Below are 55331 nucleotides of genomic sequence, written 5' to 3'. Positions count from 1 at the left end.
AAGGAAGGCGCCTTACGCGTTTTGAAGGCTGCCAAGGCGGCTGGCGTGAAACGTGTTGTGATGACCTCATCCATGGCCGCCATTGCCTATGGCTGGGGCGACGCGCGCCCAGCCATCCTCACGGAAGAACACTGGTCAAACCCGAACAATCTCAAGGACAACACGGCCTATACGCGATCAAAGACAATCGCTGAGCGCGCTGCATGGGATTATGTAAACGGCGAAGGCAAGGGGCTGGAACTGGCCGTAATCAACCCCGCCGCCGTGCTGGGCCCGGTCATGAGCGGCGATCTCTCCGCCTCGCTGGAATTGCTGACCATGCCCATGTCGGGAAAGATACCCGCCGTGCCGCGCATCGGTTTCGGCATCGTTGACGTACGCGATGTTGCCAGCGCGCAGGTCAGCGCCATGACGCTGCCGGCCGCCGCCGGGGAGCGCTTCCTGCTCTCCCAGCCCTTCATGTGGTTCTCCGAAGTCGCCGACGTGCTGCGCGAGGCTTTTCCGGATTACAAAAAGAAAATACCGAACGGCACGATGCCGGATTTTGTGCTGAAACTGGTCTCGATCTTTAATCCGACGCTCAAGCAGATCCTGCCGGAGCTTGGCCGCCAGCGCCAGATTTCAAATGAAAAGGCCCGCACCGTTCTGGGGTGGAAGCCGCACACCGCCAAGGAAGCCATTATTGCCGGCGGCCAGAGCCTGATCGATAACGGCATCGTCTGACGTCGCACAAGCCTCAGAAATCGTAGGCGATTCCCTTGCGCTCCCAGTCACCATAGCGGGTCGGCTCGATTGTCCGGGGACCGCCATTTTCATCCTCAGGGAGGGCTGCCGCATCGGCCGCTTGAGCCGCGCGTCTTGCATCGGCTTCTTCCAGCGCCCGGCGCGCCTCGGGCGACAGGGTCTTGCGACGCTCTGCCTCGTTGGAACTGTGGTCGGTGTTTGGTGTTTCTTCACCCATGTGCCAGCAGACTCCTCAATTCGTTAACGGTCACCATATACCTAGCGGTACCGCCCGCATAAACAACGCGCTGCCGTCATAGTGGAGTCTATACCCCCATGGGGACTGCGAAAACATTCATCCTGCTAGCCATGCTGACCGCCCTGTTCATGGGCATCGGTTATCTCGTGGCCGGCACGACCGGCATGGCGATCGCCTTCGTGGTCGCGGCGGCAATGAACCTGTTTTCCTACTGGAACGCCGACAAGATCGTGCTGCGCATGCAGGGCGCCAAGGAACTGACGCCGGACAATAAAAGCCCGATGCTGCGCACCTTTGCCAAGGACGTGGCCTCGCTCGCCGAGCGCGCCGGCCTGCCAGCGCCGCGCATCTACATTATCGAAACACCACAGCCCAATGCCTTCGCAACCGGGCGCAGCCCATCCCATGCCGCTGTCGCTGCCACCACAGGCCTGCTGGGCATGCTGACCCGCGAGGAAGTTGCCGGTGTCATGGCCCACGAACTCGCCCATGTGCGCAACCGCGACACGCTGACCATGACCGTGACCGCGACCATTGCAGGCGCCATCGGCATGCTGGCCAATTTCGCGCTATTCTTTGGCCGTGAGCGTACCGGCCTGATTGGCTCACTCGCGATCATGATCATCGCGCCGCTGGCAGCTGGTCTTGTCCAGATGGCGATCAGCCGGTCGCGCGAGTATGAAGCCGATGCCAAGGGCGCCGAGATTTGTGGCAACCCGCTCTGGCTCGCCTCGGCGCTTGAAAAGATCGAGCGCGGCGCACGCGCCTCGGTCAATGTTCAGGCCGAGCGCAACCCGGCCATGGCCCATATGTACATCTCCAATCCGCTGAGCGGGCGCGGCACGGACAATCTGTTCTCAACGCACCCGTCCACCGCCAGCCGCGTGGCCGCCCTTCGCCGCATGGCGGGTGACCAGATCAATGCAGACGTCAGCCCTGAAATGCGCCGCGCTGCCGGACCTTGGGGCTGAACCATGTCCGGAGCCGATATTCGCCGCGCAGCAGCCGACCTGCTGACCCTCACCCTCGACAGCCGCCGCACGCTCGACGATGCGATGCTGACGAGCCAGATCTTCAACACGCTTGAAGGATCAGACCGCGGCTTTGCACGCGCCATTGCGAGTTCGGCCCTGCGCCATCTCGGATGGATCGACACCGCATTGGCGCCGCTCCTCTCCCGCCCCCTGCCTGCTGTAACTGCACCGATACGCGCCCTGCTGCGCACAGGCGTGACGCAGCTTTGGCTGATGGATACACCGCCACATGCGGCCGTCGGCGAAACGGTTGAAGCGGCCAAGGGCTGGCCCGAAGCCCGCTCCGGCGGCGCTTTCCTGAATGCGGTCCTGCGCCGCGCAGACCGTGAGCGGCCTGATTTTACGCGCATGTCGCCGCTCGGCATCTGGCCGGACTGGCTGAAGGACATTCTTGTTTCCGCCTACGGAACGGAAGAGGCTGAAGCCCTGGCCAGAGCCCAACTCACCGAGCCGACCCTCTACCTCACCCCAAAATCCGATGCAGAGACTGTCGCCGCAGAAACCGGCGGCACGGCCGTGCCCGGTGGCGGCGTCGCCGTACCGACCGGCTCTGTGGAAGACATGGACGGTTTCGCGTCGGGCGACTGGTGGGTGCAGGACCTCGCCGCCATGATCCCGTCGCACCTGCTGGCGCCTGAGCCGGGCGATACGATTGTCGATCTGTGCGCCGCGCCGGGTGGCAAGACGCTCCAGCTGGCCGCCGCTGGCGCCAGTGTTACAGCTGTTGACCGTTCTGCACCCCGCCTTCGCCTCCTGAAGGAAAACCTGCAGCGAACGGGCCTGAAAGCGACAATCGTTACGGCCAATGCCGACGAATGGCGTCCGGATGAGCCCGTGATGAAGATTCTGCTGGACGCGCCCTGTTCTGCGCTCGGCACATTGCGTCGCCACCCGGAAGGCGCCTGGATCAAGCGTGAAGCTGAAGTCGCCCGCTTTCCGGCGGCGCAGGCGCGCCTGCTGGACGCGGCGATCGACATGCTCGCGCCGGGCGGCACACTGATCTATTGCGTATGCACCCCTCTTCCGGCTGAAGGCGTCGATATCGTGGAAGCGGCCCTCGCCACAGGCCGGGTCCAACGCCTGCCCGTGACGCCAAATGATGTGCCCGGCTTTTCCCACGCGATCACGTCTTCGGGAGATGTCCTGACACGTCCCGGCGGAGAATCCGACCACGACACATTCTACATTGCACGGCTGAAAAAGGCCTGATCGCCCGGCCGGGCTGGGTTTGCCATGGTTAAATGCCGTCAATCATGATGAAAAGTTCAGGATTCGGCGCCCAGTCCTGCCATTGAATTGCCCTGAATAGTCACAAGATTATCTGTACAGGTTCATCTGCTATTCAGCTGAAATCCCGCAAAGACACCTCATTCAATGTGCAAGGAGCACTGATATGTTTGCAATTACCTCTTCCCGCGCTGTTCCTGGCAAGGTCATGGCTGGCGCGCTTGCCGCGCTTACGCTTGCTCTTGCGGGCTGCGCAAACAATCCAGGTGTCGGCACCACGAGCACACAATCCGTGGGCCAGGCCTCGACGGTTTACCAGGGCACGGTGACGTCCGTTCGTTCGGTCACGATCAAACCGGACCGTTCGCTCATCGGCACGGCCACAGGCGCCGTTCTTGGCGGTCTCGCCGGTTCTGAACTCGGCGGCGGCGACAAGGCCCAGACGGCAGGCGCCATTGGTGGTGCAGTGCTCGGCGGTGTGGCCGGTAACGCAGCCGGCAAGGGCCTCGGCACCAAGCAAGGCTATGCCTACGTGGTTCGCTTCAATAATGGCGAAGTGAAAGAAATCATCCAGGGCGCAGATCTTTACATCGCACCCGGCACACCGGTCGACATCATTGCCGGCGCTGATGGCTGGAAACTGGTGCCGCGCGGCGGCTACTAGGCCTGTGCCTCTCAGGAGGCAGTGCTGAAAATTTAACCACCCGGACAGCCGGCTGCCTTGTGCGGCCGGCTGTTCCCTTTTAGGGAGTTAACATGAGTAAAGTTATGATTTCCCCTTCGATTCTCTCGGCTGACTTTGCCTGCCTGGGAGAGGAAATTCGCGCAATCGACGCTGCCGGCGCGGACATGATCCACATTGATGTGATGGATGGCCACTTCGTGCCGAACCTTACATTCGGCCCACCCGTCATCGAAATGCTGCGTCCCCACACGAAAAAGCCGTTCGACGTCCACCTGATGATCGCGCCCGTTGACCCGTTCATTTCTGCCTTTGCCAAGGCCGGTGCAGACATCCTGACGGTCCATCCGGAAGCAGGCCCGCATGTCCACCGGACGTTGCAGGCGATTCGGGCCGCCGGCATGCGCCCAGGCGTGGCGCTCAATCCGGGCACGCCAGCGGCAATCGTTGAGCCCCTGCTCGACAATGTCGACCTTATCCTCGTCATGTCGGTTAATCCGGGCTTTGGCGGCCAGAGCTTCATCGAGAGCCAGTTGCGCAAAGTGGAGCAGCTGCGACACATGATCGACCAGACGGGCCGTGACATCATTCTGGAGATTGATGGCGGCCTGAACACCGAAACAGCGCCGCGCGCCATCGCGGCAGGTGTGACTGCGATTGTTGCCGGTTCTGCCGTTTTCAAGGGCGGACCTTCAGCCTATGGTGACAATATTCGGGCGCTCAGACCAAGCGTTCATGTATAGTAGGTTGCAGGATGGGCCGTGCCGTGGGTGGTGGAGACAGCGAATTCCGGGCCGACCGAACGCGCTCCAGCGCTGATGATGCTGCGCTTTGGCGCCGGTTCAGAGGGATCGCAGGCGAAGATGCCCGGATAGGGGCTCTTCAGCGCCTGAAGCTCACAGGCCCTGTCCCGAAAACATTTACCCATGCCCTGCCAGACCTGATTCCCGCCGATACCTGGCGCGGCGAGGCGCTGATGCGCGATATCTGGCGGATCGGCATGGAGCGGCTGATCCTCGAACGGGCACAACCGCCATGGTCGGTGCCCCTCCCTTCGCGCCATTTCGCTGACAGGCTGCATCGCTTTGACTGGCTGTCCGACCTTGTCTCGCAGGGCACCGCCGGACAGGAGCGCGCCGCCGGGTTCGTCGATTCATGGATCGAGTCGTTCGGCACATTCAATGGATTTGCCTGGCGCGCAGAGCCGACAGCCCATCGCCTGTGGAACTGGATGCGCTGTTCTGAGGTCCTTTTCGCCGAGGGATGCCCGCCGGAGCGCATGGAATGCCTCACGCGCCAGTTGCGCTATCTTTCCGAAACGCTCGACCAGACGACCAACCCGCGCACACGCTGGATGGGCTCATGCCTGATGGTTGCCCGCGCTGTCTGCCTTGATGGCGCGCACCGGTTGGACGAGGCGCTGGCCCGCCTTGACGGCGAGTGCACCGCTCAGATCCTGCCAGATGGCGGCCATGTCAGCCGCAGCCCGGCGCGCCTGCTCAACTCGCTGCTCAACCTGTTGGCCTTGCAGGAAGTCCTGCAGAACGCCGGGCATATTGTGCCTGACTATTTCGACAAGTGGATCGCCCGCATGGGGGCCATGCTGGCCTTCTTCCAGACCGAAGACGGCGCCCTGAACCCGTTCAATGACGGCGATGAAGCAAGGCCGGAAGTCGTGGCAGCCGCGCTGGACCGCCTTGGCACGCCGCCACGTCGCTTCACATTCGCGCCGAAGTCCGGCTTCCAGAAACTCCAGAAGGGATCGCTACGCCTTGTGCTCGATTGCGGCGAGGCACCGCCTCCACCCTTCGGCGACTATGCCCATGCCGGCGCCCTTGGCTTTGAACTTTCCGATGGCCCTGCCCGCCTTGTCACATCCTGCGGCTACAGCGCCGAGGTCAATGTCGACTGGCAGGCCGCCGTGCGCCGCACAGGCGCGCATTCGACGCTCGTGCTGGCGGGACGTGATTCCTCAAGCTTTGTCACCAATGAAGAGACGCGCCTCCTTGCCGCGATGGGGCCGGAGGGCATTTCGGCCAAGCGGCTCGAAGAGTCCGACGAAATCTGGCTTGATGCCCAGCATGGCGGCTATAAGGCGGCCTGCGGCCTGCTGCACAGGCGACGCCTGTTCATGTCTGGCGATGGCAGCCGGCTGACGGGAGAAGACTCGCTCGTGAGGCCGATCTCGCAACCCAAGTCTGACGACACCAAATACATCAATTTCGAAATTCGCTTCCATCTCCACCCCACGGTGACAGCCATGATGGGGCGTGATGCCATTCGGCTCATCTGCGACAATGGCTCGGTCTGGCGATTCAAGACGAGCCATGAGGGCACGCGGCTTGAGCGCACGGTCTATCTAGCCCGCGGCAATGTCGAACAGCCTGAGCAGATCGTCATGGCAGGCTATGCCGACCCCAATAGCGATGGTAGCGAACCGCCCAACTGCATCCGCTGGGCATTCCTGCAGGAGAAGGTCGCATGACCCCGCAACGTGCCGCCCGGCGGGCAATGTTCCTGACACTTGGTTTCGACAGCAGCATGGCGGCCCTGTCGATGGTCGCAGCCTCTGTCCTCGTCTGGTCCTCCGACGCCGTAGACGGGGCCTATTCCCTGGAATCCGCCATTCTGAGCACGAGCGTGTTCGTGCTTGCCATGCTGATCGGATTCCTGGTCCGCGGCGTGCAGAAACAGGTCTGGCGGCATATGGGCTGGCCCGACGCGGTAATGATCGTCCAGGCGATCGGCCTGTCGACGCTATTTTACCTGCCGATCATGCTCGTGCTGAACGGACGGCTCGTCGCGCCCTGGGCAACCTTGCTGGTCGCAACGCTGCTCTGGACCCTCCTGCTGTTTGCCGGGCGCATGATCGCCCTGTCGCGCTCAACCCATACTCCCTTGCAGATTTTCAGCCCCGTTTCCAAGACTGGCCAGCCCGTCCTGCTCGTTGGTGACGCCGACAGCTGCGTGCCGGTGCTGCGACGCCTGCAGGGACAAGGGCCGGCGCGAAAGGTGCGTGTCCTTGGCGTTGTCGAGATGGAAGGCGCGGACCCGGGCCGGGCCATTCGCGGTGTGCCAATCATGGGATGCCTTGAGGACCTCGGTAACGTCATCGACATCCTCCGCGTGCGTTATGGCCAGACGCCCTGGCTCGCTGTGACCGGCGTGGCCCGTGAGCGCAAGGGCATGCTCAAAGTGCTCGAGATTGCCGCAAGTCATGGTGCTGAAGTGATGGCCTTCAGCGGTGACGAGGCGGCGCAGATCCTTGAGCCGGTGCACCCGGCCGACCTGCTTGCGCGCGCGGAGCGCCGTCTGGATATCGAGCCAGGGCGTAATATCATTACCGGTGCCAGCGTACTGGTCACAGGCGGCGGCGGCACGATCGGGTCCGAGCTGACCCGTCAGGTAGCGGCGCTCAAGCCCGCCACCTTGACCATTATCGACGCATCGGAATTCAATCTCTACAGCATCGACATGGCGCTTCGCAGCCATGCCCCAAACGTCCCGGCGATGTCGCGCCTTGGCGATGTGCGGGACATCAGCCGCCTGACGGATGTCTTCCAGCGGGCGCAGCCTGACCTTGTGATCCATGCAGCCGCGCTGAAACACGTGCCCCTCATGGAGCACAATCTCTGCGAAGCGATCCTGACGAATGTCGGCGGCGCCGTGAATGCGGCCCGCGCCGCTGTTGCCGTTGGCGCCCGCCGGTTCGTCTTCATCTCGACCGACAAGGCCGTGGACCCGGACAATGTCATGGGCGCTACCAAACGCCTTGCCGAGATTGCCGTCAGCCGTATTGCCGCCGATTCCAGGATGACGGCCTCCATGGTACGCTTTGGCAATGTGCTCGGCTCGTCAGGTTCGGTCGTGCCCCTTTTCGAGCGACAGATCGCCGCTGGCGGCCCCGTCACGCTGACCGATCCGGGCGTCACCCGCTATTTCATGACCGTCGAGGAAGCCTCCTCGCTCGTCCTGCAAGCCGCCGCCCTGCAGGCCCATGAAGGTGACGCCGACCTCTTCGTGCTCGACATGGGGGAGCCCATCGCGATCCTTCAACTGGCCGAAACCATGATCCGCCTCAAGGGCCTCGTGCCGGGCGTCGACATCGAGATCGTCACGACAGGCCTGCGCGACGGCGAGAAGATGCACGAGGCGCTGACATACTCCCACGAGGAAATCAGGCCGACTGAGGTCGATGGCGTCAATCGCGTCGCCTCACCTAATGGCCATGGGGAACTGTTTGAAAAACAGCTCGCTGCGCTGCTCGAGGCCGCTGCCCGGCGCGAACGCTCAGAAGCCCTTCGCCTGTTGGGTGTGCTGGTGCCTGAATACGGCGCCAACCGGGCTGAACGGAACCGGCGCCAGAGCGCTTGACGCCCCGGTCGTTCGTGCTACCCCGCGCGGTAATTCAGCCACCCGCCAGAGGATGACCCCATGACCGACGCCGCCCATAGCGGATCTCCCGTGCGTATTCGCCGTGCCCTGCTCTCCGTCTCCGACAAGACAGGCCTTGTGGATCAGGCGCGCAAGCTGGTCGCAATGGGTGTTGAACTGGTCTCCACCGGCGGCACATCGAAACTGCTCAAGGATGCCGGCCTTCCGGTAAAAGACGTCGCCGACCTGACCGGCTTTCCGGAAATGATGGACGGCCGCGTCAAGACGCTCCACCCCGCTGTCCATGGCGGCCTGCTCTACCTGCGTGACAATCCTTCCCATGTGAAGGATGCCGAAACCCACGGCATCGGCGCGATCGACCTCATTTACGTGAACCTCTACCCGTTCGAAGCGACCGTCGCTTCCGGTGCGGACTTCGAAACCTGTATCGAGAACATCGACATCGGTGGCCCCGCCATGCTGCGCGCCGCCGCCAAGAACGGCGCCTTTGTGGCCGTCTGCACCGATGGCGGCGACGTCGACGCCGTGATCGCCGACATGGAAGCCAATGACGGCAGCGTGCCCGTCTCGCTCTGCCGCAAGCTCGCCGCCAAGACCTATGCCCGCACTGCCGCCTATGACGCCGCGATCTCCGGCTGGTATGCCCGTCAGCTGGGCGACACCGCGCCGGACTGGGCCGCCATTGGCGGCAAGCTGCAGCAATCCCTGCGCTATGGTGAAAACCCCCACCAGAAAGCCGCCTTCTATGTCAGCGGAGAGGCTCGCCCCGGCGTCGCCACCGCAAAACAGTTGCAGGGCAAGGAACTTTCCTACAACAATATCAACGACACGGACGCCGCCTATGAACTGGTTGGCGAACTTGGCGCCGAGATACCTGCCGTTGCCATCATCAAGCACGCCAATCCGTGCGGCGTTGCGCAGGCTGGTACAATTATCGAAGCCTATCGCGCGGCGCTGGCTTGCGATTCCACATCCGCCTTCGGCGGCATCGTCGCTCTCAACCGCCCGCTTGATGGCCCGACCGCCGAAGAGATTTCGCAGGTCTTCACCGAAGTTGTCATCGCGCCCGGCGCAGACGCTGACGCCGAAGCGATCTTCGCCAAGAAGAAAAACCTCCGCCTCCTGATCACGGAAGGCCTGCCTGATCCGGCTGCGCCGGGGCATTTCGTCAAAACCGTCGCCGGCGGTTTCCTGATGCAGGACCGTGACTTCGGCCGTATCACCCGCGCTGACCTCAAGGTCGTGACAAAGATCGCCCCGACAGAGCAACAGCTGGACGACCTCCTCTTCGCCTGGCGCGTCGCCAAGCACGTGAAGTCGAATACGATTGTTTATGCGAAGGATGGCGCGACTGTCGGCGTTGGTGCTGGCCAGATGAGCCGGATCGACTCGGCCCGCATCGCTGCACGCAAGGCCGAGGATGCCGCCGAAGTCGCTGGCTGGTCCGAGCCGAAGACGAAGGGCTGCGTTGCCGCGTCCGATGCCTTCTTCCCGTTCCCGGATGGACTCTTGCAGGCCGCGTCAGCTGGCGCGCTGGCCGTGATCCAGCCCGGCGGCTCGATCCGCGACGACGAGGTTATCGCCGCCGCGGATGAAGCTGGTCTTGCCATGGTCTTTACGGGCATGCGCCATTTCCGGCACTAGTCCCCGATCGATCAGATCGAGACGATGATCTTGCCGAAATGCTTCTGCGACGCCTGATGGCCGAACGCATCGGCAATCTTGTCGAGTGGGAAGGTCTGGTCGAGCACGGGCTTGATGCCATTGGCTTCAATGGCCGCGATCATGTCTTCCTGCATGCTGGCCGAGCCGACCGTGATGCCTGACAGCGTTATGTTCATCGAGAACAGCGCCGCCGTCGGCACTTCGCCGGAGACGCCCGTCAGCACGCCGATCAGCGAGATATGCCCGCCCATCTTGCTGGCCGCAATGGACTGCGCGAGCGTGCCCGGGCCGCCAATCTCGACCACTTCATCCACGCCGCGACCGCCTGTCAGTTCCTTGGCTTTCTTGCCCCATTCAGGGGTGTCCTTGTAATTGATCAGGTGATCGGCGCCGAGTTCCTTCAGGCGCTTCAGCTTCTCGTCGGATGATGACGTTGCTATCACGCGCGCGCCCGCTGCCTTGGCAAACTGAAGCGCAAAGATCGAGACGCCGCCCGTGCCTTGCGTCAGCACCCAGTCGCCCGGTTTGATCTTGGCTTCCACCATCAGCGCCCGCCAGGCTGTCAGCGCTGCGCAGGGAAGCGTCGCGGCCTCTTCGAAGGAATAGCCTTCCGGCATGCGCGTGAAGGCCGTTTCCGGCGCAGCGACCATTTCGGCGCCAAAGCCGTCCGCGCCATCGCCCGGCACGCTGGCAAAGCCCGCCATCTGAGGCGGCCCAGCGGCCCAGTTCGGGAAGAACAGGCTCAGCACCTTATCACCCACTTTGAATTTCTTGACGCCCTCGCCTACAGCGACGACTTCGCATGCACCATCCGACATGGGGATGCGCCCGTCCGGCGTCGGGATGCCACCCATCACGACGACAAAGTCGTGATAGTTCAGGCTGCTTGCCTTCACGCGAACGAGGATTTCGCCCCGGCCCGGCGTCGGATCTGCGCGTTCCTCAATGACTAGATTTCCGGGACCACCGGGCTTTTTGACGGCTGCAACTTTCATTATGTTTCCTCCTGTTGGCTCCAGAAGTCGGGTGCCGACGTAAGGGAAGTCAAGCAGATCAGCCGGGTTCCGCAGTGAGATTGACGGTGTAGCAAAACTGTCCCGCCTCAGGGCGCGTCGTCTCGGCGTTGATATAGGCCGCGCCGTATCCGTAATAATAGCTTTGCGCGTCGCCATCTCCAGGCCGCGCGAACACGGCGCAGATCTCGGCTTGCTTTGTGTCCACTGGACGGATCTCAAAAGGCTCACCGCTGATCGGGTCATCCTTCCAGTCCACATTGCTGCAGCCTTGGGCCAGTCGCGCAGGCGAACCAGGCTCCGCAATGGCCCGACGCGCAACCTGCATATCCCCCGGCAATGGCCCAATGCCCCGGCTGTAGCAGTTCAGCGCTTCCGCTGTTGAAACGACCGCCTGCAGGCGCATATCATCCCGCTGGATGTCGCGCGCCTTGCTCGGCCCGCCAATAATGACCAAGCCAGCGATAACGCTCGCCGATGCCACACCGGCCAGCGCCACGGCCAGCCAGTCTCCTGCGCTACGCGGCGTCCACATCGGCCTGGTCCCCCTTTTCCGCATCACTGATGAAATAGGTGAAGATCGCCCCGGCAATCACGCCCACGACGAGCGACTTCAGCACGAACCGCACCGTCAGGTCACCGCCGAGGAAATTGTAGACCAGCGATGTCGCATCCCCCACGAGCGTACAGCCAGCGATCACGAGACTGAGATAGGTAAGCCATTTGCGGATGCGGGAGCGTTGCAGTTCCGGACTGCGCTCTCGCGCCCCGCGCAAGATGTAACCGAGCCAGAGGAAGATGGGCGTTGCGACCAGCACACCAGAGATGCCGCTGCGCACCTGCGCATCGCGGAAATGAACGGCATAACCGCCTGATTCCACCTTGTCGGGAAAGGCATAATCGATCAGCGCAAACAGCAGCGAGCCAAGGCTGAACGAGACGATGCCCAGCAGGATGAAGAAAAGCAGATAGAGAAAGGCCTGCCTCGCCGAGAGATAAGGCTGCGGACGGGGCACGGCGACGGGAAAGGTGACATCCGAATAGACAGCCAGCGCGGCATCCACCTCGCCGTTCTTCCAACCAGCCTGCGTCAGCGCGCCATGAATGGCCTCGCGCGATTGTCCCTGCTGCAGGCTCTCCTTGACGAATTCCACGAGCGTCTTGTCGGCCATAGCGTCCCACTCCCTGTCAGGAATGCCAGCTTACCCCCTTCGCCCTGCTCAGGCCAGCAGAACTCAGATGCCGGCCCGCTGGAGCAGACGCTGGAACCCTTCCCAGAACTCCGCCCGGCGCTCATCTGTTTCCATCAGGATTTCATGCAGCGCGCCGTCGACCGTCACATGCTCGCAATCAGGCAGGCGCGCGCAGACCGCCGTATGCGAGGCATTGTCGACAAGCTTTTCCTCTGCCGCCGACGCCACGAAGACCGGGATCGTCACCGCGTTCAGCGCTTTCGCTTTGCCGAACGTGGACAGGATATTCAGCGAAGCATCGAGCCAGCCCCAGGTCACCGGCCCAAGCTCAAGTTCCGGCGCAGCGTCGCACAGGTCCCGCTGCATCTGCCAGCGGCGCTTGTCATGCGTCACGATATTGGTCTCGAATGTCTCGGCCGGTCCTGGCTGCTGCGCATAATTGCCCGACCGGCCCGTCGCCCGCATGGCCCAGACGAGATAGCTCATGCCGAAGAACTTGGATTTGAGGCCCCACATCGGCGCGCAGAAGGCGGCCGCATCCACCTTGACCAGTCCTTGCGCAATCGCCGCCAGCGCAATTGCGCCGCCCATGGAATGGGCCAGCGACACGTAAGGGCGCGGTAGCCGGTCATCCAGCTTCTCCAGCCCCTTCGCGAGGGCGCCCATAAAGGTCTCGAAACGGTCAATATGGCCCTTTTTCGTGTCGTCCAGCAGGCGCTCGGACAAGCCCTGCCCCGGCCAGTCGATGATCAGCACGGCAAAGCCCATGGCCTGCAGCTCGCGCCCCACCTCGAAATATTTCTCGATGAATTCGGTCCGCCCGGGGCACACGATCACGGTGCCGCGCGGATTCTGGTAGGTCAGGGCCGGCGCGATACAGGCGCGCAGCGAACGCCCGCCGCTGCCCTTGAACCAGATGATCTCCGCGCCGTCGGGCGCGGGATTGTCCGGTATGGTCACAAAGTCATTGCGCTGGACGGCGTCAGGAGGAGGCGTGTCTGTCATGGCATCAAAAAAGCCGCCCGCAGGTTTCCCCGGGGCGGCTCCTTTTGTCTGGAAAGCCGTCGCGGATTCTACGAGAACTTCTTCATCAGGCTCTGCAGCTGCATGGCGACAGACATGTCGCCTTCAACTTTCAGCTTGCCCTGCATGAAGGCCATGGTCGGGTCCATCTGGCCGCCGGAGATTTTCTGGAAGTCGTTCCAGTCAACCTTGATTGTGGCATCGGCCGGGCTGTCGGAATTGTCGACCTTGCCCGCAGCGCCGTCGATGAACAGCTTGCCAGCATCGCCAAAGTCGAACTTCACCTTTTTGGTAAAATCGCCGCCTGGCTCGACAGCGGATGAAGCCTTGGTTGTGAGTTCTGCGAGATCCATAACGGGGTCCTCCTTGGAATGGGTCTTGTAAGGGATAAAGCAGAGGGACATAGGGGAAAGCAAGTAAAGATTGAAGCCGAGGGGAATCGTTCAGCCTCGCCGCAATACCAATTCCAGGGCCAATTCAGGCCTCAACAATCGTCTCGAAGCCACCGAAAATCATGCGTTTGCCATCGAACAGGTGAGACGCCATGAGGCCGGTCTCCTCAAATTCATTCATGGCAGCCATGTTGCCGGTCTCGAGGACCTCTTTGGAGGGCCAGACAATCCACGAAAAAACCACCGTCTCGCCGGGTTCCAGCTTCACCGCCATCGGGAAACTTGTCAGCTTGCCTTCCGGCACATCCGCGCCCCAGGCTTCGACGACGCTGAGTGCGCCATGCTTCTTGAACACGACCGCTGCCGCTTCGGCCATCTCGCGATAGGCCTCCTTGTTCTCCGTCGGCACGGCAATCACGAATCCCATGACATAGGTCATTGCGATTTTCCTTTCTCACCCTTCAAAGGCGGCTTCCAGCGCCGCCACATCAAATTTTACCATATTCATCATCGCCTGCATCACACGCTGCGACTGTTCCGGCGTCCCGGCGCTCATCAGTTCGTAGAACTTTTTTGGAACGACCTGCCAGCTGAGGCCAAAGCGGTCCTTCAACCATCCACATGCGACCTCGCTGCCGCCATCCGTCAGCGCCGACCAAATCCGGTCCACTTCCACCTGATCCTTGCAGGTCACGGAAATCGAGAAAGCATCCGTATGCGGGTGACCCGGCCCGCCATTCATGGCCGTAAAGAGGACGCCCCCGATTTCAAACGTCACCAGCAGCACGGCTCCGTCCTGCCGCATCACATCGACGATCCGCGAATCCGGTATCACCGAGACATAGTATTCTGCCGCTTCCAGCGCGTTGCTGTCATACCAGAGGAAGGGCCTGACAATGGGAAGCTCGGTCATGCTTAGGCCCTTCTTTCCATACTGGTCTCCGCAATGCCCGCAAACGGGTCACGCCATGCATCGATCGCAAGAAGCTGGTCATGCCAGCGCGCGACATTGGGAAAATCGTGAAGCGGAAGACCCGCGCCTTCGGCAAAGGGCAGGCACGTCGCCGTGCGGAAGTCAGCATAGGAGAGGCGATCCGCCACCAGCCATTCGCGATCGGCAAGCAGCCCGTCGAGAATGCCCGCCGAGTTGCGAAACGCAACCATGTCATTCTTCATGACCTTCGGATCCTCCGGCACATCCGAGAACTGTGGCCGTATCAGCCGCTCAAAATAGAACGTGCCTGCCGGACGGGTCAGGTGGAGATTGCTCCAGCTGACCCACATCTGCACCTCCGACATTCTCTCATCGGTCGGCCAGAAGTCTGATCCCGCGATCTGCGACAGCCGGCACGCGATTGCATCGGTCTCCCACAGGGATTTGCCGTTCTCGACCAGAACAGGCACCAGCGTGTTCGGATTGATTGCCTTGAACGCACGCCGGTGATCAGGGTGCATGGGCGACGCCGCGATATACGCGACCGGCGAGTCCAGATGGCGCGCAACGGCCACGGCAACGCGCGGGTTCAGGTTCGGCGAATAATAGAGTTTCAGGTCTGGCATCGGTCTCTCCCCTCTCCGTCAGCTCGCCGCATCCGCCATCATGGCGTCCTGCAGGGCCTCGGTCGTGCGGGGCGCATTCTCACCCGGTGTCGCAATGGACCATTTGTGCCCGAACGGATCTTCGACCATGCCGTAGAGATCGCCCCAGAACTGGCGCGCGACCGGCATCAGGGGCTTGGCGCCGGCAGCCACTGCCTTGTCGAACACGCCCTGCGCATCGGTGACGGCCAGATGCAGTGTTACCGCCGTGCCGCCCAGCGTCTCGGGGCTCTTCACCTCCATGTCGGGGAACTCGTCGACCAGCATCACCATGCCCGTATTGATCTTCACGGAGGCATGGGCAAGGCGACCATCCGGCCCCGGCAGACGGATCATCTCCTCGGCATCGAAGGCCTGCTTGTAGAAGGCGATGGCCTCAGCTGCGCCCCTGCAGACAAGGTGCGGCACAACCTCGTGCGCATCCCCCGGATTGGCGGGGCGGACGCGGACAGGCTCGGGCGGAAGGCTCTTGGCCAGCGCCTCCAGCTGGTCAGCCGCCTTGCCCCAGCCTTCGTGAAATCCCATCGCCTCATGCCCCTTCATCGCCTCTTCCGACCAGTGCCGGGCCACCGCGCGATAGAGCGTGGTGCCGTCGCCGAGATCCCTGAAGGTGATGATACTGGTCATGAACGGGGAATTCTCGGCAGGAACCCAGTCGCCCACATAGGCATCCGTGCCGACAAGGCGACGGCCGGGCACGACCTCCAGGTATTGCCCATGGACATGGTTCACCTCGCCGTCCGGCCCCTCCATCCGGTGATAACTGGCGCCGCCCGGCCGCAGGTCCAGCTTCGCTTCCGTCACGTTCCACGGTTTCGGGCAGAACCACTGGCAGACCAATTCCGGCTCGGTATAGCAGCGATAGAGCGTATCTGCGGGCGCGGAGATGGTCCGCTCAAGGACAAGATCAAACTCATGTGGGGTTTCAAGCGCAGTCGGGTCAGCCATGATGTTCTCCTTCAGAACGTATTACAGGCAGGTTGAACAGCATCCGCACATAACGGATCAGATGGTCGGCAGTGTCGCGCGCGGCCTGCGGATCATCCGCCGCCTTTGCGAGAATGAAGGCGCCCTGCAGCACGGCCTGCGTGTGCAGCGCGAGGCTCTCGGCGGTCCAGTCGCCGGTCACGCCATGGCGCTTGCGAGCCGCCTCAATATCATCAACCAGCGTCAGCGCATGGTCCCAGATGGAATCCTGGCACGCCGCGCGCAGCGACGGCTGGCTGTCATAGGATTCCTGCACCATCGTGCCGACAAGGCAGGTGAATTCGGCGATCGGCCCATCCAGCATATCGCGCCGAAACGCCAGATAGCCGAGGATCCGGTCCAGGGGATCTTCATGCGCCATATAGGGCGCGGTCCCGAACAGCTCGTTCGCGTGAAGTTTCCACGCCCCTGCCGCCGCAATGCCAAGGTCCACCTTGGTCGGGAAGTGGTGGAAGAAGGCGCCCTTGGTCACGCCCGCCTCGCGGCAGAGATCGTCCACGGACGTCGCATTGAATCCCTTCTCCCGCACCACTTTGACGGCGGCGCCGATCAGCTTCTCTTTCGCGGGGGATTGCCTTGGGGCCATACAGTCTGTCTCCTGATCTAAAACATACCAACTGGTCGGTTTGCGAGTCAATACGGAATCTTGCTGACCTAGCGGCAAGCGATCTGCGACTCCGGAATGGCTTGACCAATCCCCCTCTCAGCGCCGATTGATGAAGGCATGAGTTGGGAAAAATCAATTGAGGAACTCCGTCGGCGTGAGCGCCTGTCGGAAAAGATGGGCGGCGAAGAGCCGGTCGAACGCCAGCGCGGGCGCGGCAAGCTGACAGTGCGCGAGCGCGTCGCTTTCCTCGTCGACCCCGGCAGCTTCCACGAAGTGGGCAAGATCGCGGGCAAGGCCACCTATGGCCCGGACGACGAACTGGAGGCCTTCACGCCTTCCACCTCCGTCACCGGCCGCGCCACGCTCAATGGCGATCCCGCCGTCATCCTCGCCGATGATTTCACCGTGCGCGGCGGCGCCTCCGATGCCGCGATCTGGCAGAAGATGGTCCAGTCCATCAAGATGGCGACCGAATATCGCATGCCCCTCGTCCAGATGATCGACGGCACGGGTGGCGGCGGCTCGGTCAAGAGCCTCGAGAAAGACCCGCGCACGTACATCCCGGAAACACCCGGCTGGAACGAGATCGTTCATGGCATGACGCAGGTGCCTTTCGTCTCGCTCGCCCTAGGCCCCTGCGCCGGCATGGGCGCGGGCCGTGTGGCCGCCAGCCATTTCTCGGTCATGGTGAAAGAACTCTCGCAAGTTTTCGTCGCCGGTCCACCCGTCGCGATCGCCCTTGGCGAGAACGTCACCAAGGAAGAACTTGGCGGCTGGAAGATCCAGGGCCAGAACGGCACGGTCGACAATGTGGTCGATACGGAAGCCGACGCTTTCGAGGCCGCCCGCCGTTTCCTGTCCTACCTGCCGCCCTCGGTCCACGACCTGCCCGAACGCACGGCGCCCCGCGATGACCCGAAGCGCAAGGAAGACTTCCTCCTTTCCATCGTCCCCACCGACGGCAAGACCCCGTACAAGCCGCGCAAGATCATCGAAGCCACCGTCGACCGTCACAGCTTCTTCGAGATCGGCCATGACTGGGGCCGGGGCATGGTCTGCGGCCTCGCCCGCATCGACGGCCACGCGGTCGGCATTCTCGCGGGCGATCCTTTCTTCCTTGATGGGGCATGGACCGCGGATGTCTGCGACAAGGTCACCCGCCACATGGACCTATGCTCCATGTTCCACCTGCCAGTCATTCACTTCGTCGACTGCCCGGGCTTTGCCGTGGGCGTGAAAGCCGAGACCGCTGGCGTCACCCGCGCCGGTGTGCGCGCGATGACCGCCATCTATCAGGCCAGCGTGCCCGTCTGCTCCGTCGTCATCCGCAAGGCCTATGGCCTCGCCGGCTCCGCCATGATGAACCAGTCAAAAACCAAGTGGCGCTATTGCTGGCCAAGCGGCGACTGGGGCAGCCTGCCCATGGCGGGCGGCATTGAGGCGGCCTTCCGCAAGGAACTTGCCGAAGCCGAAAACCCGGACGAATTGAAAGCCGCGCTCTACAAGAAGTTTGAAGCCATCCGCTCGCCCTTCCGCACTGCCGAGAGCTTCCTCGCCGAAGAAATCATCGACCCGCGCGACACCCGCCCGCTCCTCGTCGACTTCATCCACCACGCCGCCCGCATCATGGAACCCGGCGAATACAGGCACGGCTACCGGCCTTAGCCTCTCACCTCCCAAATGGAGAGGGGTTAAGTGGTTCACGGCCGTCAACCCCTCTCCCCTTGGGAGAGGAGGGGCCCGCGCCCGCAGGGCGTGGGAGGTGAGGGACTTATCCAACCCCAATCGACCCCGGCGTATAATCAACGCCGATGCCAGACTTCAGCCTCTTCCGCCCCATGCAGGGCCTGCCTTGGTACCTCGTACCGATCTGGCCGCTGATCTACGTCCAGATCCGCCGCCTGCAGGCATGGTTCTACGCCAATTGCGGCCCTGAATCCGAGATGCACTGGGCTGTCACCAAACATGGCCGCGTCGACCTCACCCGCCTGTCCGATGACATGTGCGCGACGCCGAAACACCCATGGGTTCCGGTCCCGCTATCCCACAGTTTCAACACGGCGCTGACAGGTGAAATTAACCACACCCCACATCCGTGTCCCCGGCGAACGCCGGGGCCTCAGGCGATGGCTTCCGAACAAACTGCAAGAGATCCCGGCCTTCGCCGGGAATACGGATATGTTGGACCTATTCCAGACACCTGACCCGGAATCCCTCCTCAGAAAACTCAAAACACACCCCAAGCGCCCTCGCAGGCGTCGCAGGCGCACCAGCCCTAACGCTCCGGCGTCTCCCAGTCCGCAGGCGGCACATTCCGGCGCCTCAACCGCAGCGCCAGTCCCACCGAAACGCCCACCCCGATCGCAATCGTCAGGTCCGTCACCACAGTCAGGACTAAAGTGAGCAACAATAACAACCGGTCCGCCATCGGTGCTGAGAGGTAAGATTTCCATTTGTGCGGCTCGCTCATGTTCCAGGCCGTCAGGATCAGAAGGCCCGCCAAAGCCGGCATGGCGAGATAACCCGCCAGCGGCGCGGCCACCATCATGGCAATCAGGATTGTCGCCGCATGCACGATCCCCGCGACCGGCGTCTTGCCCCCGGCGCGCACATTTGTCGCCGTCCGGGCAATCGCGCCTGTCGCGGGCAGCCCGCCAAACAGGGACGAGCCCATATTCGCAAACCCCTGCGCCAGCACCTCGGCATTCGGCCTGTGATGCCCGCCGCTCATCCGGTCGGCCACCATGGCTGACAGCAGAGACTCAACGCCCGCGAGGAAAGCTATCACGAAAGCCGACGGCAGCAATTCGACAATGCGGTCCACAGAAAAGTCCGGCATCGCAGGCATCGGCAGGAAGCGTGGCAAGTCGCCAAAGCGCGACTGGATCGTGTCGACCGGCAACACCATCAGCGCCGCCACGGTTGAGGTGATCGCCACAGCAACGATCAGCCCCGGCGCCTTCGGCGCCAATTTACGGAACCCGACAATCATCACCATGGTCCCCAGCCCAATGCCGAGCGCCGCCAGCCCCAGCGTTCCCCGCGCCTCCCAGAGAGCCGGCACCTTCTCAAGGAAGTCTGCCGGCAACGCTTCCATCGACAGGCCCAGGAGGTCTTTCACCTGGCTCGTCGCAATGATGATCGCAATGCCAATCGTGAAACCATTCACCACGGCTTCGGGCACGTAGCTGATCAGGTTACCCACTTTCAGCAGCCCGGCCACAACAAGAATGACACCCGCCATGAAGGTCGCAATCACCAGTCCGTCATAGCCATGCTGGGCGATCACGCCGAACACGACAACAATGAACGCGCCGGTCGGCCCACCAATCTGAACCCGGCTTCCGCCCAGCAGCGAGATCATGAAACCGCCCACAATCGCCGTGACAATGCCTTTGGCCGGGTCAGCGCCCGAGGCAATGGCAATCGCAAGGCTGAGCGGCAGGGCAACCATGGCCACGGTAAAGCCCGCCATAAGATCCGCCCAGAAGAGCGGCCAGGAATAGGTTTTCAACGTGGTGAGAATTTTCGGTTTCATGGGCGCCAGCAAATCAGGTTCATGAACCGCGTTATCATATCACCTCCCATATGTATCACGCGCCGATGTCTCACCCGCCTGAAGCCGCGCACAATTGGAGCCTCATATTGCCTTTATTCGGGTTTCATGATGGCTGTGACCGATCTTTGGAGGGACAAAGACAATGAAGACACATACCAGCCTGCTAGCCATAGCCGCCATCGCGCTCGCCGCCTGCGGTGGCCAGGGCAGCGCCGACCGAAGCGCCATGGCGCCGCCACCGCCAGCTCCAACAGCCATGATGAGCCAGCAAAACTATGAAGCCGCCCCGATGGAAGAAGCCGCAGGCGGCGGCACCCCGGTCGATGCCGCCGTGCAGCAATATATCGCCTACTCCCACTCCCTCGGCCTGCGCCTGCCGGTCAATGCCATTGAGCCCGTCATGCAGGGCCATATTGCCGCCTGCAACAAGGCCGGGCCGGACAAGTGTATCGTCACCAATTCCTACCTGAACGCCTGGTCGGAAGACGAATCCTCCGGCTCACTGAACCTGCGCGCCACGCCGGACTGGATCGAGACCTTTCTGAACGGAGTCGAGGCTGAAGCCGATGCGGCCAAGGGCGAAGTCACCACCCGCCAGACAACGGCGGAAGACCTGACCGTCACCATCATCGACACCAATGCCCGCCTGCATGCCCAGGAAGCCCTGCAGAAGCGGATCGAAGACCTGCTGGAGAACCGCCCCGGTGACCTCGGCGAACTGCTCGACACCGAACGTGAACTCGCCCGCGTGAATGGCGAGATCGACTCGCTGAAGTCATCCATGAAGGCGCTGATGCAGCGCGTGAACATGAGCCAGCTCGCGGTCAGCTACGAGACCAAGCGCAACCCGGTCTCCAGCAGCGCCCTCAGCCCGCTCGGTGATGCGTTCGGCGGCTTCTTCTACAACCTGTCGAGCGCGCTGGCCGCCGTGATCACGGCGTTCGCCGTCGGCCTGCCATGGCTGATCCTGATTGGCGTCTTCCTGTGGCTCTGGCTGAAACTGATCTGGCCACGCATCCGCCGCAAGAAGTCCTGACAAACAGACCGGGCCTCATCCTGAGCAAGCGCACAGAATGAGGCCCGGTCGATTTTGCATCAGGCTTTTTCGGCCACTTTCTTCTTTGCCTTGGGCTTGTCCTTTGGCAGCAGGAGGTGCGCAATCTCCTTCGGCACGACCATCAGGATCTGCCCAAGCGAAGCTTCCCATTCCGACAGAAGCTCCACAGCTCGGACGGAGCCTGTCCGGTCAGCATGTTCCTGGATCAAGGCATGGCATTGCTCGATATGCTCGGTCGGCATGTCGGCCAGCGGATACCAGTCAATGGAGTCCGGGTTGGCAACACGCTCGAACCGGTTTTCCGGATCCCAGATAAAGGCCGCACCGCCGGTCATGCCGGCACCGAAATTGTCACCCACAGGCCCGAGGATCGCCGCGCGGCCACCGGTCATGTATTCGCAGCCATTCGCTCCGCAGCCTTCAACCACCGTCCTGGCGCCCGAGTTACGAACGGCAAACCGCACGCCTGCCGTGCCGGCCGCGAATAGTTTGCCCGCCGTGGCGCCATAGAGGCAGGTATTGCCGACGATCGCATCCCCCGAAGCCGAGCGCCGCTCGCGCGGTTTCGGCGCAACAACAATCGTTGCCCCCGACAGGCCCTTGCCGACATAGTCATTGGAATCCCCGATGACTTCCAGCAGCAGGCCCTGCACGGCGAATGCGCCGAGCGACTGACCGGCCGATCCCTCAAGCCGGATATGAAGGCGGCCTTCCGGCAGCGCGCTCATGCCGAACTTGCGCGTGATCGCGGAACTCGACCGCGCGCCGATGGCCCGCATCGTGTTCTGGACATTATATTCCAGCTGCATCTTCTCGCCGCGCTCGAAGAACGGCTCGGCATCCCGCAGGATTTGAACGTCGAGCGAATCAGGTACTTCCTCGCGCCGTGTCGGCTGGTAGACAACCGGATGATCGGTATCGACCTGGACCAGCAGCGGGTTGAGGTCGAGGTCATCAAGATGCGATGCGCCGCGGCTGACCTGCACGAGCAGGTCTGTCCGACCGATCGCCTCGTCGAGCGACTTCAGGCCGAGCGAGGCGAGCACTTCACGCACGTCTTCTGCGATAAAGCTCATCAGGTTGACGACCTTCTCCGGCGAACCTGTGAAGTGCGCGCGAAGCGCCTCGTCCTGAACGCAGACGCCGACTGGGCAGGTGTTAGAATGGCACTGACGCACCATGATACAGCCCATGGCCACAAGGCTGGCCGTGCCGATGCCATACTCTTCAGCGCCGAGCATTGCCGCGATGACGATATCGCGCCCGGTCCGCAGGCCACCATCAGTCCGCAAAGTAACCTTGTCGCGCAGATTGTTGAGCGACAGGATCTGGTGCGCTTCAGCAAGCCCCAGTTCCCAGGGAAGGCCGGCATATTTGATTGAGGTCTGCGGGCTCGCACCCGTCCCGCCGACACCGCCGGCAATCAGGATGATGTCCGCCTTGGCCTTGGCCACACCAGCGGCCACGGTGCCAACGCCCGACTGGGCGACAAGCTTCACAGCAACCCGGCAATCCGGGTTGATCTGCTTCAGGTCGTAGATCAGCTGCGCCAGATCCTCGATAGAATAGATGTCATGGTGCGGCGGCGGCGAGATCAGCATCACGCCCGGCGTCGCATGGCGCAGCTTGGCAATGAATTCCGTCACCTTGAAACCCGGCAGCTGCCCGCCCTCGCCGGGCTTGGCGCCCTGAGCAATTTTGATTTCGATCTCGCGGCATTGGTTGAGGTATTCCGCCGTCACGCCGAAGCGCCCGGAGGCAATCTGCTTCACGGCCGAGTTCATGTTGTCGCCATTCGGCAGCGGCCGATAGCGCGCACGATCCTCGCCGCCCTCACCGGAAACCGACTTCGCACCAATCCGGTTCATGGCGATGTTCAGGGTGCCATGCGCTTCGGGGCTGAGCGCCCCGAGCGACATGCCTGGCGTGACGAAGCGTTTACGAATCTCGTTGATCGATTGGACCTGCGACAGCGGCACAGCTTCGCCCGCCGCCTTGAAGTCCAGCAAGTCACGCAGCTGGATAGGGTCGCGTGCATGCACCGCTTCGACATATTTACGATAGATGGAGTAGTCACCGCGATTACAGGCAGCCTGCAGCGTATGGATCAGGTTGCCGTCCAGCGCATGTGGCTCTTCCTTCGCGCGCAGACGATAGAAGCCGCCGACAGGCAGTGAAACAACGTCCTCGTCGAATGCGGCTTCATGGCGCGCCAGCGCATTCTCTTCAAGCCCCGCAAGGCCAAGGCCCGAGATGCGGCTGTTCATGCCGGGGAAGTAATCCGCGACAAGCGCACGAGAGAGTCCAAGTGCCTCGAAATTGTATCCGCCGCGATAGGAGGAAATGACCGAGATACCCATCTTGGAGATGATCTTGAGCAGGCCCGCCTCGATGGCTTCCTTATAGTTCTTGACGCACTCATTGAGCGCCATGTCATCAAACAGGCCGCGCGCGTGGCGGTCTGCAATCACGTCCTGCGCAAGGTAAGCGTTGACGCAGGTTGCGCCGACGCCGACGAGAACGGCAAAATAGTGTGTGTCGAGACATTCCGCAGATCGCACCGTGATGGAGCAGAATGTACGCAGGCCTTGAGCCACGAGATGTGAGTGAACCGCGCCCGTCGCAAGGATCATGGGGATCGCGATCTTGCTGGCCGACTGGTACTGGTCCGTCAGGACGATATGCTCGCGGCCTTCGCGAACGGCTTCTTCAGCCTCACGCCTGATACGGCTGAGCGCATCCTTGAGCGCCGCACCATCAGAAGACGCGTCGGCTTCATCAAAGGTGCAGTCTATTTCGGCCATGCCGACGCCCAGCCGGTCAATCAGGCGCTCATACATGCCCGTTGTCAGGACCGGGCTTTCGAGCACGAAAACTTCCTGCTGGGACTTGTCCGTGTCCAGCACGTTGCCGAGGTTCTTGAACCGGGTCTTGAGACTCATCACCCGCGCTTCGCGCAGGGGGTCCACCGGCGGGTTAGTCACCTGGCTGAAATTCTGCCGGAAGAAATGGCTCATCGGACGGTAGGAGAAGGAGAGAACCGCAGGCGCTGTATCATCGCCCATGGATCCGAGCGCCTCTTTCGCGGACTCGGCCATTGGGGAGAGGATCAGCTCCAGTGTTTCAAGGGAATAGCCCGCAGCCGTCTGACGACGCAGCAGCTCTTCTTTGTTGTACAGTTTCGGCTCCGGCCCCGGCCCGATTTCGGGCTCAAGCTCCGTCACGCTGGACAGCCACTCCTCATACGGGTTTTGCGCCGCGAGGAAGTCGATCAGCTCACGGTGCTCGTAGAATTTACCCGTCTTGAGGTCGGCCGCGATCATCCCACCGGCCGGGATAGACCCGCGACGCGCCACTTCATGGTCGCCCAGAGGACACATGCCCGCTTCCGAACCGACAGCGAGAATCCCGTCCGTGGTCAGCGCATAGCGGAGCGGACGAAGGCCGTTTCGATCGAGGCCCGCAATCGCCCAGCGACCATCATAGGCCGCGATGCCGGCCGGGCCGTCCCACGGCTCCATGACAGAGTTGCAATAGTCATAAAGCGCGCGGTGCGCCGTCGGCATGACGGAATCCCGCTTCGACCAGGCTTCCGGAATCAACATTGCCTTGGCCATCGGCGCAGCGCGACCGGATTTGCAGAGCAGTTCGAACACGGAATCCAGCGCGCCCGAATCAGACGAGCCATCCGGAATGACAGGCTTCACGTCATCGACATAGTCGCCGAAATCTTCCGAGACCATGCGGATCTCGTGGCTCTTCATCCAGTTCTTGTTGCCGCGCAGCGTATTGATCTCGCCATTGTGCGCGATCATCCGGAAAGGCTGGGCAAGGGACCATTGCGGGAACGTGTTCGTCGAATAGCGCTGGTGATAGATCGCGAAGTTCGAAACGAAACGCGGGTCACGCAGGTCGAGATAGAAATTGTCGATGTCCTGCGCGAGGAACATGCCCTTGTAGATCAGGGAAGCATGGCTGAGCGAGCAGACATAGAAGCCGGGAATGGCCATTTCGCGCGCGCGGCGCTCGATGCGGCGGCGGCAGATATAGAGGGCGCGCTCAAGGTCTTCCGGCGTACGACCCTGCGCATCGCGGAACATGATCTGTTCGATGGCTGGGCGCGTGTCTTTCGCCTTCTGGCCAATTACGGATACATCGACAGGTGGCTGGCGCCAGCCATAGATATAGAAGCCGAAATGTAGCACTTCGGTTTCGACGATTGTGCGCGCAGCTTCCTGCGCTGCAAAATCCGTGCGCGGCAGGAAAATCTGGCCGACGCATATCGGGTCATCCGTCGGCGTGTGGCCGGTGCGCGTCACATGCTCGCGGAAAAAGTCCTGCGGCACGGCCACACGGATGCCCGCGCCATCGCCCGTCTTGCCGTCAGCATCGACTGCGCCCCGGTGCCAGACGTTCTTGAGCGCCATGATGCCCATTTCGACGATCTCGCGCCGAGGCTTACCATCCAGCGCAGCGACGAGGCCTACGCCGCAGGCATCATGCTCGTCCGCCGGGTCATAGGCGTGTCCGTCGATCAGTTTCTGGCGGTTCGCTTCGTACTGTTTCACATAATCTGACATGTCGTCTTACTCCGCCGCCACTTTCGCGGCCTTATCGGCCGCCTTCATTGCCTTGTGCATTGCCTCGGCCGCATCGCGCCCATCCTTGATGGCCCATACCACGAGTGACGCACCGCGGACGATATCTCCCGCCGCATAGACGCCCGAGAGGCTGGTCTCCATGGTCGCATAGTCGACGCGAACAGCGCCCCAGCGGTTCACGGTCAGCGCAGGCTCGCCGAACAGGACGGGCAGGTCTTCGGGGTCAAAGCCCAGCGCCTTGATCACCATGTCGGCTTTAACGTCCATCGTCTCGCCCGTCTTGACCGGGCTCTGGCGACCGGATGCATCCGCCTCGCCAAGCTTCATCTTCGCAGCGCGCACGGCTTTCACCTTGCCGGCCTTGGTGTCGAGGATGGCTTCCGGTGAAGCAAGCCACTCGAACACGACGCCTTCTTCTTCGGCATTCGCAACTTCGCGCTGGCTGCCTGGCATGTTGGCACGGTCACGCCGATAAAGACAGGTCACCGACTTGGCGCCCTGCCGGATCGCCGTGCGCACGCAGTCCATGGCCGTGTCCCCACCGCCAATCACGACAACGCGCTTGCCATCAGCATTCAACGTGCCGTCATCAAATTCTTCGACTGCGTCGCCAAAGCTCTTGCGATTGGAAGCGGTCAGGTAGTCCAGCGCGGCATAGACGCCGCTGGCCCCAACGCCGGGGCATTTCAGATCCTTGGCTTGATAAACGCCTGTCGCAATCAGCAGCGTGTCATGCGTCTTGCGCAATTCCTGAAGCGTCACATCCTGGCCCACGCGCGTGTTGAACTTGAACGCAATGCCGCTGTCTTCCAGATGCTTGATCCGGCGCGCAACAACCGGCTTTTCAAGCTTGAAGCCCGGAATACCGTAAACCAGCAGTCCGCCCCCACGATCATAGGCATCATATACAGTGACCTGGTAGCCCTTGCGGCGCAGCTGCTCAGCCGCTGCAAGGCCACCGGGGCCTGCGCCGATAATGCCGGCAGACTGCGCGCGCTCGCGTGGCGGCACGATGGGCTTCACCCAGCCTTTTTCCCAGGCCGTGTCGGTGATGAATTTTTCCACTGACCCGATTGTCACGGTGCCATGGCCCGATTGCTCAATGGTGCAGATGCCCTCGCAAAGACGGTCCTGCGGGCAGATGCGGCCGCATATTTCCGGCATGTTATTGGTCGCCGAAGACACTTCCCAGGCTTCTTCAAGGCGCCCTTCAGCGGACAATTTCAGCCAGTCGGGAATATTGTTGGAAAGCGGGCAACCCTGCTGGCAGAACGGCACGCCGCACTGCGAACACCGCGCCGCCTGCGCGCCAGCTGCCTTGAGGCTGAACTCCGAATAGATCTCTTCGAAGTCCGTCGCGCGCGCATCCGCGGCGCGCTTGGCCGGCATGGACCGCTCGACCTTGGTAAACTGCAGCATTTTCTCGGCCATGCAGACCTCCCACTAATCCGTCCGGTCATCTACAATGATGAGGACAGGCACCACAAGCAGGAATTCCATTATTACGTATCGTTATGATATTTTATAGCCGATTTCCAATTCAATGTGGATCGTTTGCAGATCCCATTCTGACCTTTAAATATTGATATGATATATCTATCAAAAGGGTGCCGTTCTTAAAAAACTGCGCTAGATGAGGAAAGCCATGCTGGCCGGTCCGGGGCCGCACCATGTGAAGAGGCCGTCATGTCCCTGCTCCAGCTCATCATTATCGCGACGCTCCAGGGCTTCACGGAATGGCTGCCGATCTCCTCTTCAGCGCATGTCCTGTTGGCATCAGGCTATTTCGGCCTCGAAGGCCATGACGAGCTCCTGATCAATGCCGTCTCCAATCTCGGCACGCTTGCCGCCATGCTTCTCTATTTCCGCAAGGATGTCGCCGGCGCCATCGTGGGCGGGTTCGAACTGGTCGCAGCGCCCGTCACCCGCAAGCCGCTATCAAAAGGTGCCCGTCTTGCGCTTTGCATTATCGTGGCGACGCCTGTCGCGCTGGCCGTTGCTGCTGGATACGAGAAGCTCCTTCCCGAAGATCTGCAGGCAACCCTGCGCGGCCCGGCGACCGTCGCTGGCGCCACCATCATATTCGGCGCCCTCCTATGGTGGGCGGATGTGAAAGGCGGGCGCGAGCGCAAGGAAGAGGACATGACCCTCCTTCACGCCTTCCTTATCGGCGCAACGCAGGCCGTCGCCGCCATCATCCCCGGCACCAGCCGCTCCGGTATCACCATGACGGCCGCCCGCGCGCTCGGCTATGAGCGTTCCGAGGCGGCGCGATTTGCCATGCTCATCGGCGCGCCGATCCTGGCGGCTGCAGGACTCTACGGCGCACTCGGCCTGATGGGAGAGCCTGCTGGCGGCGTCGTAACGCTGCAGGACGGCATGATCGTCGCGGGTGTCGCCTTTATAACCGGCCTCGCTTCGATTGCCGCCCTCATGGCCATTCTCCAGCGCATGAGCTTCCTGCCCTTCGTGCTTTATCGCTTCGCGCTCGGCATTGCACTTATCCTCATGTCTCCAGCCATCGGACTGTTCTAGCAAACCCGGGATAAGGCGGCCGCCAGCAGCCGCCACCGCAACCTTTCGGCCTGGCGCGGATTAGTCACGCACCAGACACTTCCGGAAAGGAAACCCCATGAGACTCCATATTTATGCCCTTACAGCCATTGCTGCTCCGCTGGCCCTCGGCGCATGCGCCAATGCCGGCCTCACCAATTCAGAAAAAGCCATGGCATCGGAAAGCACGGCCGAAGCGCCATACCTGAAGACCGAAGTCAACGAACTGAACAAGCTCACATCCATCTATATAGACGCGGCTGCACTCTATAAGCAGGCTGCCGATATTCCGGACAAAAACAATGGCCTGAAAGAAATGCTGCTCGAGCTGCACGACTATCGCAATGGCGAGCGCGAAGTCATCCAGGATCGCGTCATCGCCCTCGGTGGCGACCCGGCAACGATAGGTGAAGCCCTCGGCACCGGCCACCGCACATTCACCGCGCTTCGCACAGCGGTCGACAACGACTCCGAAGTTGCGATTGAGGAAGTGCTACGCGGTGAAGAATACATCCGCGACGAACTCGCCAAAACCGCCAAGACAGATCTGACGCCTGAATCAGCGGCGCTGATCAAGAAGCTTCAGGTGTCGGTGAATGCCGAGATCAAGAAACTTGAAGCGAAAGACAAGGCCATCTAGGCCAGCTTCCCTCACATTGCCGACAGAGGCCGCCCCTGCATAATGTATGTTGGGGCGGCTTTTTTTACATTCCGCGCAAGACAACACGCAGCCCAGTGGTGGATCCCCCTGCCGCGTGCCATCCCTCCTGCATCGTGCGTCCCCAGACGCGTGCGGAGACCCTCATGTCGCGCAGCAATACGGCACGCATGACGGCGTCTATCGGGCATTTTGCGGGCATTTTTGTTCGGATTACATTCAGGTTAGACGCGCTATGGCGCCGCCTGCTCAGGCGTCCGCGGGCTTGCTGAACTCGCCATAGGGCCGGAAGCGCCAGAGATAGGTCGGCGCAATCGATTCAACCGATTCAAGGTGCGTGAGACCGAGGTCCGCCGCCGTCAGCGCGCCCTCCGCCACGACATTATCCGTCTTTAGCAATTCGACCTGATCGCCCGTGATCAACGGCTCGCCCAGCATTCCCCACGAGAAAGGCGGGATGTAGCGCCAGACAGCCCCGGCAATATAGCCGAGCGGACGTGCGAGGAAGAAAGGCAGCGAAATCTTGAAACGGCGACGATCAACCAGTTTCAGGACAATGTCGTAGATCTCGTTGAACGTGTAGGCGCGTGGACCACCTAGCTCATACGTGTTCCCAGCGGCGCCTTCAGAATCAACCGCCAGCGCAATCGCTTCGGCGACGTCGCCAGCGTAGATGGGTTGAACCCGCGTCTTGCCGCCACCGATGGCAGGCAGCGCAGGCGAGAAGCGGGTCATCTGGGCAAACTTGTTGAGGAAGCCGTCTTCCGGACCAAACACGACAGACGGGCGAAGAATCGTGGCGGATGGCAGGGCTTCGCGAACCGCATCCTCAGCCTCAGCCTTGGTGCGCGCATAGTCTGACTTGGACTCTACGTCTGCGCCGATGGCCGAGACCTGCACGAAAGTCCTGATGCCTTTTTCTGCGGCGACTTCAGCCAGCAGGGCCGCGCCATCGCGCTGCGCGGATTCAAAGCTCTGCGGCCCGCCTTCGAACAGGATGCCGACAAGGTTCACCACGGCGACAGCACCGTCCAGCGCGCGCTCGATTGAGGCCCTGTTGCGAATATTGGCCTGGCAAAGGTCGATCCAGCCGGGCGCGCCGGCAAGGCGCACATCCTGCGCCGTGTTCATATGGCGGCAGGCCACCCGGACCCGGTAGCCCTTTTCCACGAGCGTCCGCGCCGCATAACGCCCGATAAAGCCCGAGCCACCGAATACCGTCACCAAACCCTTGGTCATGTCACGCTTCTCATCTGCCGGCCGAGCCGGAATTGCCGTTGTCGCCTTTGACCATAGCCGCCCGGTCATGTCCATGCGGCAAGAACTCAATCCGGCACGTCCGGGCTGGTTGCACGCGCACTGGGCAAGAGACCCTTTCATTTCGTCGAGAGTGGCACCCGCATCAGTCGCAGCGCGGCCTTTTTATCGCTTGATGTCCAGAAGTTTTCGGCCGACCGTTGCAGGCCCGCGCACATTATGGCAGACAGGGTGCCATAAGATTTGCAAGTGCCGGGCGTAAGGAGCAAACATGTCGAAGTCGCCCGTAATCACTGCACAACGCGAGCAGATCCCATGTCGTTAAAAACAGCCTTTGTCTCACGGGTCGCAGAAAAGCTTACGGGCGAGGAGCGGCTAAATAAGAAGCGCGCCGAGGTTGAGCGCGAGCGCCGCGCCCGCAAGCTGCCCCACATCGTCGAATACTTCCATCAGGCCGACGACCCCTACTCGCATCTCGCAGCCCAGGTCCTCGGACAACTTGTCGAGCGATATGATATCGAGCTGCGGCTCAATCGCGTTGGCGCACCACCGGACTGGGCTGCCCCGGAACGCGAGCGCCTCGAAGCATACGCAATCATCGATGCCGAACGCCTCGCTCGCAAGGCCGGCCTCGAAACCGGTGAGCACGGCCTGCCGACAACGCCAACCGATGTGCGCACCGGCATCGGCGATGCAAGACGCGAAGCCCTCGGCCACTATCTCGGCGCCATGTTCTACTATGGCGGCGAATGGTATTGGGGCATCGACCGCCTTCACTATCTGGAAGCACGCCTCACCGAACTCGGGGCCCGTCGTCCGGGCCACGGAACCGGGCCAATCTATGCCCCGCCTGTTGTCCCGGCCCATCCGACCGGCAATACCCCGACGAGCTACACGCACTTCGACTTCTACCTGTCATTTCGGAGCCCCTACACTTACGCCGCCGCGAAACGTGCCAAGGCCCTCGCCAATGCCTATGGAACAGAGCTGAAACTGCGCTTTGTCCTGCCCATGGTCATGCGCGGCCTGCCGGTTCCCAAGATGAAGAGCCGCTACATCACACAGGACACGGCCCGCGAAGCCCACCGGCTTGGCATCCCCTTCGGTCGCATCGCTGACCCTGTCGGGCGCCCCGTGGAACGCGGCTACTCACTGATACCATGGGCGCGGGAACAGGGACTCGGTTTTGAATTCTGCCACACCTTTCTCGAAGGCGTCTGGTCACGCGGAATAGATGCAGGCTCCGACAAGGGCATGCAGCAAATCGTCGAAACCGCAGGGCTCGACTGGGCTCAAGCGCGCGACGTCATCGACAATGATGACTGGCGCGCGGAGGCGGAAGCCAACCGCGCCGAGATGATGGATCTCGGCATCTGGGGCGTCCCGAGCTTCCGTGCAGGCAATATTATTACGTGGGGCCAGGACCGGCTCTGGGTGATCGAAGAAGAATTGAGGCAGCCGGAGAGCTGACCCATCAGGGAGGACGACGCGATGCAGGTTACCAATGAAGTGCTGCCAACGGATCCGGCGCGGATCATGGCCATGATGGAGAAAGGACCAGATGGTCCGATCTTCATGGTCAACCTGCTCAAGTTCAAGGACAAGGCAGACTATGAGGATGGTCGCGCCACCGACCTGTCCGGTCGCGATGCCTACATGATCTATGGCCGAGCCGTGACGGACCTGCTGCCCAAGTTTGGCGGACGGGGCCTGTTTGCTGGCGACGTGACTTTCCTGGCGCTTGGTCAGGTCGAGGAGCTCTGGGACGAGATTGCCATCGCCATGTATCCTGACCGCGCCAGCATGGTCCGCATGTCACTGTCCGATGAATGGCGCGAGATTTCCGTTCACCGCGCGGCAGGCCTGAAGGGCCAGCTCAATATCGAGACCGTCGCCCCGCAGAACGGCGGAGACTCACCTTTCCTTGCAGCACTGACCGCTGGCGAAGGGGCTGCATCATGAAATGGTTCCTTCGGACTGCCGCAGGCCTCGCCGGGCTGCTGCTCATCGCCCTTATTGGATTCCAGGTCTTCAAGACGCAGATCGCCATGGCCGCGTTCAAGCAGGCCGTCGGGGAGAATGTCGGCCGAGATGCCAGCGAAACCCTGCCCGACGGCCTGCATGTCTTCGTCTGCGGTGCGGGAACGCCCATGCCCGACCCGATGCGTGCCGGACCCTGCCTTGCCGTTCTCGCCGGCAAACGTGCATTCGTTTTTGATGCCGGCTCAGGTGGTTCTCGTAATCTGAACCGCATGGGCTTTCCGCTCGGAAAAACCGAGCGCGTCTACCTGACCCATCTTCACTCCGACCATATGGACGGCCTGGGCGAACTGCTGATGCAGGTCTGGGTGAATGGCGGGCGCGATGAGCCCCTTCCCGTGTCGGGCCCGCGCGGCGTCGATGAAGTCGTTGATGGCTTCAATGCCGCCTATCGTATCGACGGCACGTTCCGCACGGCGCACCATGGATTGGACATCGCAAACCCTGCGGGACGCGGCGGCGTAGGCGAAACCATTACCCTGCCGGCAGGTCCTGGGTCTCAGGCGGTAGTGCTCGACGAGGATGGCCTGAAGATCACCGCCTTCGCCGTCAGTCACGCGCCTGTCGAACCCGCCTTCGGTTACCGTATCGACTATAAGGGCCGCTCCGTGGCCTTTAGCGGCGATACGATCTACAGCCCGAATCTGGTTGGCGCATCCAAAGGCGTCGAGGTGCTTTTCCATGAGGCGCTCGACCCTGAAATGGTGGGGGTGATGCATGAGGCCGCTGTCGCCCACAATGTGCAGGGCATCCCGCAGATCCTGGATGATATCCTCACCTATCATGCCACGCCGTCAGATGCAGCGCGCTCTGCCACCGAAGCCGGCGCTCGGCAGCTGGTCTTCTATCATACGATCCCGCCGCTTCCGTCGCACCTTCTCAACGCGCTTTTCGTCCGGGACGCAAAAAACATCTTCAAGGGAAAAATAACTGTCTCGGAAGACGGCATGGTGTTCAGTCTGCCAGTTGACAGTGACGCGATCACACAACACGACGGCTTCAAATGAGCACACCAAAAGTCACGCCCTTCCCGGCCCCGCAATCCACCGAGGATTCCTCTGACGGGCGCCGGCTCCGCAGCGAGCGTAGCCGCAGCCAGATCATCGACGCCCTGTTCGGTCTCATCCGCGAAGGCGACATGAACCCGAGCGCGGCGCGGGTCGCCGAACGGGCCGCCGTCGGTCAGCGCACCGTGTTCCGGCACTTTGAGGATATGGACAGCCTGTTCGGCGAAATGGCAGAGCAGATACAGACGGAAGTCATGCCGATCGTGCTGGCGCCCTATGCCTCAAGTGACTGGCGGGAACGGCTGAGCGAACTCGTCAAGCGGCGGTCGGATGTCTTCGAGCGGATATTTCCCGTGCGGGTGTCGGCCAACCTGCGGCGGTTCCAGTCCCGCTTCCTGATGGATGAATACCGGCGTGGCATCATGTTCGAGCGCCAGACCCTGAAAGCCATCCTGCCAGCGGAGATCCTCGCCGAGGCCGGGCTTCTGGATGCCCTCGATGTTGCGACCGGCTTCCATACCTGGCGCCGCATGCGACAGGACCAGAACCTCTCGCAGCAAGACGCGACGCGCGTGATGATGCTGATGGTCGAGCGCCTGATCCGGGAATGATCAGGCGCGCTCCGCTGCTCGTGATCTTCCTCACTGCAGCCTGCGGCGGGGATAAACAGGCCACGACGTCCGAAGTGACCTGCGGGCTCCCCCCATCATCCATCGGCCAATTTGTGGACGTTCCCGGCGGGAGCTTCACCAAGGGCGCCAGTCCCGTCTACAATGAAGAGGCGCCGACACTTGCCCTTCATGTCGCCCCCTTTGCCCTTCAGGTACACGAGGTCACCAATGACCAGTTTGCCGCCTTTGTTAACGCCACGGGCTATGTCACAGACGCCGAGAAAAGCGCAGCCGCCGGCGGGCCTGAAGCCGGGTCCGCTGTATTCGACCTACCCGATGGCGCATCGGCGCGCATAGACCCATGGCGACTCGTGCCAGGAGCCACATGGAGATCCCCTGCCGGTCCAGGCTCCTCCCTCACGGACAAAGGCGCCTGGCCGGTCGTACATGTGTCAGAGCACGATGCCGCCGCCTATGCCAGCTGGGCGGGCGGACGTTTGCCGACGGAAGTCGAATGGGAATATGCGGCGACCCGCGGCCTGCCTGATCCGATGGATTCCCAATCAGGCGCCTATGACGGCGAAGATCACCCGGTCGCCAATACGTGGCAGGGTATCTTCCCCGTCGCGAATACGCAGGCCGACGGCTTTGCCGGCGCTGCGCCTGTCGGTTGTTTCCCACCAGACAAGGCCGGTCTCTATGACATGATTGGCAATGTCTGGGAGTGGACCGACACGCCCTATGCCGCCGGATCCCATACGCTCAAGGGCGGCTCTTATCTCTGCGCCGACAATTTCTGCCGCCGCTACCGCCCCGCCGCGCGGCAGCCGCAGGATACGGATTTCTCATCCATCCATATCGGCTTCCGCATCGCGAAAGACATTCCGCCCGCAACCGAATGATCGATCAGTTCGGCCACCAGACATATTCGTCGCCCGGCTCAACCCTGTCCGCTTCGGTCTTGTCGATCGCAATGGGCGATTCAATCGTATACGGATAGAGCGGCGCAACGGCGCCGGAATGGTGCTTGTCCAGCAGGCCCTGCAACTCCGCCAGCTTGTCCGGGCGACTGTCTGCCAGATTGTCCTGCTCGGTCGGGTCAGTGGCCAGATCGAACAGCCAGTTCTTCTCCTGCCGCCCGTCGACCTGCAGCTTCCAGTCACCCGCTCGCACCACATGATAATAGCCGCTCTGCCAGAACAGGGCGTCATCAGGGTGTGAAATCGTGCCCGTCCCGGTCGCTACAGGCAGCATGTCCCGTCCATCGATCTCCACGCCTTCCGGCAGGCTCGCGCCCGCAGCGGCCGCCAGCGTCGGCATGACATCAATATGCGCCACAGGGGTGTCGACCTGCGTACCCGCAGCAATCCTCGCAGGCCACTTCAGGAACATCGGTACACGGATACCGCCTTCAAACAGCGTGATCTTCCAGCCGCGATAGGGCTGGTTGATTTCAGGCAGGCCGATATAGCCAGCCCCGCCATTATCGCTTGAAAACACAATCATCGTATTGTCCGCGAGGCCCTCTTCTTCCAGCTTCGCCATTATCTCGCCGACGCTACGGTCCAACGCGTGTAACATGGCCGCATAGACGCGCAGCCGCTCTGGCTCGATATCGCCCACGGCCTCATAGTCTGCCCTCGTCGCCTGCAGCGGCGTGTGAACGCCCCAATGTGCGAGATACAGGAAGAAAGGGCGGTTCTTGTTGGCCTCGATCACTTTCAGGCTTTCGTCCGTCCAGTAATCGGTGAGATAGCCGCCCGGTTTAAACCAGTCGCCCATATTGAAAGATGCGGCAAACTGCATCCTCGCCCAGAGGAACTTATCGATCGGGTCAAAGTCGAGTTTCGCATTCACTACATCAGGGTCGTCTTCCGGCAAGAAAAGCCCGCTCGCCATCAGCAGGCTCTCGTCAAAGCCCTGCGCGTTCGGATTTGATTCCGCGCTCCGGCCGAGATGCCACTTGCCGATATGGACCGTGTGATAGCCCTTGTCCTTCAGCACTTCAGCAATCGTCACTTCCTGGCCCGGCAAGCCCATTTCCGCAAAGGGCACAGCGTCATCGGCGCCGTCGCGATTATAGTCGACAGCCGGCAGCGCGCCGCGATCCATGTCGTTGGCAAACATGGAGACGATCCGGCCCATGCCCGGCGGCGTCGGAGTGAACTCGAATCCTGTCCGTGTCGGATAGCGACCCGTCATCAGCATCGCGCGGGAAGGCGCACAGGTACCATTGCCCGCATAGGCCTGCGTGAACAGGGCGCCATCAGCGGCCAGCTTGTCGATGTTCGGTGTCGGCACTCGGCCACCGGCGACCCCGCCACCAAACGTGCTGAGGTCATTGATGCCAAGATCATCGACAAGGATGAAGATGATATTCGGTGGGCGCTCTGCCGCCGTCTCGCTCGCCACCGCCGGTCCCTGGTCCCAGTCGATCGCCCTATTCGGCGCAACATCCGTCCGGCCCGTATGCGTCGCCACATAAAGGATGATCGCCTTCTTGTTCAGGAAGGCGACCCCGCCTGCCACCACGACAATAGCCAGCGCGCCAAGAACCAGTTTCTTCCACATGTAATCAGCCTCTCAGGACGCTTTCATGAATGCGATAATTTCGCGGGCGAACGCGTCAGGCGCGTCTTCCTGCAGGAAATGTCCACCGCCCTCTATCGTCACATTCTTGACGCCCGGTATCCGCGCCATAAACGGCGCTTCACCGCCCTTGGTCACAGGGTCACCATCGCTGAACGCGGTCAACACCGGCTTTCCGCATGTTTCCAGCACTTTCCAGACGGCATCATTCTTGAGGCGTTCGTCCTTGTGCTGCGGCAGCAAGGGAACGAGCGCCGGAAACTTCCGTGCCCCGGCAATGAAGCTGTCATCCGGAAATGGCGCACAGTAGCCATCCAGCACATCCTCATCCGAGATGTCCGACAGCAGCCCGAAAACATCGCGCACCGAAAAGCTCGGCGACTCGCTCGCATATTTTACCCAGTAAAGAAACGCGCCCGGTCCGCCATTGCGGAACTGTTCGCCCACCATCGCCGCATCCGGCACAGGCACCATGGCAAACATCTGCGCCATCATGGCCGACACATCATCCGTCAGCATGCTTGTTCCCGGCAGGCCTGTATTGGCAATCACCAGCCGGTCGAACCGGTCCTGGTTGTCGCCGAACACGCGCAGGCCAATCAGGCCGCCCCAGTCCTGGCAGACAAGCGTGAGCCCGTTCAGGTCGAGCCCTCTCAGCCACTGGTTCATCCAGTCGACATGGGCCGAATACGTATAGTCGTCCATCGCCGCCGGCTTGTCTGACTTGCCAAAACCGACAAGGTCCGGCGCGATCACGCGATAGCCGGCCGCCGTCAGGAGCGGGATCATCTTGCGGTAAAGGTAAGACCAGGACGGCTCGCCATGCATGCAGAGCAATATCGGCGCATCGCGCGGCCCCTCATCCAGGTAATGTACGCGCAGCTCGGTCCCGTCCTCTGCCTTCACGACATGATAGTGCGCCGCAAAGGCATAGTCCTTCAGCCCGTCGAAACACGCCTCAGGTGTCCGTAATACCTCCACCTCGTAACCTCCCGTTTTTTCTAGACGTATTCTATTGGCACGATTACTGTCAATAGATTGACTTGCCCTTGAGTGAGGCCCGATAGGGCCTGTACAATTCACGCTGAGGCATGTTCTAAGTTCATCAAACGGGCCATTCAGAAGGGCCCGCGCTGGGAGGCAAACATGATCTGGTTGGCACGGGTGGGCGTTACGCTCGCCGGATTATTTTCACTCGCCATGGGCCTGCTCTTCTGGGCCAGCCCCGAGAAAGCTGGCGCCGTACTAGGCCTTGCCAGCCTTGATCCACTCGGCACCAATTCACTGCGCGCAGACCTTGCCGCCTTCTTCCTGGTGAACTTCATCGCCTGCGCCCTCGCGCTCTTTCGCGGCAAGGCGCACTGGCTCTACGGCTCGGCCCTTGTCTTCGGCCTCGCCGTGTTCGGTCGCTTCATTGGTATTGTTGTCGATGGCCCACCTGCAGGCATCGTCCAGCCGGTCGTGATCGAATTGGTGCTTGTCGCGCTTCTCGTCTTCGGCGCTCGCCAGCTTGGCAAGCCGCGCGTCTAGGCGACAGCTTCTTCGGCGAACCAGTTGGCAAGGCCCGCCTGTTCGGCCTCTGTCAGGTGCAGGCGCAGCTTGCTGCGTCGCCAGAGGATGTCGTCTGCGCTCCTGGCAAACTCGGCGTCGATCAGATAGCGCACTTCGGCCTCGTACAGGCCCCCGCCGAAATGCCGGCCAAGGCTCGCCATGGTCTTGGCGTCGCCGATGACACGGTCCATCCGCGTGCCATAGGCCCGTGCCAGACGCCGTAGCAGGCGCTGCTCCATCCAGGCATTTCGGAGTGAAGCCCCGCGCAGGAAATCCTCGAAATCCGCCTGCGGAATATCGCCGCCCGGCAGGCTCGCTGATTTGGTCCACACCTTTCCCATGCCTGGAAAATCAGGGCCAAGCTCTTTCAGCGCATGCTCGGCGAGTTCCCGGAACGTCGTGATCTTGCCACCAAACACGGAGAGGATCGGTGCGCCACCTTCCCGGTCGCAATTCAGCACATAATCCCGCGTCACCTTGGACGCATTCGCCGCGTGATCATCATAGAGGGGCCGCACACCCGAATAGGTCGCGACCACATCGCTCGGCTTGATCTCGCGCTTGTAATATTCGCTGGCGCCAGCGCAGAGATAATCGATCTCGTCCTGGCTGATCTCAACCTTGTCCTTGTTGGCCTCATAGGGAACGTCGGTCGTGCCGATCAGCGTGAACTCACCGCGCTCATAGGGGATGGCAAACATGATGCGGCCGTCGCCATTCTGGAAAAAATAGGCGTGCTCGCCCTCATGCCAGCGCCGCACGATAATGTGGCTGCCCTTCACGAGTCGCAGATGCGTTTGGTTTGCGCCCGGTTCGGCCAGCCCAAGCACTTCATCCACCCAGCCGCCCGCCGCATTGACCACCGCGCGTGCCATGACCGTTTTCACGCCGTCCCGACCTTTAAGCGTCGCTTCCCAATGGTCGGCATGGCGCACAAGAGCGACACAGGCTGTGCGCGTCAGCACTTCAGCGCCGCGCTCAACCGCATCAACGGCGTTCAGAACAACGAGGCGCGAATCTTCCACCCAGCAATCGGAATATTCGAAAGCCAGCCGGAATTCATCCTTGAGCGGGTCCAGCCGATTCGTTTTCCTCCGCTGCAAGGTCTTTGTCGGCGGCAGCATTTTCCGCCCACCAAGATGGTCATAGATGAAGAGGCCCAGCCGGATCAGCCAGGCGGGCCGCAAATCCTTGTCATAGGGCAGCACGAACCGCATCGGCCAGATGATGTGCGGGGCCGCGCGCAGCAGGATTTCCCGCTCGATCAGCGCCTTGCGCACCAGCGCAAAATCATACTGTTCAAGATAACGCAGCCCACCATGAATCAGCTTCGTGCTTGCCGAGCTTGTATGCGCCGCAAGGTCGTCTTTCTCGCACAGGACAACACTCAGGCCGCGCCCGGCCGCGTCGCGCGCAATGCCAACACCATTAATGCCGCCACCAATGACCAGGAGATCGTGCACCGTCCCGGCCTAGCCCTTCATCAATCCGCCCGCCTTGAGCAGCTTGCCGGCGCGGATCACCCGTTGCAGCTTGTGCTCAGACGACCGGTCGCCCTTGTTCGAATCCGGGTGGAAGCGACGAATGTATTCGGCATAGCGCGCGCGGATTTCCGTCGGCGTGGCACTTGCCTCAAGGTCCAGTTCATTCAGCGCGCGCACTTGCAGCGCCGAGCGACGTCCCGAACCACTGCCGCCACCTTCGGCATTCGCCGTATCATCCACATTGAAGAAGCCCCGGCCGGCCCACGTGCGCGGGTCATGGCTGGTCTTGGCTTTTTTCCCGGCCATCGGGCCAGTGCCGAATTTCCAGGTCCGCTTGTGACCAAACCGTTCCGACCGCGCGAACGAGGCCGCTTCGGCTTCCGACATGCCCTCAAAGAAATTGAAGGCGCGGTTATATTCGGTGATGTGTTGCTGGCAGAAGTATACCTTGCCCTTGCCACCTCGCTTGGGTGCCGGGAAGGCGCCCTCGAGTTCGCATTCGGGATGTTCGCACACGCGGGTCTTGCGGGCACGGGCCTTTGACGTCTCCTCGGCCGGAGGCTTCACCCGTATATCGGTGAACTTTACGCGGTAGCTGAATGGGTCTGAATCTGACATAGCGGGCCATAATATGGAGTCGAAGGTAAATATGCCACAACCAAGTGACAGAACATCGCGGATTCGTGACCTTTTGACAGAGGCTTTTGAGCCTTTGCACCTAAAAATCACTGATGACAGCGCCAGACATGCCGGTCATGCGGGCGCTGCACCCGGCGGAGAGACGCATTTTAACGTCGAAATCACGTCTGCCGCCTTTGAAGGCCTGTCCCGGGTCCAGATCCAGCGCGCCGTCATGATGGTGCTCCAGACCGAATTCGACACAGGTCTACATGCACTCTCCTTACAGGCGAAAATGCCATAATTCATCTTTGTTAACACCTCAGGGAACCGCATTTGGAGTCAATCGTTACATTCTCGAACCGTCGAGGAGTACGGGTGATGTTATTGAAACGAATTGTTCTAGGTACGGCCTTCATCATGGCAGCTGGAATGGCTTCCGCCGAGACACCGCGTGGTGATCTCGACATGCCACTTCTTCACCAGATCCAGGCAACTGTCTGCGCCGGCAGCAGCGAAATCGTGTTTGTTCCGGTATCGACCGACTACGAGTCTTATCGCACGACTTATGCGGTTATTTCGATGAATGACCCTGACCCTGACTCGGCCAGCATCGTCTCTGAACGCGAAAAGATGTGGCTGAACGTCAATGGCTGCAACGAACTGAACAATGATCCGATCTATGCCTCGGACGATTCAGCTGACTCAGCCGGTTTCAATTTCTGATATATTAAGTCCCGTCACCTGATTCCGCTGACGTCTCAATATATTGAATTTATAGCCGTGGAAGACAAAGCTCTGTCCCGGTTCGGGGATTGTCTGCGCCTCGTGAATGACGAGTCCGGCAACAGTCACAGCCTCTTCATCCGGCAGGTCCCAGCCTGTCGCCCGGTTCAGATCGCGGATCGGCACCCAGCCATCGACATTCACCGTGCCATCTGGCTGCGGACGCACGCCCTGCACCGCAACATCATGCTCGTCATGGATCGACCCGACGATTTCCTCCAGAATATCCTCAAGCGTGATCAGGCCCTGCAGCTCGCCATACTCGTCGACAACCAGCGCGAAATGGCTGCGTTTTGACAGGAAAAGGTCCAGCTGGTCCTGCACGGGCGTCGTTTCCGGCACGAACCATGGCTTGCGAAGAATGCTTTCCAGGTCGAGCGAGGAGAGGTCCCCGCCCAGCGGCAGCGCAGCCCGCAACAGGTCTTTCGCGTGCAGAATGCCAACAATCTCTTCTTTTTCACCGCGATAAAGCGGCAGTCGCGTATGCGGGCTCGCCAGTGCCTTCATGACAATCTGGCGCGGCTCCATGTCGGCATTCAGCATCTTGATGTTGCGCCGGTGGATCATCACGTCCTCGACCGTCAAATCCTTCAGGTCCAGCGCGCCAACGAGACGCAGCCGGTCCGCCGCATTCACAGCCCCCTCAGAGGCATGCAGGTCGATAGCGCCCCGGATTTCCTCTTCGGCTGACAGCGCATCGGCCGGCGTTGCGAGACCGAGGATCTTCAGCGTCGTCATCACGATCAACTGGATCAGCTGCACGATCCACGACACCGCCAGCACAAGAATGCCGATCGGGCGCGCCACAGCCATCGCCATCGAATCAGTCCGGGTGATGGCATAAGTCTTTGGCAGCACCTCGGAAAAGACCAGCACGAGCACCGTCATCACGCCGGTAGCGGCAACCAGCGCCAGGCCACCCTGCCCGAAAAGCAACGTAAACAGCGATGTCGCCAGCACAGAGGCGAGAATATTGACGAGGTTATTGCCCAGCAGGATCGAGCCGATCAGGCGCTCCCGGTCGGCGATCAGCCGGTTCACCGCCGCTGCGCGCTTGTCACCCTCTTTCTCAAGCTGGTGCATGCGTGCACGCGATGCCGCCGTCAGCGCCGTTTCCGAACCGGAAAAGAAGCCCGACATGCCAAGCAGAACCACAATGGCAAGAATATATCCGATAATCATAATGTCACGAGCAGGAAGCTATTCCTCACGCCTTTTCCAGTTCCCCCGCCAGGAAGGCGGCAACAGACGCGAGATCCGCGTTCGGGTGAATATAGGATTGTCCGATGCCGCGCGCCAGAATTAGTGGAACGCGCCCGCCCCGGGCCTTTTTGTCCTGCTGCATCAGATCGGCAAGCTGGCTGGCCTCATAGGGCCCGCCGGGCATATGCGCCAATTCGACAGGCAGGCCGGATGCGCCAATCACGCGGGCCACTTTCGCCGCAACATCTGGCGCCGTAATGCCCTCGGCCGCGCCATAACGGAACGCCAGAACCATCCCCAGCGCCACCGCCTCGCCATGCAATACGTCAGGCCGGTATTCATTTGCGGCTTCAACCGCATGGCCAAATGTATGGCCAAGGTTCAGCAGCGCCCGAACGCCGCCCTCGGTCTCGTCCTCGGCAACAATCGCCGCCTTGGCCCGGCACGAGGTCGCGACAGCCTGCTGGATCGCGTCCGGCTTCAGTGCCAGCACATCCTCGCCATTGCCTTCCAGCCAGTCAAAAAAGGCCGGATCATTGATCAGCCCGTATTTCAGCACTTCGGCATAGCCCGCGCGCAATTCCCGCGCCGGAAGGCTCGCCAACAAGGCCGTATCGGCAATCACCAGACGCGGCTGGTAAAACGCGCCAATCATGTTCTTGCCGCGCGGCGTGTTTACCGCCGTCTTGCCGCCCACCGAACTGTCCACTTGCGACAGCAGGGTCGTCGGCACCTGCACAAAACCCATGCCGCGCTTCATCAGGCTGGCCGCAAGCCCGGCAATATCGCCGATGACGCCGCCGCCGAAGGCCACCAGCACATCGCTGCGATCCGCGCCCGTGCTCAGCAGCCAGTCGAGGATATGCTCAAGGTTCGAGAAGGATTTCGACCGCTCACCCGGCACCAGCGACAGCACATGCGAGCGGATGCCCACAGGCTTCAGCGCCGCCTCCAGCGCGCCCATATGCAGGTTCGACACGGTCTCATCCGTCAATACGAACACGCGCGGTTGCTTCAGGATCGGCGTCAGCCGGGCACCAAGCATGGACAGCGCACCATGGCCCACCACGATGTCATAGCTGCGCGCGCCAAGGCTGACGCGAACGATTTCCGCAGCTGGAAGTGTCTCGCTCATGCCGGTTTCCATGTTTTCAGGGCCTTCAGGATAGCATTCACCGTCGAGCCATGCGGCCCCTCCTTGCTGTGGACGACCAGATCGGCCTGCGCATAGATCGGCTCACGCTCTGTGAACAGGTTCTGCAGCACAGCCTTGGCATCCGGGCGCTTCAGCAGGGGCCGCGTATTCTTCTTCTGCACCCGGCGCCACAGCGTTTCGAGGTCGGCATTCAGCCAGATCGTCACGGCCTTCTCACGCAACAGCGCCCGCGTCTCTTCATTCATATAGGCGCCGCCGCCGGTCGCCAGCACATGCGGCGCCTCGCCCAGCAGGCGTTCCAGCACTTTCTGCTCGCCCCGGCGAAAGTCAGCCTCGCCATGCATCGCGAAGATATCGGCCACGGAGAGGCCCGCAGCCTTCTCTATCTCATGGTCGCTATCAAAGAACTGGCGCCCCAACTTCTCGGCCAGCCGCCGTCCAACGGTCGATTTGCCCGCCCCCATCAGGCCCACAAGCGCAATCGTCCGGGACTCATAGGCAGGCACCGGATCAGATATTTGTGCAGGACTGTCGCTATCAGCGGGCATTGCAGGCTTTCATTCACTATTCAGGACAATTCCTATAGAGACGAGACAGTGTGAGCAATCGGTCAACGGCCGATGCCAAAGTGAATCAGGCCCTGGGGTGTAAAACTTATGCGCAAATATCTTATCATTCTCGGCATTCTGGTCGTTCTGGGCCTTGTCGGCATCTGGTGGCTCGGCACGCAGGCCGAAAAGAACAAGCCGACCGATGGCGAAGTGCGCATGGAGGTAGAGGGTGTCCTCTAAGGTATTGCCGGCGCTTTTCGCCGGCGCCGCACTCTTCTGCCTGTCTGCAAGCGCGCAGTTCGAGGAATCCGGCCTCGCCATGGTCGATCCCTGGGGCATGGGCTTCCTTGAAGCGGGCGAACCGGCCCTGCCTGCCTCCCTCTGGAAGGCTTCCGACACATCCACCCTGCTGCCCATGATGCAGGATGTGCGCACGCAAGGCCTGACGCCCGGCGAGCGCACCCTGATGCGCCGCATGGCGCTTTCGCCTGCCAATGCGCCGCAAGGCACCGAATCGCCTGCGCTCCTGGCTGAACGCGCGCGCATCATGTTCGAGCTCGGCGAAGCCCGCGCTACCGCCGCCCTCATGGCGCGCCTCGACACGCCGCCGCCCGGCATGGACAGCGACGAGATCGCCACCGACCTTAACCTTGCCCTCGGCAACGAAGCGCAGGCCTGCAGCACCGACAGTGGCAAGCCCCGCGACGGCGCCTATTGGGCCATGCTGCGCGCCGTCTGCGCCGCGCTGCGTGACAACACGGCCGGCGCTGAACTCGCCATCGAGATGGCGACCAGCCAGGGTGTCGACGACAAATGGCTCACCTCCGCCGTCTTCGCCGCCTCAGGCGACCTGCCGAACCCACCCGAAGCCCGCTACGATAGCGGCATTGCGCTCGCCATTTCCTCGAAGGCCGGGCTCACGCCACCTGACAAACCTCTCTCCACCACACGGCCAGACCTTGCCGCCGCCATGGTCGCCCGCCCCGGTCTTCCTGCGCCCGTGCGCGCCGAAGCCGCTGCAATTGCCGCCGAAGCCGGCCTCATCGACACATCCGACTGGCGCAAAGTGCTCGATACACTCTTTGCGGAGCCTGATTTCGAACCGAAATCAAAGCTCGAAATGGCCATCGCAACCGTGCGCAATACCGAGATGCCCGAAGACGGCCGTGCCGATGCCGTCGCCACCGCGCTGACCGAAGCCACGGCCAACCCAGCCCGTTTTGCCGCGGTCTCGAAAGTCCTCCTGCCCGAGATTCAGGCCCTCAGCCTCACCAAAGAGACCGCGAAGCACGCCAACCTCTTCGCCCATGCCAGTATCGCCGCCCGCGATTTCGAAGGCGCCACCCTCTGGACTCTTGTGCCCGACATTGACGGCGCCCCGGAAACCCGCGCCGTCGACTTCGCCATGATCGACGCCCTTGGCGTTCTGGCCGGCAATGGCGACGCGCAGGAAATTGGCACCCGCCTCGTGACAGAATCCACCTCAAAGGCCGACCGCAAAGCCGCCGCCCGCCTCTTCGCCCTCTGGACAATGGCCGATATCACGCCCCCGCCCTCTGCCCGCGCCCTGATGGCGTCAGACAGTGAAGCCCCCGGCAAGACCGACAAGCCCGGCGCCGTCGTCGCGATTCTCGCTGCCGCAGAAGCCGGCGCCGCAGGCGAAGCCATCCTCGGCACCGTCGCCCTGACAGGCGGCGACCCGTCGGAACTCGATGTCGCTGATCTCACCCTGATGGGCCGCGCCCTCGTTGCCATTGGCGCGCAGGATGCCGCCTCTGAACTCGCGCTCGAGGCAACAGGCTACTGGAAAGCCGGGAAATAGGCCCCTATCCGCCAAGGCCTTCAAACAGGAGGGTCGAGACATAACGCTCCGCGAAGGACGGGATGATCACCACGATCGTCTTGCCAACCATGTCGGCCCGCTTGGCCACTTCCAGCCCGGCCGTCAGCGCCGCGCCGGATGAAATGCCGACCGGGATGCCTTCTGTCCGCGCCACGCGCCGCGCCGTCGCGATCGCATCCTCATTCGAGACTTTCACGATCCCGTCGATCAGGCTCGTATCCATATTGCCCGGAATGAACCCGGCTCCGATGCCCTGAATCACATGCGGACCCGGTTCGCCGCCTGACATGACAGGGCTCGCTTCCGGCTCCACCGCAAACATCTTCACGCTCGGCTTCTTCGCTTTCAGCACACGCGCATTGCCCGTGAACGTGCCGCCCGTGCCAACTCCGGCAATCACGGCATCGACCGCACCGCCCGTATCGCGCCAGATCTCTTCAGCTGTTGTCGCCTCATGGATCGCGGGATTGGCCGGATTGTCGAACTGGCTCGGCATCACCGAACCCGGAATCTGCTCCAGCAATTCATGCGCCTTCTCGAACGTACCCTTGATGCCCTTCTCCTTGGGTGTGAGATGGAGTTCAGCGCCAAGGATCGCCAGCATCTTGCGGCGTTCGATCGACATGGATTCCGGCATGGTGAGGATCAGGCGATAGCCACGCGCTGCCGCCACCATGGCCAGGCCAATGCCCGTATTGCCCGACGTCGGCTCAATCAGCACTGCGCCCGGGCCGATAATCCCGTCCTTCTCCATCTGCGTGATCATGCCCACGGCGATACGGTCTTTCACACTGGCCAGCGGGTTGAAGAATTCGAGCTTCAGCAGGAGGGTGCTTTTCAGCCCCTCTTCTTCAGACAGACGCGGTACACGCACGATCGGCGTATTGCCCACCGTTTCCAGGATCGAGCCATAAATCCGGCCGCGCCCCGGCGCGTCCAGTGCGAGTCCATTATAATCGATCGTCCCACCCATCATTATCTCCTGTTCTTGTGCGCGCCTGCCCGGCTGACCGTCGGACGGCATAGAGGCGTCATTAACACAGGCGCTCTATTCTTGTCCCATGTCAGACCGCGACCGTATCGAAGCCTTCCTCGAAATGATGAGCGCCGAACGCGGCGCAGCGGCCAACACGCTGGACGCCTATGCGCGCGATCTCAGCGACGCATCCGAATTCTGCGGCGGCCAGCTCACCACCGCCTCGGGCCAGGACCTCGCCGCCTGGCAGGCTGACCTTTCGGCGCGCGGCATGGCCGCCTCCACTTCCGCCCGCAAACTCTCCGCCGCCCGGCGCTTTTTTCGCTTCCTCTTCGAGGAAGGCGACCGCAAGGACGACCCGACCGCCAAGATCGATGGCCCCAAGACGACACGCGACGTGCCCGATGTCCTCTCCCGTGAGGAACTGAAGCGTCTGATCGACGCCTGCGGTGAAGACCTCCGGCTCAAATGCCTCGTCGAGCTGCTCTATGGCGCGGGCCTGCGCGCCTCCGAACTCGTCTCGCTCACCCTTGGCAGCCTGCCCCGCCGCAAGGGCACGCGCTGGGTGACGCAAGACATCATCATTCGCGGCAAGGGCGGCAAGGAACGCCTCTGCCCGCTAGGTGGCCCGGCCCTGCTGGCGCTATCGGAATGGCTCGCCGTGCGTGAAGGCAGCCTCCCCGAAGGCAGCCTTGCCCGAGGCCGCGCCGAGCCTTTCCTCTTCCCGTCGCGCGGCAAGGAGGGCCATCTCACCCGCCGCCGCCTCGGCCAGTTGCTCGATGATCTCGCCCTTGCCGCAGGCATCAACGCAGCCAAAGTCCACCCCCACGCCCTGCGCCACGCCTACGCGACCCACCTCCTGCAGGGCGGCGCAGACCTGCGCAGTGTGCAAACCCTGCTCGGCCATGCAGACATCGCGACGACCCAGATCTACACCCACGTCCTTACCGATGAGCTCGCCGAATTGCTCGAAACCAGCCATCCGCTCGCGCGGCGCTGACCATCCTGATAAAATCCATTGCGATTCCCCCACGCCGCGCCAATATCTGTCGAAATAACCGGAGTCCGATCATGAACCGCTTCTTCAAAGCCCTTGTGCCCACCATCCTCCTCGCCGAACTGGCCGTGATTACGTCAGCGACGGCCGTCTGGGCGCTCATGTCGGAACTTCATGCGGGCAAATACTTGATCATGGGTGCTGAAGTGGTGGACATGGTCGGCGCGGCCTTCCTCGCCGCCGTTATCTTCCGCCTCGCATGGCGTGCCGAAGGCCGCATGAACGCGGAAGTGCCGGTCACCACTGAGTAGGCTTCAAGCCTCTCGCACATGAAAAAGCCCGCCTGCATCGCTGCAAGCGGGCTTTTTATTGAAATCTATCGGATTAGGCGACAGCCGAACCTTCACGCGAGTTGACCCAGAAAGCGTGGATCACGCCGGGCAACCAGCCGATCAACGTCAGCACGATATTGATCAGGAACTGCACGCCGATACCCTGCTTCACCGCCACTGCGACCGGCGGCAGGAAGATGGTTAAGAGGATCATCACGAGGGACATTGGCATTTCCTTTTGTTTGTGTTCACGCAATCAATGGCCGAGGTGCGGCTTTGTTCCGGTTTGACGCGTCGCAGCATCGGCCTTAGGCATCGGTCGCCTGAGGAGACGATCATGAGCCAGAAAACACCGCGCAACTTTTTCAAGCCACTCGCCATTGGCGCCCCCGAACCCTTGCGGGACCTGCCCGTAAAGATCGAGCGGATGATCCATTTCGTCCCGCCCCACCTCGACAAGGTGCGCGCCAAGGTGCCGGACATGGCGCCCAAGGTCGACGTTATCCTCGCCAACCTTGAAGACGCCATCCCCGCTGATGCCAAGGATGCCGCCCGCGCCGGCGCCATCGAGATGGCCAACATGTATGACTGGCAAGGCAAGGGCACGGGATTCTGGAGCCGCGTGAATCCCCTGAACTCCCCCTGGTTCCAGGATGATGTTTCCGAACTCGTCCTCAAGGCTGGCCACCAGCTCGATGTCATCATGCTGCCCAAGGTCGAAGGCCCATGGGACATCCATTTCGCTGACCAATATGTCGCCCAGCTCGAAGCCAAGGCCGGTCTCACCCGCCCCATCCTCTTCCACGCCATTCTCGAAACCGCGCAGGGCATGTCGCTTGTCGAGGAAATCGCCCTCGCCAGCCCGCGCATGCAGGGCATCAGCCTCGGCCCGGCAGACCTTGCCGCCGACCGCAAGATGAAGACCACCCGCGTCGGCGGCGGCCATCCCTTCTACCGCGTGCTTGAAGACCCGCACGCTGATGGCAGCGCCCGCGCCAGCGTCCAGCAGGACCTCTGGCACTACACAATCGCCCGCATGGTCGACGCCTGCCGCATGGCTGGCATCAATGCCTTCTACGGCCCGTTCGGCGATATTTCCGATGGCGACGCCTGCGAGCAGCAGTTCCGCAACGCCTTCCTCCTCGGTTGCGCCGGCGCGTGGAGCCTCCACCCGAACCAGATCGACATCGCCAAGCGCGTGTTCAGCCCCGATCCGGACGAGGTCAAATTCGCCCGCCGCATCCTCGAAGCCATGCCCGACGGTACAGGCGTCGCCATGCTCGACGGCAAGATGCAGGACGACGCGACCTGGAAACAGGCCAAGGTCATCGCCGACCTTGCGGATCTCGTCGCCACCAAGGACCCGGAACGCGCAGCCGCCTATAACGATTGATTTCCGGCTTTTGCGCTGCGCCAGCCGTGCTAGGCTGGTGCAGCGGGATTCTCCCGTAAGTCCTCGGGAGGGACACGCGCATGAAATCCATAATCGCCGCATCGCTCGCATTCGCCGCCATCGCGCTGCCTGCCATCGCTGACGAGGTCTGGTCCACGCCCGTAGGCGACGTGATCTACGAAGACGACCTGACAACCGGCGAGGCCGTCCTCTCCTTCCCCACCGGCGACCCCGAAATCCGCAGCATGGCCTATTTCACCGGCATGGCCGGCGTCTTCACGGGCCGCACCTATTTCGAAGGCGTCTGGACCGAATCGGAAGTCGGCGATGCCTGCTCCGTGGCCATTGCCGACCCCAGGACCGGCGAGCCACGCCATAATTGGGGCCGCATCCACATCGTCTTCACAGAGCCCGATTTTCCCGGCGGCTGGGTCGCCATGCGCGGCAGCTGTTTCGACACGCCCGACCAATTCCTTGTGGGCAAGCCGGTGACCGCGCAATAGGCTGCGCCTTATAAACGCCGCAGGAGGAAACACATGGCAGAACATCTCGTCCCCACCAAAGGCTACACGCTCTATCTCCAGCGCTGGTTCGACTGGATGGACGGCGACCATTCCGCCGCAGGCCTCTCCGGCCAGCTCGCTGAACATGTCGTGTTCCGCAGCCCGGTCGTCCACACCCCGCAGGAAGGCAAGGCCATCACCATGTCCTACCTGCTCGCCGCAGGCGAAACCCTTGGCGGCGACACGTTCCGCTACACCCGCGTCTTCGATTGCAATGACAAGGCCGTACTCGAGTTCGAATGCGTCATGGACGGTATCAACGTCAACGGCGTCGACATGATCGAATGGGATGACCAGGGCAAGATCACCGACTTCAAGGTCATGGTCCGTCCCCTGAAGGCCATCCAGACCGTGCATGCTGCGATGGGCGCCATGCTCGCGAAGATGAAAGCAGGTGCATGATCACTGAGCCGCCCACGCTCATCACCGAGCGTCTTGTCCTCCGCGCCCAGCAGGCAAGTGATTTCGACGAATGCGTCGCCATGTGGAACGACGCCGAAGTTGTTCGCCATATTGGCGGCACAACACGCCCGGCGCAGGACGTCTGGTTCACCCTCGCCCGTTCGCGCGGCATGTGGCCCCTGCTCGGCTACGGCTTCTGGATTGTCGAAGAAAGAGCGACCGGCACATTTCTCGGTGAAGCCGGATTTGCTGACTTCAAGCGCGGCATGACGCCCGACATGTCGGCCATGCCGGAAGCCGGATGGGCCTTCAACCGTGCCTCCTGGGGCAAGGGATATGGCAGCGAGGCGGTCGGCGCGATCCATGACTGGCTGGATGAATTCCGACCCGGCCCGGCCGGCTGCATCATCGACGATGGCAATCTCGCCTCGCGGCGTGTCGCGGGAAAATGCGGCTATGAATTCTGGTGCGAGGCGCTCTACCGCGACCATCCCATCAATGTTTTCCGCCGCGAAGGCCCGGCCACCTAGCTGACCTTGCGGGTATCCAGCGGCTGCGGATTGGCCCGGAACGCCCGCAGGAAATCAAGGAATGCCCCGTGTGGCAGGCCGGGACTATAAAGGAAGCCCTGCCCCATCGTGCAGCCGCGACGGCGCAGGAAATCTGCCTGCCGCTCGGTTTCCACACCTTCTGCCACCGTCTGCAGGCCGAGCGTCTCGGCCATGGCAAGGATCATTTCCACAATCGCAGGCGCCTGCTTGTCGCCTTCAAGTGCCGACACGAACTGGCGGTCGATCTTGAACACGTCGAACGGCAATTGCGTCAGCATCGAGAGGTTCGAGTGGCCGGTGCCGAAATCGTCGATCGCCAGCTTCATGCCCATCATGCGCAGCGGCCCCATCACCTCGGCCACCTTGGCGGGGCTCTCCACGGCCATGCTCTCGGTAATCTCCAGCTCCAGCCGGTTCGGGTGCAGGCCCGTGCGCTTCAGCACATCCATAACCGTATCCGTCAAATTGCCGCGCTCGAACTGGCGCGGCGACACGTTGACGGCAACTGAAACATCCAGCCCTTCCTTCATCCACACACGAGCAGACTGACAGGCGGCTTCGAGTATCTGTTCGCCAATCTGGCTTATCAAACCCGTTTCCTCCGCCAGCGGAATGAACGCCGCCGGGGAAATGATTTTTCCATTGTGACGCCGCCACCGCGCCAGCGCCTCGGCGCCGACAACCTTGCCGGTCTTGAAATCGACCTTGGGCTGGAACACCGCCTTGAACTCGCGATTGGCGACCGCCTCGCGCAGCTCGTCCTCCAGCTTGTACTTGCCGCGCGCCACCCGCGTCAGGCGCGGCGTGAAGAAACGGAAGCCGGACGTCGCCTCTTCGCGCACAAGGCGCAGCGCCAGTTCGGCATGCCGGAACAGTTTCTGCGCACTGTCGGCATCCTCGGGCGCCATCACGATGCCGCCGGAAATGCCAAGGCTCACCGTCTGGCCATTCAGCTCGAAAGGCGCCGCAAAGGCCTGGCGTATGGCCCGGGCAATCGTTGCCACATGTTCGCGGCTGCCGGCCGTCGGCATGTAAACCGCAAACTCATCCGCCTGCAGCGCAGCGAGTGTCGCATCGCGCAGAGCAGCGCCAGCGGGCCCGGCGATACCGGCCAGTTCGTCCTTAAGGCGCTGACCGGCCTGCGCCAGCAGCGCTTCGCTCGCGTAGGAGCCCAATTGTTCCGAGGCCCGGCTGAACCGGTCGAGATCGAGCACGATCAGCGCGGCCGGCGCCTCGAAGCTCGCCTGCGGCAATGTCTCGGAAATCGCCTTGTCGATCGCGATCATGTTGGCGAGGCCCGTGCGCGGATCGATGAAGGCCGTCTCGCGCAGGAGCGCATTCTCGCGGCGCAGCTTGCTCACCGTGCGCGTCACACCGGCGCGCAACCGGCGCAGCTCGGCAAACTGCATGCTCTCCAGGTCTGTCGCCCCGTCGGCGCGCGCGTCCATGAGAAAGTCATTGAACCGCTCAAGCGAGTTGCGAAACTTGGAGGCCGCCAGATAGGCCGATCCCGCCGCGCCCGCGAGGGCCACAATGATCTCGACAACCAGCACGACCGGCGGGTTTGGCAGGTCCGAAATGTGGACGCCGAGGAAGATCGCGCGATAGGTCAGCTCGATCACCAGAAGCATGAAAAAGATCGCCAGCGCCATGCCCACGGCGGCCAGACTCGCAAAGGCGGGAATGGTCATCGTGCCGAACAGCCGGCTGAGGAATCTCTTCTTCTTCAAGCGCCGAATCGCCTTCTTGCGTCCAGGTGGAACCGGTACAAATCGGACATTCTGTGAATATGTTTAGAAATCAGTGAACAAAGTGCGCTAGCTGTCGTGTTTACAGCGCACTATATGGTTCCTCATGATTAAGCACCGCACCGCCACCGTCGACCGCAAGACCAAGGAAACCGATATTTCGGTCACCCTCGACCTTGATGGCACCGGCCAATCCGATATCGACACCGGTATCGGCTTCTTCGATCACATGCTGGAAAGCTTTTCCAAGCATTCGGCCATCGACCTGACGGTCCGCTGCAAGGGCGACCTGCACATCGACATGCACCATTCCGTCGAGGATACGGGCATCGTCATCGGCCAGGCCATCCTGAAGGCGCTCGGCGACTTTGCCGGCATCACGCGCTTTGGCCACGCCTATATCCCGATGGACGAGACGCTGAGCCGTGCCAGTCTCGATCTCTGCAAGCGCCCCTATTTGATCTGGAAGGTCAATTTCGCCCGCGACAAGGTCGGCGACATGGATACCGAACTGTTCAAGGAATTCTTCCACGCGCTCTCGGGCAATGGCGGCATGTGCCTCCATGTCGAGAATCTCTACGGCGAGAACAGCCACCACATTATCGAGAGCTGTTACAAGGCGACCGCCCGCGCATTGCGGACGGCCATTGCAGTGGATGCCAAGCTTGACGGCAAGCCGGCCTCGACAAAGGGCAGCCTCTAGGCGGCTGCCTGCGCCATTTCGACAAGGTTCGCCGGGTAAGGCCGCTCATAGGCGGTAATGCCGAACTGCGCCCGCACCTCTTCCAGCGTGCCCGTCCACACCGATTCCCAGTCGATCGTGATCATCGGCGGCGTATGGCGCCCGTGCACCCAGGCGCTGGTGATCGTGTCCATCAGGATCGGATAGCCAAAACCCGGCCCCTGCGCCGCAATCGTCGCCGTCACGGCCAGGAACTGCGCCGAATAATTGTGCCCGAACTGCGACATCTGGAACGCCGAGATCGCCACTTCATGCAGCGAAGTCGTCTCGTAGCCGCCGACCAGATGCCACAGGTCATGCGCCTGCAGCATGCGCGTATTCAGGTAATCCAGTGGCGACGGCAATTTTGAGAGGCCAATCGCATCCCGGTCGAGCACTTCCAGGTCGAAGGAATTGTCCACGATCACGTGATAGAACAGGCGTCCCACCGAATTCTCCGGGCAGGCGCCGAGTTCTTCAAGATCGAGGCGACGCGGCAGCGGCCATTTGGACACCTCTTCGACGCCTTCATAGGTGAACGACATCCGCACAACGCGGTCCACGAATTCGGGGGTATGCTCGCCGCCAAGATCCGCGGTTCGCTGCGTCACCGACAGGGCGTCCAGCTTGCCCGCCACACCGTCTTCCACGATGCCCCAATACGTATCCCACAGGCCGGCCGGCGCGCTCAGCGGCGGCTCGTCCAGTGTCGGGATCGGCGCGGCCCCGACAGGTTCACCGATCCAGCCCTCTGCCAGCGCATCATAGATCTCGCCAACGCGGTCAGGCGCGAGGAAGGCAACATGGGCGAGGCGCGCCGCCAGTGTCATGCGAAGCGCTTCGCTCGCCTCGCCATTTGCCGCCTTGGCCTCGGCCGCAAGAGCCCTGACTTCGCTTGCCTCTGGCAGCGTGTTCAGTTCGCGCTCGAACAGTTTCCTGTGGGCGTCGGTCATTTGGGTCTCCTCCGGTAACTCTATTGGAATAGAGTTACCATCCGCTCGCAAGGAAATTCAAGTGAATCTTCTCTTCCGCATTACGTGTCGTGGCGGTAAGAGCGGCCACATGAACCTCGTCGCCCTCATCGATTACGGCTCCGGCAATGTCCATTCAGCCGCCGGCGCGCTGAAGGAAGCCGCCCGCCGCGCCGACCTCGCCATCGAGGTCACGACAACCGCCGACCCTGAAATCATTGCCAAAGCTGCCCGCGTGATCCTGCCCGGCGTCGGCCATTACGCCGATTGCGCAGCGAATCTCCACGCGCGCCCCGGTCTCGTCGAGGCCCTGGAATCCGCTGTCCTCAAGCACAAGAAGCCCTTCCTCGGCATCTGTGTCGGCATGCAGCTGCTGGCTGATTTCGGCCTCGAAGACGGCGAAACACGCGGCCTCGGCTGGATCCATGGCGTGGTCGACCGCATAGAGCCCGGCCCCGGCCATGCGATCCCGCATGTCGGCTGGAACGAGCTCCACATGCCCAACAGCCATCCCCTGCTCGAAGGCCTCGGCCCCGCGCCGCACGCCTATTTCACCCATTCCTACAAGATCAGCCCCGAAGACCCCGCCCATGTCGCCGCGACGACAGACTATGGCGTGCCCTTCACCAGCGCCGTCGCCTCGGGCAACATCTTCGGCACCCAGTTCCACCCCGAAATGAGCCAGCGCGTCGGCCTCCAGCTGCTTGCCAACTTCCTTCAATGGGCGCCATGAGCCCTTATCCTCCCCCGCTGG

The 55331-nt window shown here is 61.9% G+C and carries 57 protein-coding genes (1 of these 57 running past the window's edge); 31 read left to right on the top strand and 26 right to left on the bottom strand.

Going from position 1 to position 55331, the window contains the following annotated elements; all coding sequences use genetic code 11:
• Positions 1-723, top strand: the 3' portion of a protein-coding gene (locus HOC_RS05700; protein WP_277813038.1) for an NAD-dependent epimerase/dehydratase family protein. The gene continues 36 nt to the left of window position 1, outside the view; the window shows 723 of its 759 coding nt (coding positions 37-759); the start codon falls outside the window, past its left edge; its stop codon occupies positions 721-723.
• A gap of 13 nt (positions 724-736) precedes the next feature.
• On the opposite strand, the gene HOC_RS05695 is transcribed toward HOC_RS05700, so the two are convergent.
• Entirely contained in the window at positions 737-961 is a 225-nt protein-coding gene (locus HOC_RS05695) for a DUF1674 domain-containing protein (protein ID WP_034736589.1), read from the bottom strand.
• A 98-nt stretch (positions 962-1059) separates the two neighbouring features.
• On the opposite strand from HOC_RS05695, the gene htpX reads away from it, so the two are divergent.
• From htpX to purH, 7 genes are all read left to right on the top strand, one after another.
• On the top strand, positions 1060-1953 hold the full coding sequence (htpX, locus tag HOC_RS05690) for a zinc metalloprotease HtpX (protein WP_035536640.1): 894 nt from the start codon (positions 1060-1062) through the stop codon (positions 1951-1953).
• 3 nt (positions 1954-1956) lie between these two features.
• Positions 1957-3225, top strand: a complete 1269-nt coding sequence (locus HOC_RS05685) for an RsmB/NOP family class I SAM-dependent RNA methyltransferase (protein WP_035536639.1) — start codon at positions 1957-1959, stop codon at positions 3223-3225.
• Positions 3226-3409: 184 nt separating this feature from the next.
• Positions 3410-3907: an outer membrane lipoprotein gene (locus tag HOC_RS05680; RefSeq protein ID WP_051614698.1), complete on the top strand. Its 498-nt coding sequence runs from the start codon at positions 3410-3412 to the stop codon at positions 3905-3907.
• 92 nt (positions 3908-3999) lie between these two features.
• Positions 4000-4668: a ribulose-phosphate 3-epimerase gene (gene rpe / locus HOC_RS05675; protein ID WP_035536638.1), complete on the top strand. Its 669-nt coding sequence runs from the start codon at positions 4000-4002 to the stop codon at positions 4666-4668.
• 11 nt (positions 4669-4679) lie between these two features.
• Complete coding sequence (locus tag HOC_RS05670; protein ID WP_035536637.1) at positions 4680-6410, top strand: heparinase II/III family protein; 1731 nt, start codon at positions 4680-4682, stop codon at positions 6408-6410.
• Positions 6407-8299 carry a polysaccharide biosynthesis protein gene (locus tag HOC_RS05665; protein ID WP_051624563.1) on the top strand — a complete coding sequence of 631 codons (1893 nt, stop codon included), beginning with the start codon at positions 6407-6409 and terminating at the stop codon, positions 8297-8299. Before HOC_RS05670 ends, HOC_RS05665 begins: the two co-directional genes overlap by 4 nt.
• 60 nt (positions 8300-8359) lie before the next feature.
• Positions 8360-9964 carry a bifunctional phosphoribosylaminoimidazolecarboxamide formyltransferase/IMP cyclohydrolase gene (purH, locus tag HOC_RS05660; protein ID WP_035536635.1) on the top strand — a complete coding sequence of 535 codons (1605 nt, stop codon included), beginning with the start codon at positions 8360-8362 and terminating at the stop codon, positions 9962-9964.
• Between the two features lie 11 nt (positions 9965-9975).
• Here purH and HOC_RS05655 read toward each other — a convergent pair whose 3' ends face one another.
• The 10 genes from HOC_RS05655 to HOC_RS05610 form a co-directional block, all read right to left on the bottom strand.
• Positions 9976-10980, bottom strand: a complete 1005-nt coding sequence (locus HOC_RS05655; RefSeq protein WP_035536631.1) for a zinc-dependent alcohol dehydrogenase family protein — start codon at positions 10978-10980, stop codon at positions 9976-9978.
• 58 nt (positions 10981-11038) lie between these two features.
• Positions 11039-11533, bottom strand: coding sequence for a hypothetical protein (locus HOC_RS05650; RefSeq protein ID WP_035536627.1), 495 nt, complete (start codon positions 11531-11533; stop codon positions 11039-11041).
• On the bottom strand, positions 11517-12170 hold the full coding sequence (locus tag HOC_RS05645; RefSeq protein ID WP_035536624.1) for a DUF5671 domain-containing protein: 654 nt from the start codon (positions 12168-12170) through the stop codon (positions 11517-11519). The genes HOC_RS05650 and HOC_RS05645 overlap by 17 nt, the downstream gene beginning before the upstream one ends.
• Positions 12171-12233: 63 nt before the next feature.
• Positions 12234-13196 (bottom strand): alpha/beta fold hydrolase, encoded by a 963-nt coding sequence (locus HOC_RS05640; protein ID WP_051624562.1) that lies wholly within the window; start codon positions 13194-13196, stop codon positions 12234-12236.
• 68 nt (positions 13197-13264) lie between these two features.
• Positions 13265-13567, bottom strand: coding sequence for an SCP2 sterol-binding domain-containing protein (locus HOC_RS05635; protein WP_035536622.1), 303 nt, complete (start codon positions 13565-13567; stop codon positions 13265-13267).
• A 124-nt stretch (positions 13568-13691) separates the two neighbouring features.
• Positions 13692-14045 (bottom strand): DUF1428 domain-containing protein, encoded by a 354-nt coding sequence (locus tag HOC_RS05630; RefSeq protein ID WP_035536619.1) that lies wholly within the window; start codon positions 14043-14045, stop codon positions 13692-13694.
• Between the two features lie 15 nt (positions 14046-14060).
• Positions 14061-14519, bottom strand: coding sequence for a VOC family protein (locus tag HOC_RS05625; RefSeq protein WP_035536616.1), 459 nt, complete (start codon positions 14517-14519; stop codon positions 14061-14063).
• A gap of 2 nt (positions 14520-14521) precedes the next feature.
• Positions 14522-15166 (bottom strand): glutathione S-transferase family protein, encoded by a 645-nt coding sequence (locus tag HOC_RS05620; RefSeq protein ID WP_206741539.1) that lies wholly within the window; start codon positions 15164-15166, stop codon positions 14522-14524.
• 18 nt (positions 15167-15184) lie between these two features.
• Positions 15185-16153: an SRPBCC domain-containing protein gene (locus HOC_RS22645; RefSeq protein ID WP_241766912.1), complete on the bottom strand. Its 969-nt coding sequence runs from the start codon at positions 16151-16153 to the stop codon at positions 15185-15187.
• The gene (locus HOC_RS05610) at positions 16146-16778 is read right to left on the bottom strand and encodes a TetR/AcrR family transcriptional regulator (protein ID WP_035536613.1); all 633 of its coding nucleotides are present in this window, start codon (positions 16776-16778) and stop codon (positions 16146-16148) included. The genes HOC_RS22645 and HOC_RS05610 overlap by 8 nt, the downstream gene beginning before the upstream one ends.
• Before the next feature lie 138 nt (positions 16779-16916).
• Between HOC_RS05610 and HOC_RS05605 the strand changes: the two genes are divergently transcribed.
• Both HOC_RS05605 and HOC_RS22095 read left to right on the top strand, forming a co-directional pair.
• The gene (locus tag HOC_RS05605) at positions 16917-18464 is read left to right on the top strand and encodes an acyl-CoA carboxylase subunit beta (protein ID WP_035536611.1); all 1548 of its coding nucleotides are present in this window, start codon (positions 16917-16919) and stop codon (positions 18462-18464) included.
• Positions 18465-18610: 146 nt separating this feature from the next.
• A complete protein-coding gene (locus HOC_RS22095) occupies positions 18611-19003 on the top strand; it encodes a hypothetical protein (protein WP_156950391.1) in 393 nt (130 codons plus the stop codon).
• 71 nt (positions 19004-19074) lie between these two features.
• On the opposite strand, the gene HOC_RS05600 is transcribed toward HOC_RS22095, so the two are convergent.
• Positions 19075-20337: a SulP family inorganic anion transporter gene (locus tag HOC_RS05600; protein WP_035536722.1), complete on the bottom strand. Its 1263-nt coding sequence runs from the start codon at positions 20335-20337 to the stop codon at positions 19075-19077.
• A gap of 247 nt (positions 20338-20584) precedes the next feature.
• Between HOC_RS05600 and HOC_RS05595 the strand changes: the two genes are divergently transcribed.
• Positions 20585-21394, top strand: coding sequence for a DUF4349 domain-containing protein (locus HOC_RS05595; protein WP_422120038.1), 810 nt, complete (start codon positions 20585-20587; stop codon positions 21392-21394).
• Between the two features lie 59 nt (positions 21395-21453).
• Here HOC_RS05595 and gltB read toward each other — a convergent pair whose 3' ends face one another.
• Positions 21454-25995 (bottom strand): glutamate synthase large subunit, encoded by a 4542-nt coding sequence (gene gltB, locus HOC_RS05590; RefSeq protein WP_035536606.1) that lies wholly within the window; start codon positions 25993-25995, stop codon positions 21454-21456.
• Positions 25996-26001: 6 nt separating this feature from the next.
• Positions 26002-27447 (bottom strand): NAD(P)-dependent oxidoreductase, encoded by a 1446-nt coding sequence (locus HOC_RS05585; protein WP_035536603.1) that lies wholly within the window; start codon positions 27445-27447, stop codon positions 26002-26004.
• A gap of 255 nt (positions 27448-27702) precedes the next feature.
• Between HOC_RS05585 and HOC_RS05580 the strand changes: the two genes are divergently transcribed.
• Together HOC_RS05580 and HOC_RS05575 are read left to right on the top strand one after the other, a co-directional pair.
• Complete coding sequence (locus HOC_RS05580) at positions 27703-28551, top strand: undecaprenyl-diphosphate phosphatase (RefSeq protein ID WP_035536600.1); 849 nt, start codon at positions 27703-27705, stop codon at positions 28549-28551.
• A 97-nt stretch (positions 28552-28648) separates the two neighbouring features.
• Positions 28649-29209, top strand: a complete 561-nt coding sequence (locus tag HOC_RS05575) for a DUF2383 domain-containing protein (protein WP_035536598.1) — start codon at positions 28649-28651, stop codon at positions 29207-29209.
• Between the two features lie 267 nt (positions 29210-29476).
• On the opposite strand, the gene HOC_RS05570 is transcribed toward HOC_RS05575, so the two are convergent.
• A complete protein-coding gene (locus tag HOC_RS05570; RefSeq protein ID WP_035536720.1) occupies positions 29477-30466 on the bottom strand; it encodes a complex I NDUFA9 subunit family protein in 990 nt (329 codons plus the stop codon).
• Positions 30467-30799: 333 nt separating this feature from the next.
• Between HOC_RS05570 and HOC_RS05565 the strand changes: the two genes are divergently transcribed.
• The 5 genes from HOC_RS05565 to HOC_RS05545 are packed head-to-tail and all read left to right on the top strand — an operon-like array spanning position 30800 to position 35044.
• Positions 30800-31954: a DsbA family protein gene (locus HOC_RS05565; protein ID WP_035536595.1), complete on the top strand. Its 1155-nt coding sequence runs from the start codon at positions 30800-30802 to the stop codon at positions 31952-31954.
• A 21-nt stretch (positions 31955-31975) separates the two neighbouring features.
• Positions 31976-32446, top strand: coding sequence for a DUF1330 domain-containing protein (locus HOC_RS05560; protein ID WP_051624561.1), 471 nt, complete (start codon positions 31976-31978; stop codon positions 32444-32446).
• Complete coding sequence (locus HOC_RS05555; protein WP_035536592.1) at positions 32443-33531, top strand: MBL fold metallo-hydrolase; 1089 nt, start codon at positions 32443-32445, stop codon at positions 33529-33531. The genes HOC_RS05560 and HOC_RS05555 overlap by 4 nt, the downstream gene beginning before the upstream one ends.
• Positions 33528-34142, top strand: a complete 615-nt coding sequence (locus tag HOC_RS05550) for a TetR family transcriptional regulator (RefSeq protein ID WP_035536590.1) — start codon at positions 33528-33530, stop codon at positions 34140-34142. The genes HOC_RS05555 and HOC_RS05550 overlap by 4 nt, the downstream gene beginning before the upstream one ends.
• Positions 34139-35044, top strand: coding sequence for a formylglycine-generating enzyme family protein (locus tag HOC_RS05545; RefSeq protein ID WP_084146149.1), 906 nt, complete (start codon positions 34139-34141; stop codon positions 35042-35044). Before HOC_RS05550 ends, HOC_RS05545 begins: the two co-directional genes overlap by 4 nt.
• 4 nt (positions 35045-35048) lie before the next feature.
• Here the strand turns inward: HOC_RS05545 and HOC_RS05540 are convergent, their stop codons facing one another.
• Positions 35049-36713, bottom strand: coding sequence for a sulfatase (locus tag HOC_RS05540; protein WP_035536587.1), 1665 nt, complete (start codon positions 36711-36713; stop codon positions 35049-35051).
• Positions 36714-36725: 12 nt separating this feature from the next.
• Positions 36726-37712 (bottom strand): haloalkane dehalogenase, encoded by a 987-nt coding sequence (locus tag HOC_RS05535; RefSeq protein ID WP_035536584.1) that lies wholly within the window; start codon positions 37710-37712, stop codon positions 36726-36728.
• A 165-nt stretch (positions 37713-37877) separates the two neighbouring features.
• Between HOC_RS05535 and HOC_RS05530 the strand changes: the two genes are divergently transcribed.
• Positions 37878-38261: a DUF4345 family protein gene (locus tag HOC_RS05530; RefSeq protein ID WP_035536581.1), complete on the top strand. Its 384-nt coding sequence runs from the start codon at positions 37878-37880 to the stop codon at positions 38259-38261.
• Here the strand turns inward: HOC_RS05530 and HOC_RS05525 are convergent.
• Together HOC_RS05525 and HOC_RS05520 are read right to left on the bottom strand one after the other, a co-directional pair.
• Positions 38258-39745 (bottom strand): glycerol-3-phosphate dehydrogenase, encoded by a 1488-nt coding sequence (locus tag HOC_RS05525; protein ID WP_035536579.1) that lies wholly within the window; start codon positions 39743-39745, stop codon positions 38258-38260. The genes HOC_RS05530 and HOC_RS05525 overlap by 4 nt on opposite strands.
• Positions 39746-39754: 9 nt before the next feature.
• Entirely contained in the window at positions 39755-40384 is a 630-nt protein-coding gene (locus tag HOC_RS05520; RefSeq protein WP_035536576.1) for a J domain-containing protein, read from the bottom strand.
• 13 nt (positions 40385-40397) lie between these two features.
• Here HOC_RS05520 and HOC_RS05515 point away from each other — a divergent pair, with 13 nt between their 5' ends.
• Both HOC_RS05515 and HOC_RS05510 read left to right on the top strand, forming a co-directional pair.
• Entirely contained in the window at positions 40398-40688 is a 291-nt protein-coding gene (locus HOC_RS05515; protein ID WP_241766910.1) for a BolA family protein, read from the top strand.
• 77 nt (positions 40689-40765) lie between these two features.
• A complete protein-coding gene (locus HOC_RS05510) occupies positions 40766-41110 on the top strand; it encodes a hypothetical protein (RefSeq protein ID WP_156950390.1) in 345 nt (114 codons plus the stop codon).
• On the opposite strand, the gene HOC_RS05505 is transcribed toward HOC_RS05510, so the two are convergent.
• The 3 genes from HOC_RS05505 to HOC_RS05495 are packed head-to-tail and all read right to left on the bottom strand — an operon-like array spanning position 41090 to position 44077.
• A complete protein-coding gene (locus HOC_RS05505) occupies positions 41090-42352 on the bottom strand; it encodes an HlyC/CorC family transporter (protein ID WP_035536571.1) in 1263 nt (420 codons plus the stop codon). The genes HOC_RS05510 and HOC_RS05505 overlap by 21 nt on opposite strands.
• Before the next feature lie 25 nt (positions 42353-42377).
• Positions 42378-43508 (bottom strand): 3-dehydroquinate synthase, encoded by a 1131-nt coding sequence (aroB, locus tag HOC_RS05500; protein WP_035536714.1) that lies wholly within the window; start codon positions 43506-43508, stop codon positions 42378-42380.
• Positions 43505-44077 (bottom strand): shikimate kinase, encoded by a 573-nt coding sequence (locus HOC_RS05495; RefSeq protein WP_035536570.1) that lies wholly within the window; start codon positions 44075-44077, stop codon positions 43505-43507. Before HOC_RS05495 ends, aroB begins: the two co-directional genes overlap by 4 nt.
• Positions 44078-44185: 108 nt before the next feature.
• On the opposite strand from HOC_RS05495, the gene HOC_RS22640 reads away from it, so the two are divergent.
• Positions 44186-44320, top strand: a complete 135-nt coding sequence (locus HOC_RS22640; protein WP_162174807.1) for a YdgA family protein — start codon at positions 44186-44188, stop codon at positions 44318-44320.
• Positions 44310-45902, top strand: coding sequence for a hypothetical protein (locus tag HOC_RS05490; protein WP_156950389.1), 1593 nt, complete (start codon positions 44310-44312; stop codon positions 45900-45902). Before HOC_RS22640 ends, HOC_RS05490 begins: the two co-directional genes overlap by 11 nt.
• A gap of 4 nt (positions 45903-45906) precedes the next feature.
• Here HOC_RS05490 and cysK read toward each other — a convergent pair whose 3' ends face one another.
• Entirely contained in the window at positions 45907-46896 is a 990-nt protein-coding gene (gene cysK / locus HOC_RS05485) for a cysteine synthase A (protein ID WP_035536564.1), read from the bottom strand.
• Between the two features lie 88 nt (positions 46897-46984).
• Here cysK and HOC_RS05480 point away from each other — a divergent pair, with 88 nt between their 5' ends.
• A complete protein-coding gene (locus HOC_RS05480) occupies positions 46985-47899 on the top strand; it encodes a tyrosine recombinase (protein ID WP_035536562.1) in 915 nt (304 codons plus the stop codon).
• A gap of 71 nt (positions 47900-47970) precedes the next feature.
• Positions 47971-48207 (top strand): hypothetical protein, encoded by a 237-nt coding sequence (locus tag HOC_RS05475; protein WP_035536560.1) that lies wholly within the window; start codon positions 47971-47973, stop codon positions 48205-48207.
• Positions 48208-48280: 73 nt separating this feature from the next.
• Here HOC_RS05475 and HOC_RS21705 read toward each other — a convergent pair whose 3' ends face one another.
• Positions 48281-48454 carry a YqaE/Pmp3 family membrane protein gene (locus tag HOC_RS21705; RefSeq protein WP_081812161.1) on the bottom strand — a complete coding sequence of 58 codons (174 nt, stop codon included), beginning with the start codon at positions 48452-48454 and terminating at the stop codon, positions 48281-48283.
• Between the two features lie 111 nt (positions 48455-48565).
• Between HOC_RS21705 and HOC_RS05470 the strand changes: the two genes are divergently transcribed.
• The 4 genes from HOC_RS05470 to HOC_RS05455 all read left to right on the top strand — a co-directional run bounded on the left by HOC_RS05470 (position 48566) and on the right by HOC_RS05455 (position 51116).
• Entirely contained in the window at positions 48566-49621 is a 1056-nt protein-coding gene (locus tag HOC_RS05470; RefSeq protein WP_035536558.1) for an HpcH/HpaI aldolase/citrate lyase family protein, read from the top strand.
• An 80-nt stretch (positions 49622-49701) separates the two neighbouring features.
• The gene (locus HOC_RS05465; protein WP_035536556.1) at positions 49702-50124 is read left to right on the top strand and encodes a hypothetical protein; all 423 of its coding nucleotides are present in this window, start codon (positions 49702-49704) and stop codon (positions 50122-50124) included.
• Between the two features lie 33 nt (positions 50125-50157).
• Positions 50158-50586, top strand: coding sequence for a nuclear transport factor 2 family protein (locus HOC_RS05460; protein ID WP_035536554.1), 429 nt, complete (start codon positions 50158-50160; stop codon positions 50584-50586).
• On the top strand, positions 50583-51116 hold the full coding sequence (locus HOC_RS05455; protein WP_035536552.1) for a GNAT family N-acetyltransferase: 534 nt from the start codon (positions 50583-50585) through the stop codon (positions 51114-51116). Before HOC_RS05460 ends, HOC_RS05455 begins: the two co-directional genes overlap by 4 nt.
• Here the strand turns inward: HOC_RS05455 and HOC_RS05450 are convergent.
• Entirely contained in the window at positions 51113-52867 is a 1755-nt protein-coding gene (locus HOC_RS05450; protein ID WP_051624560.1) for a putative bifunctional diguanylate cyclase/phosphodiesterase, read from the bottom strand. The two genes, HOC_RS05455 and HOC_RS05450, sit on opposite strands and share 4 nt — an antisense overlap.
• 124 nt (positions 52868-52991) lie before the next feature.
• Here HOC_RS05450 and hisB point away from each other — a divergent pair, with 124 nt between their 5' ends.
• A complete protein-coding gene (gene hisB, locus HOC_RS05445) occupies positions 52992-53588 on the top strand; it encodes an imidazoleglycerol-phosphate dehydratase HisB (RefSeq protein ID WP_035536544.1) in 597 nt (198 codons plus the stop codon).
• On the opposite strand, the gene HOC_RS05440 is transcribed toward hisB, so the two are convergent.
• The gene (locus HOC_RS05440; RefSeq protein ID WP_035536541.1) at positions 53585-54559 is read right to left on the bottom strand and encodes a Coq4 family protein; all 975 of its coding nucleotides are present in this window, start codon (positions 54557-54559) and stop codon (positions 53585-53587) included. The genes hisB and HOC_RS05440 overlap by 4 nt on opposite strands.
• 109 nt (positions 54560-54668) lie before the next feature.
• On the opposite strand from HOC_RS05440, the gene hisH reads away from it, so the two are divergent.
• Entirely contained in the window at positions 54669-55310 is a 642-nt protein-coding gene (hisH, locus tag HOC_RS05435; RefSeq protein WP_035536539.1) for an imidazole glycerol phosphate synthase subunit HisH, read from the top strand.
• Positions 55311-55331: the final 21 nt, after the last annotated feature.

It is taken from the genome of Hyphomonas oceanitis SCH89 (assembly GCF_000685295.1).
GTDB lineage: Bacteria > Pseudomonadota > Alphaproteobacteria > Caulobacterales > Hyphomonadaceae > Hyphomonas > Hyphomonas oceanitis.
Note: the sequence above shows the minus strand (reverse complement) of the source record. Positions and strands in the feature narration are given on the sequence as shown.

Bases quoted from the DNA above. Each gene is read 5' to 3' on its own strand.
- HOC_RS05695 (WP_034736589.1), bottom strand. From the start codon at position 961: ATGGGTGAAGAAACACCAAACACCGACCACAGTTCCAACGAGGCAGAG.
- HOC_RS05670 (WP_035536637.1), top strand. From the start codon at position 4,680: ATGGGCCGTGCCGTGGGTGGTGGAGACAGCGAATTCCGGGCCGACCGA.
- HOC_RS05505 (WP_035536571.1), bottom strand. From the start codon at position 42,352: ATGATTATCGGATATATTCTTGCCATTGTGGTTCTGCTTGGCATGTCG.
- HOC_RS05565 (WP_035536595.1), top strand. From the start codon at position 30,800: ATGTCGTTAAAAACAGCCTTTGTCTCACGGGTCGCAGAAAAGCTTACG.
- HOC_RS05560 (WP_051624561.1), top strand. From the start codon at position 31,976: ATGCAGGTTACCAATGAAGTGCTGCCAACGGATCCGGCGCGGATCATG.
- HOC_RS05520 (WP_035536576.1), bottom strand. From the start codon at position 40,384: ATGTCAGATTCAGACCCATTCAGCTACCGCGTAAAGTTCACCGATATA.
- HOC_RS05625 (WP_035536616.1), bottom strand. From the start codon at position 14,519: ATGACCGAGCTTCCCATTGTCAGGCCCTTCCTCTGGTATGACAGCAAC.
- HOC_RS05555 (WP_035536592.1), top strand. From the start codon at position 32,443: ATGAAATGGTTCCTTCGGACTGCCGCAGGCCTCGCCGGGCTGCTGCTC.
- HOC_RS05530 (WP_035536581.1), top strand. From the start codon at position 37,878: ATGATCTGGTTGGCACGGGTGGGCGTTACGCTCGCCGGATTATTTTCA.
- HOC_RS05585 (WP_035536603.1), bottom strand. From the start codon at position 27,447: ATGGCCGAGAAAATGCTGCAGTTTACCAAGGTCGAGCGGTCCATGCCG.
- HOC_RS05460 (WP_035536554.1), top strand. From the start codon at position 50,158: ATGGCAGAACATCTCGTCCCCACCAAAGGCTACACGCTCTATCTCCAG.
- HOC_RS05685 (WP_035536639.1), top strand. From the start codon at position 1,957: ATGTCCGGAGCCGATATTCGCCGCGCAGCAGCCGACCTGCTGACCCTC.
- HOC_RS05600 (WP_035536722.1), bottom strand. From the start codon at position 20,337: ATGAAACCGAAAATTCTCACCACGTTGAAAACCTATTCCTGGCCGCTC.
- HOC_RS05475 (WP_035536560.1), top strand. From the start codon at position 47,971: ATGAACCGCTTCTTCAAAGCCCTTGTGCCCACCATCCTCCTCGCCGAA.
- HOC_RS05580 (WP_035536600.1), top strand. From the start codon at position 27,703: ATGTCCCTGCTCCAGCTCATCATTATCGCGACGCTCCAGGGCTTCACG.
- HOC_RS22645 (WP_241766912.1), bottom strand. From the start codon at position 16,153: ATGGCTGACCCGACTGCGCTTGAAACCCCACATGAGTTTGATCTTGTC.
- HOC_RS05570 (WP_035536720.1), bottom strand. From the start codon at position 30,466: ATGACCAAGGGTTTGGTGACGGTATTCGGTGGCTCGGGCTTTATCGGG.
- HOC_RS05620 (WP_206741539.1), bottom strand. From the start codon at position 15,166: ATGCCAGACCTGAAACTCTATTATTCGCCGAACCTGAACCCGCGCGTT.
- HOC_RS05680 (WP_051614698.1), top strand. From the start codon at position 3,410: ATGTTTGCAATTACCTCTTCCCGCGCTGTTCCTGGCAAGGTCATGGCT.
- HOC_RS05495 (WP_035536570.1), bottom strand. From the start codon at position 44,077: ATGCCCGCTGATAGCGACAGTCCTGCACAAATATCTGATCCGGTGCCT.
- hisH (WP_035536539.1), top strand. From the start codon at position 54,669: ATGAACCTCGTCGCCCTCATCGATTACGGCTCCGGCAATGTCCATTCA.
- HOC_RS05480 (WP_035536562.1), top strand. From the start codon at position 46,985: ATGTCAGACCGCGACCGTATCGAAGCCTTCCTCGAAATGATGAGCGCC.
- hisB (WP_035536544.1), top strand. From the start codon at position 52,992: ATGATTAAGCACCGCACCGCCACCGTCGACCGCAAGACCAAGGAAACC.
- HOC_RS05655 (WP_035536631.1), bottom strand. From the start codon at position 10,980: ATGAAAGTTGCAGCCGTCAAAAAGCCCGGTGGTCCCGGAAATCTAGTC.
- HOC_RS05550 (WP_035536590.1), top strand. From the start codon at position 33,528: ATGAGCACACCAAAAGTCACGCCCTTCCCGGCCCCGCAATCCACCGAG.
- HOC_RS21705 (WP_081812161.1), bottom strand. From the start codon at position 48,454: ATGTCCCTCGTGATGATCCTCTTAACCATCTTCCTGCCGCCGGTCGCA.
- aroB (WP_035536714.1), bottom strand. From the start codon at position 43,508: ATGAGCGAGACACTTCCAGCTGCGGAAATCGTTCGCGTCAGCCTTGGC.
- htpX (WP_035536640.1), top strand. From the start codon at position 1,060: ATGGGGACTGCGAAAACATTCATCCTGCTAGCCATGCTGACCGCCCTG.
- HOC_RS05610 (WP_035536613.1), bottom strand. From the start codon at position 16,778: ATGGCCCCAAGGCAATCCCCCGCGAAAGAGAAGCTGATCGGCGCCGCC.
- HOC_RS05470 (WP_035536558.1), top strand. From the start codon at position 48,566: ATGAGCCAGAAAACACCGCGCAACTTTTTCAAGCCACTCGCCATTGGC.
- HOC_RS22640 (WP_162174807.1), top strand. From the start codon at position 44,186: ATGCGCAAATATCTTATCATTCTCGGCATTCTGGTCGTTCTGGGCCTT.
- HOC_RS05605 (WP_035536611.1), top strand. From the start codon at position 16,917: ATGAGTTGGGAAAAATCAATTGAGGAACTCCGTCGGCGTGAGCGCCTG.
- HOC_RS22095 (WP_156950391.1), top strand. From the start codon at position 18,611: ATGCCAGACTTCAGCCTCTTCCGCCCCATGCAGGGCCTGCCTTGGTAC.
- HOC_RS05630 (WP_035536619.1), bottom strand. From the start codon at position 14,045: ATGACCTATGTCATGGGATTCGTGATTGCCGTGCCGACGGAGAACAAG.
- HOC_RS05440 (WP_035536541.1), bottom strand. From the start codon at position 54,559: ATGACCGACGCCCACAGGAAACTGTTCGAGCGCGAACTGAACACGCTG.
- rpe (WP_035536638.1), top strand. From the start codon at position 4,000: ATGAGTAAAGTTATGATTTCCCCTTCGATTCTCTCGGCTGACTTTGCC.
- HOC_RS05540 (WP_035536587.1), bottom strand. From the start codon at position 36,713: ATGTGGAAGAAACTGGTTCTTGGCGCGCTGGCTATTGTCGTGGTGGCA.
- HOC_RS05650 (WP_035536627.1), bottom strand. From the start codon at position 11,533: ATGTGGACGCCGCGTAGCGCAGGAGACTGGCTGGCCGTGGCGCTGGCC.
- HOC_RS05455 (WP_035536552.1), top strand. From the start codon at position 50,583: ATGATCACTGAGCCGCCCACGCTCATCACCGAGCGTCTTGTCCTCCGC.
- HOC_RS05575 (WP_035536598.1), top strand. From the start codon at position 28,649: ATGAGACTCCATATTTATGCCCTTACAGCCATTGCTGCTCCGCTGGCC.
- HOC_RS05465 (WP_035536556.1), top strand. From the start codon at position 49,702: ATGAAATCCATAATCGCCGCATCGCTCGCATTCGCCGCCATCGCGCTG.
- HOC_RS05515 (WP_241766910.1), top strand. From the start codon at position 40,398: ATGGAGTCGAAGGTAAATATGCCACAACCAAGTGACAGAACATCGCGG.
- HOC_RS05545 (WP_084146149.1), top strand. From the start codon at position 34,139: ATGATCAGGCGCGCTCCGCTGCTCGTGATCTTCCTCACTGCAGCCTGC.
- HOC_RS05635 (WP_035536622.1), bottom strand. From the start codon at position 13,567: ATGGATCTCGCAGAACTCACAACCAAGGCTTCATCCGCTGTCGAGCCA.
- cysK (WP_035536564.1), bottom strand. From the start codon at position 46,896: ATGGGTGGGACGATCGATTATAATGGACTCGCACTGGACGCGCCGGGG.
- HOC_RS05510 (WP_156950390.1), top strand. From the start codon at position 40,766: ATGTTATTGAAACGAATTGTTCTAGGTACGGCCTTCATCATGGCAGCT.
- HOC_RS05645 (WP_035536624.1), bottom strand. From the start codon at position 12,170: ATGGCCGACAAGACGCTCGTGGAATTCGTCAAGGAGAGCCTGCAGCAG.
- purH (WP_035536635.1), top strand. From the start codon at position 8,360: ATGACCGACGCCGCCCATAGCGGATCTCCCGTGCGTATTCGCCGTGCC.
- gltB (WP_035536606.1), bottom strand. From the start codon at position 25,995: ATGTCAGATTATGTGAAACAGTACGAAGCGAACCGCCAGAAACTGATC.
- HOC_RS05595 (WP_422120038.1), top strand. From the start codon at position 20,585: ATGGCGCCGCCACCGCCAGCTCCAACAGCCATGATGAGCCAGCAAAAC.
- HOC_RS05665 (WP_051624563.1), top strand. From the start codon at position 6,407: ATGACCCCGCAACGTGCCGCCCGGCGGGCAATGTTCCTGACACTTGGT.
- HOC_RS05640 (WP_051624562.1), bottom strand. From the start codon at position 13,196: ATGACAGACACGCCTCCTCCTGACGCCGTCCAGCGCAATGACTTTGTG.